Genomic DNA, 57,671 nt, shown 5'->3' with positions numbered 1-57,671 from the left:
TACTGTTGCCCAAACTATTTTTAATGATCTTCATCTTTTGAGGCAAACTTGTAAATTGGGAGGAGATCAGCAATGTATGTTGATTTTTGGTGGAGGTGGTGCTGGCAAAACTAAAATCGTAAAGCAATATTGCGTTAAATTCAAGCAAGATATTGATGAGGGCAAAGTTAAAACTCCTGTTTTATATGCTGAAGTTAAGAGACCCGTTACCATCGAATCTTTGCTTATTGATCTTATAACTAATTTGGGTGAATTTGCTGGTGCGTATCGAAAACAAAAGCATAAAAGTAAGCCCCTAGATCAGCTTTTGAGGGAATACCTCATCAAACATGAAACAGAGCTTATCATTATCGATAAATTTGAATATTGTTTAGATTTTGATAAACGTATGGCTGTCAATGAAGTTGCAAATCACATTAAGAGTCTCGCTCAGGATCTTTGTATTCCTCTTGTTCTCGTGGGAAAAACATGGATTAACAGATTAACTACTGTCGATGGGTGGGATTGTTATATCCATAAAATAAGGGAAGTCCCTTATTTCAAAATATCTAATGATATAGATAAGGCTTTGTATACAAAGGTTTTGAAAGGGCTTTCAAACAGAGCTAATAAGTTATTTTTAAAGGTACCAGAGCTTGGTGAGAGTGAGTTTGCTTGTCCATTATTTTCGGTCTCCTATGGCTGTTTTAAGAAATTAAGGTACTACATAGATGATGCTATTTTATTTGCTTTGACTTCGGGGGAAAATGAACTTAATAAAAAGCACTTTGCCGAAGTTTTCGATAGTATGAATTATTACTCTTTGGATGCGTTAAAACCTAAGGTAGATATAAAAGATGAGAGTAATAAATCTGTTAAGGCATTAAACAATAGTATTGATGATGAGCTGAAAAAAAGAGAAGAAAGTAATCCATTTAAAATACCCTTGAACGGCTTAACCGTAAAAGAAGTTCAAGAACATGCAACTTATCGATTTGATCCTGATGCCTCTGAAGAGACTTTTTTCGACACCACGTTTTTAGATAAAGTCAGTATTGATGGGTTGCTTACTCAGAAATAAACAAGGATTAGGAGGTAATCTGATAATCATTTATTGGCAAAAAATTAATCGCTTGAAAGTTATTTATTTTGTTCAGCAATAAATCATTCTTAATGAGTAGAGCGAAAATCTCGCTCACTGATACCTTCAAAGGCTAAATGCTTCTAGGCCATGTAGAAGCCAAAGTATGATGGTGATTAACAAGTTCCGAAGATAACTCCTTAGTGTGATGAGCTTTTTGGTGTGAGAGTTTATTTACAAACTATAACACATCCATGTTCATTTTTACCTTTAAAAACAGTGTGTTATACTTGGTTTTATTCGGTGTCGTATTTTTTTATCATATTTTATGAGATTTACAGTTCAAACTGAGCTGTTTAAGGATGAATCGCTTGAAAGTTATTTACTCCGATTAGCAATTGATAATTTTTACATTGACTACAGTGAGTTTGCAGATGTTATTGGTCGTTGGCTCATCGACCATGATCATGAATTGGAAGGCGCATTTCCTCATGCGCTCAACCTAGTAAATTTATTTCACGCCAATGAAAGCAGCATTTTTCGAGTCCGAGCTTTAAAGTTATTTGAAACGCTAACAAACCTCAAGCCGTCAACTCTTCTCTCTCAATCTCTCCTCAGAACGAATTATAAGTTCGCACAATACTCGGCATTAAAATTCGGTTCTAGCTTGATCCCAAGGCTAATGCTTAGAGAATACTCGAACTCGATTCCAATTTGCCCACCGTGCTTAAAAGAGTCAGTTTACATTAGGCAATGTTGGCATTTGAAACCATATAAAGTGTGCCATAAGCATAATCAAAAACTTATTGATACATGCACAGAGTGTGGTGAAGCAATAAATTACATGCGCTATGAAGTCATTAATAAGTGCATATGTGGAGCTGATTTATCAGAAATGACAACAGCAATAGAGGGTGTCGATAATAGTAAAAAAAGGGTTAGCAAACTATTTGATGAGTTAGACACAGAAAAGTCATTAGATATTGGCAAGTTATTTTGGTTTTCTAAGTATAAAAATTTTGAGCTTGACGACCCTGAGTTACTCAACGCATTTCATGATTACTTTGAATATTGGCCTACTATCTACCATACAGAGCTAGAGCAACTTGAATCTGACGGAGTTGAGAAGCAAGTAAGGGAATTCAATAACACCCCAGCGAATGAGATATGGAAAGAGCAGATATCACTATCAAAGCTTGCTTCTCCATTCAAGCAACATAATGAGATTCTAGCTACGTTGTCGAATTATTTTCTTGAGTTAATCAGTCGGAACCCTAAAGCTGTTAGTCTAAATCTAGCTGATACACTCCTTACAAAGTTAGAAGCATCAATTTTACTGAGAACTCCTCTAGAGCAAGTTCATAGACTTTTAGATGAAAACTATTTACATCGAAGAATTAAGACAAAAAAGCATGAGGTGATTGAAAGCTACAGACCCCTTTTATATTTACGCCAGGTTATCGAGCTGATGGAGTCGAGAGGTATTTATCAGCACTCACCGAGTTTATACACAACAACTTGGTGATAGATATGAAAACCTTAATCGAGCTGTTAGAAATTGTTCAAGTTACTAAAAGAAATAAAGCTATAAGAGAAAGGCTTAAGCCTTGCTTTGAGCCATTAAAAGCTGATGGTCATGAAAAATCAATATTATGTATCTTGTTAAACATGGGGTATAGCACAAAAGAGAATGTTGATTTGACTGATTTAAAATCAGCCCAGTTGTTTCTTAAGGGAAAAGAACACTTTGGTAAGACGATTGCTGAAGCTAAATGGACACATACACATAACTTAAAATACCCAGATATAAGGGTAAGTAAACAAACAATCAGAGTATCTCTACCAGAAGATGTTGAGGGTGTCTGTAGTAAGGGGAGTAAGGGAAGTATAGATTTAGGCTGGAGCCACAATGCGGAGTTAGTTAGTAAGTCATCGCCTTTAATTGTGGAGTTTAGCTGGAAAGGTCGAGTGACTTGCTTATTGAATTTACTCAGGAATGATGAACCATTGTGGGTAAGTTTACTCATTGAATTGGGTGTAACTAAAAGGTGGGTCGTTAAGACTATTAAAGAACTTGGATCTCTTACTGAAAGTTATACACCTAATGAAGTAGATCGTTACTCACCCCAGTTGAGATTCCCTTACCGTGGAAATTATATATCTATAACGCCTGTTACAAGCCATAGATTTTTATCAGAAATTCAAAAGCGGTGCAAAAAAGAAGAATTTCATTCACGATACATCTATCACCCTAGAGCAACAAATGCGGGACATTTGATTACGTCTTTAGGTGGAAAGGTTGCAGTTTTAGCTTACTACCCTGATAGAGGTTTTAATCGTAGCCTTAATCAATATGTTAGTCGTAAAACTGATAGCAGTTTTTTCGATTCCAAATATTTAAGCCATAATAATTTTTTGAATGCTCTAGGTGAACTCGCTTTTATGCCTAATCGAGGAACCTTGAAGCTAAATCGTATAGCCAGAGTAGCCGCAATAAAGACCATTAGGCAGTCATTGTATTGGTGGTTAGCTAAAGCAGAAGATTATAGGAAGCATGCAAACTTACTTCTAAAGACATCTACCGAAGCAAGTTTACTTCAAAAGTATTTGAATAGTGAAGAAGCAAATTATGAATTAACTAGCTATCTTAATAGGTTAGTTCATGAGCAGTTATCAAAGGTAAATAAGGCAAAGCAGTTTGCTTATCATCCCAAGTTAATTTCACCAGTTAAGCGGCAGCTTCAATTTCTCTTGAAGCAGAGGGCAACTAGGGAAATAGAAGCATCGAAGCAAAGAGTATTTTATCTTCATTTAAAGCAGCTCAAGGTTGAAGATATGGAAACCTTGAGCAGCCCTTATTTATGGGGGATGCCCTCGATAATTGCATTTGCAGGTTTTGCCCATAAATTTGAACTTAATTTAAAAGAACTTAATTTTCCAAATATTAGAATCATGGGTGTTGCTTGTTTTGTTCACTCGTATCAAGTAACGAAGAAAACATCATTGCCTGAGTACTCGCATTTAAAAAAAGAAAAGTACAGCACACAAATAAGACCAACAAGACCTGCCATTATTGCTTCCCCAAAAAGCCAAATGGTCTTTGATTTAGTGTTACGGCTTTGGGATTGTAATGACGAATATACACCTAAAAAGATTCCTGACCTTGAGCAGATAAGAAAAACATTACCGTCCCGTTATGCCGGCGGAATGATTTTCCCGATGATTCGACAAATAGATGAAAGATATTCGATATCTAGTGATCCTACAGAATTATTTAATTCACTCAGTTTCTTGCCAACAAAAGGGTGTTGGCTATATCCGTACAAATTTAAAGCCCACTCATTAGACGAACTCAGTGAAGCATTAAATGCAGATCTAAACTTGAGACCTGTAACTACTGGTTATCAGTATCTTGAAGAACCAAAGTATAGAGAAGGCTCGATAACAGAATTACATTGTTTCGCAGAAAACTTACTTGGCCTAACCCGCTGTACTAATAGTATTGAAGTAAGAGTAGGAGGTCATGAAAGGTTTTTCAGAGAGGCATTTTGGGCTACAAAAACAACTGACTCGGAAGTTGTCATGGTTAAATCACGTTTTGAGTATAAATTATGAAAATTCCCACACATTTATCGTACATGAGATCTATCACGTCATCACCAGCAGTATTTTTTTACAAAAATGACGAGTCAGACTTTAATCCCATTGAAGTCTTTAATGAACGTATTAATGGAAGAATGTCAGGCTCTACAGTTGCTTATAATAAAGATGGTCAGCCAAAAAACGTAACATCAGCGGATCTAAGCTATGCAAATTTGCATAAAAGCGAGTACTGCTATGTGCCTCCGCTCGTTAAAAAGTTTTATTGCAAGTTCTCATTGACCATAGAACCCAATAGTCTGTCCCCATGTATTTGCAATGATCCTGAATGGGTCTGTCATTTAGAAAAACTAGCCGAATGCTATGGAAAAAGAAACGGTTTTAACGAGCTGGCAACGAGATATGCAAAAAACATTTTAAGCGGTACATGGTTGTGGAGGAATAAAAACTCTCCTCAAGTCGATATTACAGTGCTTGATTTTATGAGTGAGAGGGAGATAGTTAAAGTTGAGGCTGTTCGTGGAATGTCTTGGAGTGGGAACTGGAGCAAGTATCAAGAAGAGCTACAGGTTTTCTCAGATCTTATAGCAAATGCTCTCTTTTACAATGAGGTATGTGAACTTGAAGTCGTTGCAACTATTCGCAATCGATTTATGCAAGAAATCTATCCTAGTCAACTAATTTCAGAAGGAGAACGTTCTCATAAGCAATTGGCGACGACATGGGTAAGTGACAAGGAAACAGCTTGTATGGGGCGTTTTAAAGTTGGAGCGGCATTGCAATTAATAGATGATTGGCATGATGGAGATAAACCTGTCCGAGTGAGCAGTTATGGCTCTATACCAGAAAGGTTAATAGCGCTTCGTATGCCTACAAACAAAAAAGATGTGTATTCACTACTACCAAATATTATTCATTACATCAGCTTCTTAGAATCAAATGTACTTGGTGAAGATGAAACATCAAATGAAATTAATTATCTGATGGCGATGTTGGTAAAAGGTGATGTTTTAGGCATGGGATCGGAGAAAAAAAGTAAATGAGATATTTCTTTTGCATCACTTATTTACCTGAATCAGTCAGCAACGAACTACTTGCAGCTCGGTGTGTAAATGTACTCCATGGTTTTGTTGCTAGGGATATAGCGGTTGATATTGGAGTTGGTTTTCCTGATTGGAGTGAAAATAGTGTTGGGAGCCAACTAGCTTTCGTTTCGACCAATAGAGACAAATTATCTAAGCTACGTCATCACAAGTATTTTTCGATGATGAAAGAAGATAACCTTTTCGCCATTTCTAGTATTGAACCAGTGCCCTCAGGATTAAAGGAAATTCAATTTTTAAGAAATAATTCGATAGCTAAAAATACAATAGGAGAAAAGAGAAGAAGAATAAAGAGAGTAATGGAAAGAGCAAAACAAAGGGGTCATGAATACGTCCCTTCACAAATTAATCAAACTAAACATGTCGATAATTATCATATCTTAAACTGCACTAGTGGCTGTAAACAAATGTCATTTCCGCTTTATATACAGAAACTAGAAAGTATCTCTAATCAAAAATGTGACTTCAATCACTACGGTCTTGCTTCCAATAAGCTATACAGTGGAACTGTGCCAGAGTTTAAATCTGACCAATGATTCGTGATGGGTTGTTTATTCTATATTTTCAATGCGTTACTAGCATCGAAAAAGTAAAGGCCTGATAGAGTTGTTTTAGCTAACATAATGACGTTGTTAAAATTTTATCAAGTATACTCTTGTTCTCCGCCGAGTAGGCAGCTAAAAAGGTACCGAAAGGCGTTTTTACTAAGCCGAAATTGTTCTCCGCCGAGTAGGCAGCTAAAAAATGGATTACAAAATTATCATAGGGTGTAGTGGAGTGCTTCTGCGAATAGGACAAGTCATTTGTTAAACTCTAAATTAATTTATTTTTATAACGGATAGATTTAATTGACTAATTTGATTCTTATGGTTTTATATTCGGTAAAGGAACTGCCGAAAAGGTAGCTAAAAAAAGGCCGGGAAGTGAGCATCCCCAGCAAGTAATATTCTGCCGAGTAGGTAGGCTCGAAGCACTTTAGGTTTCTAGAGTGCTTTTTTCATTCAAAGAAAAATTCATCAAAATACTAAGTGCAACCTTTTCAATGATACTTTAAAAATACGCTAACTTTTTGGAGTATTTAGCCAGTATTCTGAGTTCTCAAAATAAAACAGACTTCCATAGGTCATTATGAATTTTATCGAGTTTGTAAAACTTTGCAGTTCTCAAGCTATGGCCCCTTCTAATGAAAAATACACAGATGCTGTTAACTTCATAACTCATATCGATCAATTAATAACGCTTCTTAAAAAGGTTCCAGAACAAAAAAAAGTAATTGAATGTGATGTTATTTATCCAACTTTTTGGTTTGGATTTGATATCAGTCAAAAATGTGAACTAAAAGAACAACTCGATTTGATGTTTTCTATTGATGAGGATACCAGTGCACTTGATGCGTTCAATATTTTTTCCACTGAAGAATTTTTAACAATCCATTGCGGAGCAAAAGTTTATTTAAATGGTGCTGTGCGCTGGATAAAAAACGATAATAAAGACGGAGAACAGTTAATTATTTGGTTAGATAAATTAGTGCTTAAAGTACGATTAACTAATCAGTGCTACCAAATATCAGCATCAAACGTTTTGAGTACTGAGCAGCTACCCCTGCTTAATTCAATTGCAGGCTTTTTGCTCAACATTGCCACTTCAGAATATACTAAAATCTCACAAGGAATTAATGATTACTATAAGAGCCAAAACATACCTTGGATATATCGGTTTTCTTACACTACGCAGAAATACTTATCTTCATTAAATCCTGAGTTTCAGTCAAAGCTATCTCTGCTTCCAGAAAAACTTAAAACCTTTATTATTGAAAATGAGTCAGCACTCGCAGGTGAGCCGTTGCAAGGAATTGAGCTTACACAGCGTTCATATCTTCGCTATTGTCGTATTGTGCTTGAAGCTTCGTTTCAACATTTTAAAGACCTGCCACACCTCTCAGATAAGGAATTCTATAAAAATTTTACTGATGGGCGTGATGCTGGTTTACTCGACATACTTCCTGACTCGCCCAAGGTATTTCTTGAGTGGTATTGCGGTCAAAGTCGACAAGGCGGCCATCCTTTTGAAGTTGTTTTTTCATATGACTCAAGAGCCTCAATATGTTTGAATCCAATAAAAACGGCACAAGACAAATTCTATTTATCTCTAAGAAGTGGAGAAGGCAATTATAGAGCGAGCACATTAACTAGAATGGCAAAAGCCCTTTTTGATATTGGTGCGCCAATTCAGCTCGTCAGAGTCGAAAAAATAAAAGCTGAAATCGAAGGTATTGCATGCATTGGCATATTACCGTTTAATCAATTGCCTAGTGAGGTTTACCATTTTCCTGACGAAGACAAATTCAATATTGTGAATTGGATTTCAGCAAGTGATTTAATTGAGTATGATGTTGACCCTAATATGTTAAAATTCTTTCCATTATCCACTGACTAGGATTAACTCCTTATCGCAAGCTCTCAAATTTTTACCTCAATATAACAATCAGTTTTCGGTAATTGATACTGCTCAAACACAGATAAAACGAAACCAAGTTTCTCACGACAATAAATAAAAAATGAGTATTACCGTGTAATTTTCCCGAGCAGAAGTGATGTTCATTAATTGTACCTTTCCATAAATACCTAGTCGGCTTCACCTAGTCTCTGGTAGGCCTCATAAGGGATAATATTAAACAATCCTAGCCATTGGTACTAGTCCTTGGGTTTACGTTTCTACGAAGCTTAGAATGCGTTATAGCTACTACTAAAGGCGATACTGTCATTAACATGACAAAGTTAAGGCGATGAACTTGCCAGAAGATGGGATGGAAAAGTTATTGCTCAGGCACCAAAGTTTTCTTCCTTCAATGCTTCATCAATAAATTTATCCAATTTAGAGAAAAGGTTATAACTTGGAGTACCCTGAATATCTGCATCCCCTCAATTTAAAAAGTTTGATACAAAAAGTATAAATCTTTCTTGAAGGTAAATCGTAACTCATTGATAATGAATTTCTTGTTGTAAAGGAATATCAAAGGACTGTTTAGATGCCAATCTTTGAGTTAACGGACGATTCACTCTCACCTCTTCCTGAAACCTCTTTTGAACTAGAACAGTTAAGGGAAAGACAAGACCTACAAAGGTTACTCAAGTCCCATATCTCAGCAATTAGTCCAGATACATTAGTCATCTCAGAAGAATATGGGCATTTTGTCGATTCAAATCGAAGAATAGACCTTTTGGGAATTGATAAGCAAGCAAACATCGTCGTCATTGAACTTAAACGTGATAGTGATGGTGGACATATGGAGCTTCAAGCGATCCGTTATGCTGCTATGGTTGCAAACCTTACTTGGGAGCAGGCACTGTCTGCCTATAGAAGTTATATCGTAGAGAATGAATTGGAATTAGATGCCGAGAGTTCTTTGTTAGATTTTCTCAGTTGGGACTCTCCAAATAGTGATGATTTTGGACAAGATGTAAGAATTGTCTTGGCTGCTAGAAACTTTTCAAAAGAAATAACGACCTCTGTTTTATGGCTAAATGAAAGAGATCTAGATGTTACATGTGTAAGACTCAGCCCTATCAAATTTCAAGAACACCTACTGTTGAATGTTGAACAAATAATTCCTTTACCGGAAGCAGCAGCATATCAAGTTGAAGTAAAGCATAAAAAGCGTGAAGAAAGAGCATCTCGTTCAAGTAATAAAGACCGTTCTTTGCTATCGGTATCTGTTAATGGTGAATTTTATGAAGAGAATTTCAAAAAATCTGATGTCGGCTATTACACAGTAAAAGCCTTAGAACATAACTCATTGATCGATGGTAGTGCTTTCGAATTCTTAAGAAATAACAAAACGTGTGGTCATCAGTTATTAAAAAAGAAAGACGAAATAAATAACACTCAAGATAAATATAGAAAGTATCGCAATCATTTAGAGCCTGAGTATGAGTTTGAAGGACAAGGCTTTTATATTGCACGAAACTGGAGCCTTAACAATGTAAAAAGGTTTACACAAGTCATAGAAAAGCGCTTTCCAGAAATGAAAATTATATTTAATTAGTGAAATCAATTTAAATAACCAGAATAAAATGAAGAAATATTTAACAAATATTAGCCGCTATTTTCGGCAGTCTCTAATAGACTCAGAAAGATTGAGCCCTGATGATAGAGATATACTCCCAATTTTTGGGCATGATAAGAATCAATCACCTACTGAGAAATATATTGCACTGCCCTATACCTGTTGGGATAGTGGTTATATAGATGCTAAGTTAGCAGAGCGTATTTTGGATGCTCGGCAGTTAGGTAAAAAGCCTCTTCAACAAATTGAAATTGCTATTTTTCCAAGAGTAGATCACTTGAAACATGAAAGAGGTGCTGTAGATACTCGAAAACGTAAAGTGATGTTACCGCTTCTTGTGTTTGTAAATTTGCAAAGAAGTGGAAAACTACTCCCTAGCAACAAAGCGCCTTGGGTGCCGAGAGTTTGGATTGGACCGACTCAAGGAGCGACATTACCATTCACTGAAATGCCTCTATTAGATGAGTTTTCCACTCTCAACCCTTATGAAGGGATTGAAAGTTGGGAACAGTTGAAAAAGTACAGTGCGAGATTGTTGTGTTTTGCAACCAACAATCAGTTTTGTGATGAGGAGAAGTATACTGAGTTATCCGATATTACAATTTCATCAGAGTACCAATATAGTCCTCAATCTTTATTTCAATTAGACGCTCCTATCACTGGTGCTAAAGCAAATTTGTTAAAAGCTTTAGACTTCATGATAAAAAATTCGGAATACCCTAAGCTTTACCAAGCTTATAGTCAAAATAGAAATTCTGAACTTGTAAAATATCAGGATGAGCAAGACAACATTGAACTGGCTAAGCTACATGTCGGCCAGATGTCTGGAGAGTTCCCTCTTTCCTCAAAACAAAGAAATGCATTGCATTACTTCAATCAGCAGCAACAAGGTGAAGTTCTAGCTGTTAATGGCCCTCCAGGAACTGGCAAAACGACTTTACTCCGCTCTGTTGTTGCAAACCTTTGGACGCAGGCAGCTTTAAAACAAACTGAACCTCCTCTTATTGTTGCAACTTCGAACAATAATCAAGCGGTCACAAATATTTTGGAAAGCTTCGCCAAAATTGATGAAGAAGGAATCAGTGACAAATTAGCTGGACGCTGGTTACCTGAAGTTGACAGCTATGGTTTGTATTTTTGTGCTTCAGGAAAAGCTAATGAAAGAAATAAATACCGTTTTTCTGGGCCTAGAGGGGAAGGCTGCATGGAAAGCTGGCAGACCCAAGAATATGTGTCAAAAGCAAGCTCTTATTTCTTAGAAAAAGCATCAAATTGGAAAGGCGGTGAATTAAAAAATACTAAAGATGCCTTGAAAGCAGTACATAGCGAGATGCTCACAATACAAATGCAGATTCAGCAAGGTATCGATTATCTAACAGAGTGGGAAGAAGTAAATCATTTCATTGAAAGAGAGTTTGGAAATCTACAAGGGTTAATTCATCGTATTGAGATAATAGAAAAACGTTATCTTGAAGAGAAGACTGCCCTTGAGCAAGAAAAAGAATTACTTGATGAAATGTATGAACTTTGGGGTGCTCGAAAGTGGTGGATAACGCTGCTCATGTGGCTACCCTCGATACGTAAACAAGAATACAGAAAAACAGCTCGACTTCTTCACCAAAAAGATAGGTTTTTTGAAAATATTGATGATGATTTAGTTGAGCAAACCCTCAAACTTCAGCAAAACAAACTCAAAGAAATTTCATCAGAAACGAGAAAGCAATTAGAAGATGTAAGGAGATATTTAGCTAAATTTAATGATGTTAAAATTAAACTGGATAACTGGTTTGCTCCAGCTTCTTCAATTAATTTATTCGGAAAAACTCCATCTGAAAAGGTGTCAGAAGTCAATGACCGTTATTATCGCTTTCGCTTATTTAAACTCGCAAGCCATTACTTTGAAGCTAAATGGTTAATAGAAATAAAAGAATTCGTTGAAAGTAATGATCAAGACAAAAAGTCTCCAAAGAAGGTACTCCGAAAATTAAGAAGGTACGCCAAATTAACCCCATGCTTTGTATCAACATTCTATATGGTGCCAACAACTTTTATGGCTGGTGAATTTAAGGATGGCAATTGGACGGATCTGCCTCTACTGGAAAGTATTGATCTTCTCATTGTGGACGAAGCAGGGCAAGCCTTGCCGGATGTATCCTCTGTAAGCTTTGCATTATCAAAAAAAGCATTGATCGTAGGTGATACTGATCAGATAGAACCAGTTTGGAGTATCCCTGCGAATGTCGACCGTTCTAATTTAGAATTGTTTGATTTATTAAAACAAAGTGAAAATCATGACTATGAAAGTTGGTTAGATAGTGGGCTATTGGCTAGCAGCGGCAATGTTATGCGTATTTCTCAAAGACAATGCAAATATCATCAATTCGAAAAATTGCAGCAAGGGTTATATTTGACAGAACATCGCCGATGTTTTGATAGCATTGTAGGTTACTGTAATCAACTCGTATATAAAGGCTTATTAGAGCCAATGAGGGGAGAGGCAAAGCACAATGTTCCATGGGGTGTGATGATCCTAATACCGACAAATACGCCGTCACAATCCTTTGGTGGAAGCAGGGGCAACCCAGGTGAAGCTGTTAGCATTGTTAACTGGTTAGTATCTCAAAGGCAGAGATTACTAGATTATGCAAAAGAGCAAAATGAGAAGTATAGAGACCTAACGGATGAGGAAGTCTTAAGCAAGGCCGTTGCTATTGTTACTCCGTTTAATAAACAAGCTCATTTGATTCGAACAGAGCTTAGTAAATCTCAGATAAACAACTTGACGGTAGGAACTGTTCACAGCCTTCAAGGAGACGAGCGTTTGGTTGTTCTTTTTTCAAGTGTCTATGGAGAGAACGATAAGGACAGCGGAAAATTTTATGATGCTGCGCCAAACATGCTTAATGTAGCGGTTTCTAGAGCTAAAGATGCATTTATTGTATTTGGAAATCCAAATGTTTTTGGTGTTAATAATATTGGTTCGCCTTCTGGAATATTAAAACAGCTGCTTTCGATTAATGAAAACTTAGAAGGTTTATTGCAAGTGAGTTGATAAATGATGTCGCTCTCAATTTAAAAGCCAAGTAGAAAGGAAATCGATTGGTCTCGTTAACTCAAGTAAAAACTTCATTCGCTTTTAACAAAGCGGGTGAAGTTGTTCATATATCTCAAATAAAAAAGAAAGGGCTTCAAGCTGAATGTATCTGCATAGGATGTGGTACAGCATTACAGGCTGTAATTGATGGCGTACAAATTAAAAGTGGAAAACGAGCAAGACATTTTAGACATAACAAAGAGCTAGAAGCTCAAGAAAAAGGATGCCAGTGGTCTGGTGAAAGTGAGCTGCATTTAGCGGTAAAGGATTATCTTGCGAGGAAGAGAAAAATCAAAATTCCAATTGGATTTCATAATCCAATCGAAAAAATAATTGAATTTGAAGATGTCCAACTTGAAAAGAGTTTAAGACCGGGCAGAAGAATACCTGACGTAACAGCGTATTCAGATGGCGAAAGGATTCTATTCGAAGTAAGAGTTACTCACGAAGTTGATGAGCAGAAAAAAAGAGAATACCGAAGAGCTAATGCAAGCGTCATTGAAATTGATTTCAGCGATTGCCACTCATTCGAAGATATTATTTCGGATGCTTTTATTGAAAAGCACATAGAGAAAACAGAAAGGCTGAATTGGTTATCGGTTGCACCAGCAGGCTTAATTGCCGAAACATTTCATGAGATTGAAAGAACTGAGTACCGCCGAATTTGTAAAAGTGTAAAGCAGAAACAAACTGAGCTAGATGACTTAAATGATTCCATTTCAGATTCGGAACAGGCTTTCAATCAACTTCAAAGTAAAGTGAAGAACTTAACTCATATTTGTGATTCAAAGCAGAAAAAATTTGATGACTTGAAGCTTAAGTTTAACGTTAAAGAAGGTGAGCTTAAAAAATTAATCTTAAATTCAAAAAGATTCTATTCAATCGATGATCTCGCACAGAAATATGATAAAAAATATTTAGCGCTTGAGAAAGTAAAAGATGATATTTTCAGGCACGAACAAAAACTAAAAAAAGCAATACAAGAAGCAAACCTTGATATTGATGAGTTTCAGTATAAGTTAACTCAAGAGTTAACACCCCAAGTAGTACAAAGAATTATTGAGGAAGAGAAACCACAAGTTTTAATTAGATTAGAAAATGAATATGAAGAATATCAATTGGTTATTCGACAGATTAAAGAGCAACATAAAAATGAAAGCTTAAAACTGGAGCGCATCAAGCATAATGTTGAAGACGTTAACCAACAATTTATTGAATTACATTCTTATAAAGAGCGATTAAATAAACAATTCAAGCTACAGAAAGAAAAGGAAGAGCTGTACCAAAAGCATCGTGGGTTAATCATTGAAGTTAATACTGTCAGAAGAAACTTTGGACGCTTAGAGGAGCATCTTAGAGCAATAACTAGAAGAGTTGGTGAGCCTTGCCTATCTAGTAGAGATCTCTTTTCAATGCTTGGTGATGACGATGAAGTTCAAAAGATTTTAAATATTTTTGAAAAAGAAGTGGAATTAGTATGAATACGGTCATCTTAACTTAGCTTGTGCTAATTTACCCCTAGCCAATATCCGGTAAAAAAGACTAAGTTTCCACGATGAAGTGCGACAATAATAATTCTTCCTTAATTATCTAATTAAGAGTGCTCCCTGTTTTTTATTTTATATTCATTTATGCATTAATTTACTACTGCTGAATGAACATAGGCAGACTCAAAGCTGTTACAGAGTGAATTGGAATCAACTTCAATGAATAATAGTAACTCCGATTTAAAATATTTCAGCTAGAAGTAGGAAAAAGACAAGGTCATAGCTTTAATTTAGCCACAAAAATAAAGTTATAACTATATGTTTTTTGTGCGATAATACATGTCGGAATTGAAGCCTGCCCTATTTAAGGTAGGCTAACCATTATCAATACAATTCTCTTTAGGGAGCATTATTAGGTTGGCAGAGAAGCTAAGGCGTGCTCAAGTTAGCGATACAGTTAAAATGAGCCTACTATCAGAAGTTCAGAGTAAGTGTCCTCTATGTCGAAAGAATCTTATCAAGCGAAAAACATCAGACAGAAAAGTCCCTGTTCGAGTTTTTGATGTAGCACATATATACCCGCTAAATGCAACAGAACGAGAGGTAGCTCTTTTAAAAGATGAAGAGTTGCTTTGTGATGATATCGATTCAGAGTGTAACTTCATTGCTTTGTGTAAAGAGTGTCACAAGATATATGACACTAAGAAAACGGTAGAAGAGTATCGACAGCTAGTTGAAATCAAAAAGGCATTTAACAGGATCCGGGATCTTACCGAAACATGGGACACTCAAACTTTACATAAAGACATCTCAATAGTCGCTGAAAGAATTAGTCAGTTGAGCAGAGAAGAGCTTAATACTAGCAAACTTTCATATAACGCTCTAAGAATTTCAGAGAAAACTGATGAGACATTTGGAGCAATATACGAAATGAAAGTCAGTGCGTTTGTGGTGACCTATTTTACTCATGTCAAAGAGTCTTTCAAACGTTTAGAAGAGCAAAGAAAAGCTAGTTCATTATTTATATGCAGCCAAATACGTTCGTACTACAGCTTATTGGAAATGGAGGGGGTAGGTCAAAGTGAAGTTTTCGATCTAATGTGTGAGTGGTTTATGGTGAATACTGGTATTAATGAGAGGATAAAAGCAGAAGTCTTGGTTTCGTATTTCATTCAACACTGCGAGATATTTTCATATGATAGTCCCAAATAAGATCATATCCATTGACGAAAGTGTTGTCTTCAAAGCAGCGAAGCTGTTATCAAAATTAGATGACATTAATGATGTTCTAGAGCTGTACTCAAAAAACAAGAAGATATTTGTTGATATTCCTGATTATATTGAAGCTTTAGACGTCTTATTCGTATTAAAAAAAATAGACTTAGACCTAACCAACGGGGTAATTAAAATTGCTTAAATCATTAAGTTGCGAAAAGCTGGTAGAAACGACTTTGACGTTTCAAACAGGTTTGAACTCCGTTGTCGGTGCGAATGATGCGCATAATTCAATAGGAAAATCTTCTGTATTGATGTTACTTGACTTCGCTTTTGGTGGAAGTGACTTTCCTGAAAAATGTGATGATGTAATTAAAAACCTGAATAATTTTGATGTGGGCTTTGTTTTTGAGTTCGACAAAGAGTATACCTTCATCCGTAATACAGGTACGAGCGACAGTGTATATCACATAGAGGATAAAATTCTTCTTACAATAGATGAATATAGAAAATTTCTGAGAGAAAAATATATTATTGATCGATATGACCTTAGTTTTAGAGAGTGCGTCGGTGCGTACTTTAGGATCTATCAAAGGGATAACTACAACGAGAAACGTCCTCTCGATATAGTGTCAAAAGAGAAATGGTTAGCTATTAGAAAAAGAATCCTGAAACTATTTGATGAGTACAGTGCTATTTCTAAGCTGGAACAAGACAAAAAGGTTGAGACTGACGTTCAGAAAGATATAAAGGGTACATTCAATACTGGTGCTATAGTCAAGATTAATAAGACAATTTTCAAAAAAAACCAAACTGAACTTGAGAGCTTGAAAGAGCAAATATCTGCCTTAAAAAAAGCATTAGGAGCAAATGTTACAGATATCAAATCAATAATTAGTGCTGAAAATGCTGAGTTAAAACGCAAGAAAGACACTTTGATTGATTTGAAAATTAGACATGAAACTAGCCTTAGCCGGATTGAGAGTAGTCTATCTAAAACGAGATTAAATAATAGTAAAGGGTTTAATGAGCTTGTTGATTTCTTCCCTAACATAGATAAAGAAAGGCTGTCACAAGTTGATTCATTTCATAGTGGTATTAGTAAGATCATGCGGAGTCAACTAAACGAAGAAAAGAAGTCACTCATCTTGACTATTAACGAGATCAAATATCAAATTGATGATATCGATAAAGAGCTTCTAAAGATCGTAAACTCAAAGGAAGATTCTGTTTACTTACTTGAAAAACTTATTGAGCTAGATCGCCTCGAAAAAGACTTGTCTAAACAAAATGACTTCTGGAAAAAGAATGGAGAAGTAAGACAAAGAATTAACGACCTTAAGGGGGACATCAAAGATCAGCTAGTCGACTCGATTAATAACATCGAGACATCAATAAACGAGGGACTACGCAAGTACATAAGTCAAATCTATTTAGATAAACCAATCAGTCCTAAATTGTACTTGCATGATTCCGACTATAAGTTTGATAGAGGTGATGATAGAGGTACTGGTAAAGGGTTTGCTAATATGATTTCTTTAGATTTGACCCTTTTAGAGAAAACGTGTTTACCTTGCGTCATCCATGACAGTCTATTATTTAAAAATATGGATGTTGCCTCAATAGAAAATCTGATTTCTATTTATTCAAGCTTTAAAAAGCAAATATTTATATCTATCGATGAAGTTTCAAAATATAAAGCATCAACGAAAAAACTAATTGATGAATCAGAGTTTATTAAATTGAATAAAAATCGAGTAGCTTTCGGTATAAAATGGAAAAATAAAGAAAACTAGTCGAGTATTTATTAAGTTAAAAAGAGTGCTGATTCACTTTTGTCCATCAATGTGCCAGTGATGCTTGCTGGCATACTCAGAACTGTAACATAACTTTTTAGAATGGTAGTTCACTCTAGCATTGTTAACATCGGCAAGTTGAGTTGTGACTGGCTGTATGTGAGTCTACAAATAGGCCAGTAAACACAGTAGAAGCACCTCTCGGCATTACTAACGAGAAGATTCCAGTCCTGAAAAGGGCTATATTGGATGTGACAACTAAAACAAGCAAGGTGAGAAGAGGTACTACTTTAAGTCACCTAAAGCATAGAGAGAAATTTAGGCCTTAAGCTTTGTTAACTAATTAACTGACAGTGTCAGATAACTCCCTTCTAAAACAATGATTGGAAGAATAATGAGTGAAATAACGGGACAGTTAATGAAACAGTTTTTAGTGTATTAATTTTAACCTATTTAATAGTGGTGGTGATAAAGTGAAGGTTGTTTATTGTACTGGAGATATTCCGTTAGAGGCGAAAAATCTTCTTGTTCTTACTCCTGATTATTATGGTACTAATTTTACCTATCTATGGGATGATTATACTTACAAAATAACATTTAAAGCATTTCTTTATATTGATGGTAGTCGGCATAATTTAGGGTTGATAAAGTTACTGTTTGAAAATGAGAATAATAGTCATGAATTTATCAAGAACAGTTTTAAAGAAAGTGAAGGTACCTTTCATTTAAGAGCGATAAATAGGTATAAATTTGTTTCTATTGGAGAAAGTATTGACTATTACTCAAAACTAAAACATTTAAGAATAGGCAAGAAAAGTGTAAAAAAACTTTTAAAAAAATTAAATGATGCAAGTTATCATATCGAAAATCTACCCTTATATAAATCTTGGCCTGGTTTTGAATTGTCCCTTATGAGAGATAATAGTGATTCTTCTATCTTAGATAAAGGGTATGCTATTGCAATTGGTTCATATAAAAAACTAGTTGAATTCGATGTAAGTGCTAATGTAAATAAAAGCAACCCTGTATTATTCCATTTTGATAAGAACGATGATTTAAACGGAAACATAAATGTTATTGTTGGAAAAAATGGCCAGGGAAAAACAGAAACCTTAAAGTCTGTAGCTAGTCAGTATTTGGCACTTGATAATAATGAACTCGAACTGCCATTTTTTCTTAAGCTAGTAGTTGTTTCGTTCTCACCATTTGATAATTTTTTAACTGAGTCTGAAGTTAAGATAATAAAAGACGAACAGCTTAATATTGACTCTGAATATGAAGACGAAGAAAAACAAGAGAGAGAGTTACGAACTGACCTTATTAATAATTACTCATATATCGGGTTAAGGTCTGAAGGTAATAGTTTGAATTTTGATTTAGCGAAGAAAAAGAGCGCTATTTCGCTTATAAATGCAATTAATGATGATAGAGAAAATAGCTGGATAAGAGACTTTGAACGATTAGGATTGATTACAGACACTTTAAAACTAGCAATAGACTTTTCTTATATTGGTATAAAGGCTGATAACAAGGTTTTATATCAAAGAGATTTAGATAAGTTTGCTAATGAAAACAAAAGTGAAGAAGTATTCGAGGGGGTAAATCTTGAAATTGTTTTGCTAGATGAAGACTTTAAAGAGAAAAAACTAAGCTCAGGGCAAATAATATACTCTTTGATGATTCCTAGAATTGTAGGCGAGATAAGTGATGAGTCATTGATTCTAATTGATGAGCCAGAGCTATATTTACATCCTGAGTTAGAGGTTGGATTAGTGTCCATGCTTAAGCTTATTCTTAAAGAAACATCTTCTTTTGCAATTATAGCAACACACTCATCTATTATTGTCAGAGAGATCAAAAAAAATTATGTCAAAGTTTATAGGGAAAGACATAGGTTCATTACTCCACAAATTGAAACTTTCGGAACTTCTCTCGACAAGATAACAGGATATATATTCAACGATTATGAAACACCAAAACCATATGAAGCAATTGTAAAAAATATAATTGAATCAAATGATTATCCATCTATTGATGATGCAATCAATGACCTATCATCAAGAGTGGGTGAAGATGCATTAACTTACCTATATCAATTGAGAAGAGAATATAAGAATAATGATTGATATTACAAAGTTGAGAGAAAAAAATGGTCGAGATAATTGGTTAGACCTAGCGCTAGCTAGCGATATGAAAAATGTGCCAACTTTGGAGAGGTTAGAACCAGTTATAAGGCACAAATATAAAAAGTATGACAAAATAATAAGAATGTATTCGAGCAAGCCAGAGAAGTCTGAGCTTGTAAGATACAAAGGCATACTTAAAAAATTCTATGAACAGAAACCAGCTTTACTGGTTAAACCTATTAATAGTAGAAGAAATAATGATGAACTAGAACAGTGCCCTTTTTGTGGGAGACCGTGTAACCCCAGTATTTTGGACCATTTTTTGCCAAAGAATAAATGGCCAGAGTATTCAATTTATAAGAATAACTTAGTTAATCAATGTGAATCTTGTTCATCTAAAAAATGGGAGCATTATTATTGTGATGAAAAAGACACTGCTAAATTTATTCACCCACTTTATTCAGAGCTTCTAACAAAATTAGAGTTTTATTTCACAATATCTTTCCCTCACCCCATAAACATAAAAAATGCTGTCATTGATCTAGATATCAAAATCCCTGATAACTTTTGCAATAAAGCTAAAGATAGAGTTTTACTGCATTTGGAAAATTTAGATGTAAAGGGGTATGCGTTAAAATTTGCAGATTCTGAGTATATTTCCTGGATAAAGAAAGCTGAACGAAAAAAAGTAGACATCTCCCGTATGCTTCAGGACAATATATCTTTGGATGAAAAAGATATTAACAATAGATGGGATATTTGTTTATATAAGGCAATGTTGAACAATCCTATAATTGTCAATTACTTTACCGCCAATCGTCCTTAATTGTGAAGCACCAAAAAAGTGATAACCTGTTCTCTTGTGATTTGTCATATTTCCTCATGAAGCGATTCAGGCATTTATCATATTTGAAACTCAAATCTGTCTAGGAACATTATAAATTAAATTCTATATAAACAGATTTAAAGGAAATTGGTTGATAGTTAAGCATCTGACTTGATTTACAATAGAATTAGTTGCAATTGACTTTGGTGCTATAAGATAATTACGTGGATTTCAGCAGTCAGCTGGAAATTCTATGGTGACTCTAGGGTCCTTTCGCAATGATAATTCGTGAACTCGGCCAGGATCGGAAGATAGCAACCGCAGCGGATGACTCATGTGCCGGAGTGTGGCTCTAGAGGAACCTCCAACCTCATTTCTTATCTCTAGTATTTTCAAATTTTATTCTGACCGATTACGATAAATAAATCGTGTTTTCTGGTACAATTTGAGCTGTAAAGATTGGGTCGTTTTATGACAGTTATTCCTGAAATAATTTTGTTTTATGACAGCTATTGCTGAAAACTATGCCAATATTAACTGAAAACGGTCCTCTACAGCCCGCATTCACTTGTTCGTTTTATGCCAAGAAATCCTGAAAGCGACAAAAATTAAAGTTTTCAAAGTTGATCTTGGAAAGCGATAAATTACATATATTAAAAATTGAAATAGCGTGATAGATCTATGTATTATTTAAAACGTTTACTGTTTTTTACTGTCTCTTTGTTTTTATCTTCTTGCTCAACAAATAATATTGATTTTCGAAAAGTTGGTAAGCCGATTAAAAATTATAAGTTTACTCAATGTTTACCAAGCAATGTAGATGTACTTCCAATCTTTATCAGTGGATATGAGCCTAAGTTTCCGGTTTCTAGGCGGATAAAACATGAAGGTGGGAAGGTAACAGTAATGTTTGATATTCTTGCTGATGCCAAAATTACAAATGTTGTATCTTCTACTGAAGATTATGAATATTTTGCTACTCATGCTAACTATGCGATGAAAACTTGGAAAGTGAAACCGGCAATGCTAAATGGGAAGCCCATAAAAGTAAGGTGCGGGTTTACATTAAACTATCAAATAAAGTAGCTGGTATCGGCCTCAAACGAGGCCGTTGTTGTTTTTACTCTTGAACTAAAACGTCACACTTGTATAAATGTTCTTGGTTGGTCAGTGCATTTGATAATTTAGGTAGCAGATCTTCCATTCTCTTTTGAAGAGTCCAAGGAGGGTTAATGACAAACATTCCGGATGATGTCATACCACGTCCTGATGAATCTTCAGCGAGTGCAAGTTCAAAACGCTGAATATTCTTAATACCACTTTCTTTTAATGTTTTTTCCATTAAATCAACGTTTTTTCTGTCTACAACGGGGTACCAAATCGCGTAAGTTGCGGTACTGAATTTTTTATAAGCCTTTATGACAGACTCAACGACAAGCTGGTACTCTGTTTTTATCTCATAGGATGGGTCGATTAATACTAATGCTCGCCGACTCGCCGTAGGAACAAGTCCAAGCATCCCTTTTAAACCGTCGCTTTTGGTGATTTTTATTTTACGGTTTCGGTTTATATTCTTCGAAAGATGCTCAAAATCCTGTGGGTGTAATTCAAATAACCAGCCCTTATCTTGTGGACGTAAAAAATATTTTGCGATAGCGGGAGAACCAGGATAAAACTCAAGTTCATCAGTTTGGTTAAATGAGTTAATCGCTTCAAAATAGCTGCGGATTTCAGGGAATTGCTTAGTATCTAATTTCGCAATGCCATTCGTGTACTCTTGCAATTTTTGCATGTTTTCAGAGTGTAAATGATAAAGCCCTGCTCCAGAGTGAGTGTCGATATAATCGAATGCTTTATCTTTTTTTCTTAAATGTTCAAGTATCTCAATTTGAACAATATGCTTGAGTACATCGGCAAAGTTGCCGGCATGGAAAGAGTGTCTGTAACTTAACAAGAGGGGCCTCAGATCGGCTTTTATTTCGATTGTGGCATATGATCTTGATATATAGACGAAGAGTCAATGTATATAAAATAATTTATCAGAGTAAAACTGTCACAGTTTTACTCTGATAAATGAAAGTTACGATAATTTAAAGCGATTGATAATACCTTGAAGTTGAGTAGCTAAAGCACTCAGTTCAACGCTTGCCTGAGATATTTGTTCTGCTCCAGCCGCATTTTCTGTCGCTGCAAATTTAATATTTTGCATGCTTTCATTAATTTCCTCAGTAGCTGAAGACTGTTGGGATACGGCCGTAGCGATTAGCTCTGCATTTTCAGCAATGTTTTGAATTTCTTTCAACGCATCAGAGATTAAAATAGCGCTGTCATTCGCTGAATTAATGGTTTTTTCAGCTAATTGATTTGATTCACTCATTGTTCTTACTGCCGTAGAAGTACCTTGCTGTAAGTGACCAATCATATCTTCGATATGGCTAGTAGACTCTTGAGTTTTATGAGCAAGCTGCCTTACCTCATCAGCAACAACGGCAAACCCACGCCCTTGCTCACCAGCTCTCGCTGCTTCAATAGCGGCGTTGAGTGCAAGCAGGTTTGTTTGTTCAGCAATCCCATGTATCACTTCTAAAACACTGCCAATTTTTTGTGAGTCAGTCGCAACTTGCTTAATAGCATCTGTCGCTGAGCTCACTTCAGTGGCTAACTCAGACATATTGTTAATGGTTTGTTCAATCTGTTTATTGGCATTTTCAGAAGTTGAGTGTGCTTGATTAGACAGCTCTGAAACATTGACAGCATTTTTCGCAACATCATTAACCGTTACACTCATTTCGTTGAGAGAAACCGATATACTCTCAATATTAGCTTGTTGCTCAGTTAAACTGTTCGTTGCTTGGAGGCTAACGGCACTGGTTTCTTCAGAAGTGCTTGCTACTTGCTCAGAAGCTTGTTGTAAATCAAAGACCATATTTCTCAGGTTTTTACTCATTTGTAACATGGACTTAAATACACCTGTCGCACTCGGACTCTCACTTTGTTCTTTAAGTAAACCCTCAGCAATATTCTGAGATAATAATTCCATGTCATTGGGTTCACCGCCAATCGGAGTCATGATTGATTTTGATATTAATAGAGATACCACCAGAATTGAAACCACAGCAATAACTATGATGATCAATAACTCGTACACCATAGTGTAGACTGGGGCATATGCTTCATCTCTATCTATTTCAGATATAAGTGCCCAATGAATCCCAAAGAAATCAATTGGAGCATAAGCCGATAAAACCTCATGCCCATTATAATCAGTGATGATTTGCGAGCCTGTTTTACCTTGAAGCGCTAATTCAACTGACTTTGTTTGTACGCCATTTTCGCTGATACTTCCTGCAAAACTATTGTTAACACTGTGTTTATGGGGGTCAAGAAATGAGTCAGAGCGCATTCTGAAGTCACTACCGACAAGATAGGACTCACCCGTCTCACCCATTCCTTGTCGCTCTTGCATAATTTCATTTAGGTTCCCAGACGAAAACTGAAGTGCAATAACGATTGGTTGCTTATTGATATCTTCTAAATATGTACCAATAAAAGCTTGAGGAGTATTTTGGCTTGGTTCGTAAGGAGCAAAGTCTTCTACAATAAAAGTTTTATATTTAATTACGCTTTTATATAGGGACGCTAAATTAGAATTTTTAAATGGACCTAAATTTAAATTAGTTTTGTAATCAGATTCTTTTGCAACAGAATAAACTACTACTCCATCACTATTAATAATAAATAAGTCGTAATAATTTTTTAATTTAATAAAATCTTCTAAAACCGCACTATGTTTATGGGTAAGTTCATCTAAAGGGAATTTAGAATCTGTATGAATAATATCTTTTAAAATATCCTTGGCAAGGAGCGTATCTGCTTGAGTTCGCTTTAAAAATCTGTTTACCTGTAAAGCTTTCATTGAGCGTACACTTTCAAGTTGATTATATACTTGAGAAGAAATAGATGCTTTCGCTGTATATATTGCAATTATCCCTAAAAGTAATGTTGGTACTAAGCCTATTGCCATAAAAGCAATAAGTAACTTATTTTTAAGTTTCAACTTTAGCTCCCTCTAAAAAGCGCAAACTATTTGTATGTAATTAAGTTAAATAATTACGAGATATATTTTCTATCGAAATAAATACCTAAATGAAAGTATTTAGGCTTTGTCAAAAAGACAAGTGGTAAAGTAATGTAATTACAATGTTATAGGAAGAGAGTTTTAGTTTGTTTGAATAAAAAACATACAATATATCAACCATTTTTAATTTTAATATAAGTGACTGAGTAAATTGCAATCATAACGGTATGGCGTTCTGTTTATTGTGCCTAAAATGGTAAATTTCATCACGGTTTGTATTTAGCTGCCGTAATGAACTCACCAAATGTCTCGCACCATATGATCACGCTGTTAAATTTATCGATATTTACATCTTCAGGAACATTAACAATGAACCCATTGAATGAGTTAATACTCGCAATTTGGGTCATTTGATGTTTGTGTTTTTTAAAGTCAACTTCAGTGTCGATAAACGTTGGAGACAGGTAAATGCGATAATCAGGACCAGGTGCAAGCTTACCTTTAAAGGCGATGTTGCGGTCACTAACTGAAAGCGTACCATCACCCCAATGAAATAAATCACTGTCAGTGAGGTTACGCTTAAACTCAGCAGTATATTTTGCTTCAGACATCTTGGCAGAGATCATGCTGGGGCTAGGGGATTTGGAAGCTGTGAGTATTGGGAGTGTATAAATACCTACGGCAAAACCAATGATTCCAAACAAAAGATGAGACAGTAAAATTAAAAGTTTTTTCTTCATTTCTACAATAACAATAGGGGATACTCTTGCTAACTATAGACCCTGTAGAGTACGTTTTTCTAACAAAAAAATTTTAGCATGATGTTCTCAAGCTATCCTTTGGCGAATAATATTTTTTACTGAGTAGAAACCCAATGTTTTTCTGGAATAATATCTACGATTACCCATTGGCCTTGTTGTTTTATTAATCTTAGGGTTCTATCGTCCATCCACTTTTCTCCGCCTTTTAACCCCAGTAGTTTTACCTTAACTTTTACGTCAGTTGAAAACTTTCTGAAAAAATCGATGTCGACGTCATCAACTTCAAATTGAACATTGGTCATCGGTAAATTGAGCATATGGCGTTGAACTGAGGAGGCGATATGATAGTGTTTAAGTAGCTCTTTTAGCCTTGGATTAACCAGAGTCATGGCTGCTTTTACATCTCGCTTATTATAGATGTTATCCAAAAATTCAATGGACTTTGCTTCTGGCGATTTAGCAGATACAGAAGATGATTGATCACATCCAAAGATAAAAATTGTTAAACACAGAACTATCCATCTCATTGTTTTTGGCTCTTTGTACTTTTTTATAAGGTTATATAACATGCTATCACTTTTAACAACTTGTTCGATTAAGGTTTCAGCTTGTGGATAAAACAAAAATAAAAAGTTATCCACAAAATCTGTGGGCAACTATGTTGATGGTTTTTGATCTAAATTTTAAGCTATTGATATTACGAGATTATCCGTCTTTGGATTGTGGCATTTTTGGTTTGTCAAGTGATAAGGTTTTATTGTGATGGTAATCACATCACTCTAATGCAGATAAACGCTTCAATGAGTAATAGTGAGCGATTTGTATAGATAAATCTTGACTTGTCTTTAGATTCCTTTGCGAGATCTGAAAAGTTTGATGGGTGTACTATTGCCTTTTCTTTTTGTATAACCATGTCTGCGAGCATACTTTTATAATCTTTACTGTATTTATTGTGTCATCAAACGGAATTTTAAGTTGTGATAACCAAGTCTGAAAGCCATCAACATTATATCTAGTCGAACATTGTTTAAACTCTTTAACACCTGATTCACTAAGTAATGACTCTAAACGAGGGTTGTTAGGCCTGTTTGGAAGGCTAGGGTTTAATACGGGGTATTCAAATCTTTCTTTAAATAGTTTCTCTAACTCTTCAATTTCATCATTTGATAATTCTCTTGGTGCATCTATATAGAAATCGTGGCATTTGGTGTCTATTTGATATCAAAATTTTTCGGGGCAGTGGCATCGCTTTATAGTTCAAACCACTTGCAGAAGTAATTGGATGAATTGAGGTTGGCGAAGTTGCCATAATCGAAACTTAAAGGAGTTTCTAGAATTATAATATTTATTACTAATTCATTGACCTAAATGAATAATAATCAACTTAGTGTTTAAACTAAAGTGCCGAGAAAATTCTCGGCACTTTAAAAAAAGCAATTAGATTACTTTTCAACTTTTGACATATCACCAGCTTGAATCAAAGTGAACTCTTCAAGTTTTATATACTTATTGAAGACGTCATTGATATCAGAAACAGATAGACCTTGAATTGCTTGCTCAAAATCTTTGCTCATTTGCATATCACGATCAAGACGAAGGTTAAGTGCAAGTGTGCCAACAAGTTCTTTATCTTGCGAACGGCTCACTTTGTAGCTTTGAAGTAAACCAGACTTTGCTGCATCCAATTCTTCTTGAGTAAAGCCGTCTTTAATCACTTTTTGGATTACTTCTTTAAAGCCTTTTTCTACTTTAGCTAAGTTTTGTGGTGCGCAAATCGCATATGCGCCAAGAGAAGCACGCTCGTTAAAACGACTTAGGTTCATAAATGAACCTGCACCATAACTTAAGCCATCTTTTTGACGAAGGCGAGTAGCTAAACGGCTGTTCAAGAAGCCACCACCAAGAATATAATTAGCAACTGTCATTGCAGGAGCATCTGCACTGCTATAGCCAATTGGTAAAGAAAGAGAGGCAACAAAAGTTGCATTTTCTTTATCTGGTGTATCAAACTTTAAGTTTTCAATAGTAAGTTTCTTATATGGACGATCTACTCGCTTATAAGCGACTTTACTGTCCCAGCCTTTGGTCAGCTTTTCTAATTGTTTAACCGCCGCAGGTTTATCGAAATCACCAATAATGGCGATTTGCATATGGTCTGCACCGTAAAACTCTTTATGGAACTTTTTCACATCCTTCAGGCTTAACTTATCAAGAGCTACGAGTTGCTCTTCGAAAGTTGATGTGTAAGCAGGATGCCCCTTAGGGAAAGGCGATTGATGACGGCTATAAGCATTGAACGCAAGACGCTGAGGATCTTGTAAGTTTTGCTCTACAGCAACCTTTACTTGACCTTTATAGAGGTCAAACTCTTTTTTATCAAAAGCAGGTGTTTTTAAAACTTCCGCAACGAGTTGCAGCACTTTACTTAAGTTTGCTTTCGTGGTTTCTACACTCGCTGTTGCATTTTCACTACCACCACCAATACGAACTGTGGCTTCAAGCTTATCAAACTCATTTTTAAGCTCTTCACGGTTTAAACGCTCAGTACCACGCATTAGCATGCTGCCAGTTGCATCACCTGCCATGTTCATACCCGTTAGGTGCTTTAAGTCACCCATTTGGCTAGATACACGTACAACAACAGATTCACCACGTGTTTTCTTTTCAAGCAAAGCAACTTTAACGCCTGATTTCAGTGTTACAACTTCAGTACGCTTGTCAATATTGTCTTGTGAAGGATCGAATGCTTCACCTTGAGCCACTTGCTTACGGCCTTTATAGCCTTTAAGCATGTCTTTTACATCTTTAACTTGTGGGATTTCAACACGCTCAGGTTTTTCAGCTGGAATAAAGCGACCCGTTGTACGGTTGTTCTGAGTTAAATACTTCTCAGCTACGCGCTGTAAGTCTTCTTTAGTAACGTTTTCCATGCGATCACGATTCAAGAACAGTAAACGCCAGTCGCCTTGACCAATCCATTCACTGATCTCTAATGCCACTTTTTCTGAAGAGTTAAAGGCTAATTTTAAGTTCTTCAAAATCGTTCGTTTAGCAGCGTCAACTTCTTTATCTGTGATCGGTGTGCTTTTGATGCTTTCAAGCGTTGAAATCATGCCGTCTTGAACTTTTGACAGATCAGCTGATTTATCTACTTCGGCCATAAAGATAGCCACACCAGGATCTTGCCATTGGAAGTTAAAGCCGAAGGCTTGAGATGCTTTTTTCGATTCAACAAGCTTTTTGTATAGACGACCATTTGGTGTAGAAGACAGCACTTCACTCAGTACGTTCAAAGCTGCAAAGTCTTCATGTGAGCCTGCAGGAACATGATACATAGTACCAACAAGCTGTACGTCACCGACACGACGCACAGTTACTAAGCGTTCACCATCTTGTGCTGGCTCTTGAGTATATAGTGGAGGTATTACACGCTCAGGCTTAGGAATAACACTAAAATAATCTTCAACTTTATCGATCATGTTGTCAGCGTCAAACTTACCTGCAACGATTAAGGTTGCATTATCAGGCTGGTAGTACTTTTTGTAGAAGGCCTTTAGATTTTCAATTTTGACGTTTTCTAAATCTGAACGAGCACCAATGGTTGATTTACCATAGTTATGCCACATATAAGCTGCAGCCATCATGTTTTGTAAAGTAATACGGAAAGGGCTGTTTTCGCCACGTTCGAACTCGTTACGTACTACCGTCATTTCACTATCAAGATCTTTTTTGGCAATGAAAGAATTAACCATACGGTCAGCTTCCATATCTAATGCCCAGTTAATATTCTCTTCAGTCGCTGCGAAAGTTTCATAGTAGTTTGTGCGATCAGTCCAAGTGGTACCGTTTGGTCGAGCACCGTGGCTGCTTAATTCCGCTGGAATGTCTTTATGCTTTGGAGTGCCTTTAAAAACAAGGTGCTCAAGTAAATGAGCCATACCTGTTTCACCGTAATTCTCGTGCTTTGAACCAACATAATAAGTCACGTTTACGGTTACAGTTTCTTTGGTTTGATCAGGAAAAAGGAGAACTTGTAAGCCATTGTCTAACTGATATTCTTGAATGCCTTCAACTTCTGTCACTTTCGTAGCCGCTAAAGCATTGAATGAAAGTGCACCTAGAGCCAATAAGCTGGCTAATAGTGTTTTTTTGGTACGTAACGCCGTTGTCATGATAATTCCTTTTATGATTGTTTATACATGATTTATCACGCCGCTAACTTATCACATTAATTTAACAAGATTCATTTTTAAATGTTTCTAAAAATGTAATACCAAAGTTAACGTTTGAAATGTGCACTTTTTTTAGTTAATAATGAGATGCTTACAATAAAAGTTATGGATAACAATGATAAAAATTAAGTCGCTACAAAAGCATTACAATATGGGTGAGCAACAAGTATCCGCACTCGCAGGCGTAGATGTAGAAATTAATAAAAACGAGTTTGTAGCCATTATGGGACCATCAGGTTCTGGCAAATCAACACTCATGAATATTATTGGTTGTTTAGATAAACCTAGTAGTGGCGAATACTTCCTCAGCGGAAACAATGTCAAAGACTTGGATGATGATGAATTGTCGTCGTTTCGAAATCAGTCTGTTGGTTTTGTTTTTCAAAGTTTTCACCTCCTTCCCAGACTATCAGCCTTAGACAATGTACTCCTTCCTTTGAGGTTTTCATCACAGCAACGTATTGATACGGATTATGGTTTACAGCTTTTAGACAGAGTTGGTCTAAAAAGCCGATCTCACCATAGGCCAAATCAATTATCAGGTGGACAAAGACAGAGAATAGCCATTGCTCGAGCATTAATAAACAAACCAAGCATTCTTCTTGCTGATGAACCCACAGGAGCTTTGGACTCAAAGACTTCTGTTGAAATTATGGAGTTGTTTACTGAGCTGCATGAATCAGGGCAAACCATTGTTTTAGTGACGCATGAAGATGAAGTAGCGGCTTATGCTCAGCGCGTTATTCGAATGCGAGATGGTCTAGTGCAATCAGTAGAGTTGAGGAGGGAGAATGTTGCGTAGTTATATTTTACCGCTAATGGGTTGCTTACTATCGGGAGCTGTTAATGCAAGTGAGACACAGCCAAAACTATTATTAACAGGGCAGCTAATATCTTCAAAGTCGCAGAAGTTCTCTGTCCCTCAAGCTGGGAACTCCTGGAGATACCAAATTCAATGGATGATTGATGAAGGTAAGGTCGCCAAAGTAGGAGATAACGTTGTTATCTTTGATAAAACTCAGATAGATAGCCAAGTCGAGCAATTAAAAGCGAATTTATTAAGGTTTAAAGCTCAAGAACAAAGCCAGACGGTGCAGTTAAAAAAAAGCATACTTCAAGTTCAATTTGATCTTAAAGAAAAACAGCTCAATCTTGAGAAGGCACAATTAGATGCCTCAATTCCCGCAGATTATATTTCAGCAAAGGATTATGCAGATAATCAGTTCAATTTGATGAAAGCTAAAAATGACTTAACGCAAGCTGAAGAGAAGTTAGAGTCAGAATTAGCTAAGCAAACATCAACATTAAAGCAGTTGCGTATTGACAATGAAAAGGCGCAGCTAGAATTGGATAACACTTTATCTTCACTAGAAAAGTTGACAATAGCCGCCGAAATTGAAGGCCCTGTAAGTTATGGGCGAAACATGTGGCAAGATAAAAAAATAGCGGTCGGTGATACTTTGCAGGTAGGCCGCAATGTAGCCAATATTTATGCTCTAAACAACTTAAAAGTAACGGCTTGGATTAATGAAGTTGATGTAGATAAGTTACAGGTTGAGCAAGATGTTCTGGTTTACCTTGATACGGATCTATCTCAACAGCTTGAAGCTAGAGTCACAAATATTAGCTCACAAGCCAATACAAAAAACGCATGGGGAAACAGCCGTTGGTTTGAGGTTTCTGTAGAGTTTGCCAATCAACCAAACGTTGAACTTAGCCCAGGAATGAGTGTTCTCGTGTCAGCTTTGCCAAAACAGATGGAGTTGTAATCGATGCAAAAATATCTACTAACAAGCTTACTTGCATGTTTGGCCTTACAAGGTTGTAGCTCTGAAAAGGTGGTAACAGTTGAAACTGGACTATTACCACAGAAAATTAGTTTAACAGGAGAGCTTGTGTCGGCGAATACCGTACAAGTATCACCTCCTGTTGTTAATCGGGTTTGGCAATATCAAGTGAAAACCTTAGCAACTGAGGGAAGCTTTGTAAAAGAAGGACAAACGATTGCAACATTAGATACATCAGAGTTGATGCAACGACTTCAGAACAAGTCTTCTGAGTTAGCCACAATTAAGCAAGACATTAAAACGACTCGCATTCGAATGTTTGAAGAGATTGAGCAATTAAAACTGAATATTGCTGAAGCCAAAATGAATTATGACAAAGCGAAACGAAAATTTGATTTGTCTGATGAAACAGTGGCTGAAATAGAAAAAAAGAAATATGAAAATGACGCCTTGATCTCAAAGCGGAAAGTGAAGTTGACGCAGCAATTACTTGAGTTAGAAAAGCAAAGTTTAAAGCAACGTTTATTGATGCTAGAAAGTGATCAGCAAAAAATGGCGGCTGAAGTTAAAGAGCTACAACAAGGTATTGTGAGTTTTAATATCAAAGCGCCAAAAGAAGGCATGCTTGTTTACGAAAAAGATTTTAATGGTGAGAAAGTAAAAGAAGGTCATACCTTATATGCGGGGATGGGCTTGGTAAGTATTCCAGATTTGACGGATATGCAAATCAAAATGTCAATTCTTGAGGTAGAAGCGCATCGAGTGCAAATTGGGCAAGTCGTTAGCATTCGATTAGATGCAAACCCTGAAAAAGAGTTCAAAGGAAAAATCACACAATTAGGAAAAGTTTTTCGAAGTAAAAGTTGGAATGTTCCTTTGATCGTATTTGATGCAATTGCTGATATTGAAGACGCAGAGCAGCAAATTATGAAGCCGGGAATGACGGCTAAAATATCGATAGATGTATCATCTACGGAAACGCAATTACTTTTACCTAAAGCAGCTATTTATTACGAAAATGGATTACCTAGCGTAGACAAAGAGTCATTTTTATCCTCATCTCATGTGTTTGTAGAAATCGAACAAATGGGTGAAAGCATGGTTTCAATTTCCAAAGGGCTTGAAGCCGGCGATAAGGTGGTGTTGAGATGAGAGTGATTTCAGTAACAGTCTTATGCGCACTATTTTTAAGCGCATGTTCAACCCCAGAATCGCAAGATACGTTAACCGTTGAAGTTAAGAAATCAGATTTTGGTATTCACATTCCTGCAGAGGGGAGTTTAGAGTCAACCGAATCAACGTTAATTACTGCACCTCACAGCCTTCGAGGCAGGCAATCATTGGTATGGCTTCTGCCAAATTTTTCGAGTGTTAAGAAAGGGGATGTAATTGCACGCTTGGATGCGAAAAGAACGTCCTTTATGTTAAAGAAGGATAAGTTGGATAATCAGCGTTCGGAATTTGATGGCACCATGAGAGCCAGTTCAGATGAAGTGGCAAGAAAAAAGCTTATACAAGACAAGTCTGTAACTGCAACAGAAAAAAAATTAGCGGATAAATTTTTTAGTGACGATGAACGTGTTTATACCAAAATCGAGATCATTGACCAAATGCGAAATCAAGATTATCTCGATGCCAAAATAGATTACCTAGATTGGAATGCGGGTCAACACAACCAAAAGGCTAACGCTGAACAAGCTTTGATTAAACTCAAGCAGAAAGGCATTCAAACCAAGATTGATAGACACGAGACTAACTTAGCTAACCTTGATATTACAGCTGCTCATGATGGGCTTTTTGTTTACAAAAAGAATTGGTACGACGAATATCCGGCTGTAGGAGACGCTATTTTTTCAGGACAAACCATCGGTGAGTTGCCTAACACATCGAGCATGCAAGCGTCACTATACGCACTAGAGTCCGAGTCATCTGGCTTAAAGGTCGGATTAAAAGCAATCGTTTATCTAGATGCTTACCCAAACAAACCTTTCGAGGGGAAAGTAATTCAAGTTGATTCATTAGCACAACCAAAAGAAAAAGGGAGTCCTGTTAATTATTTCAATTTCACAGTTCAGCTCAATGAAACTGTTCAGGAGTTAATGAAACAGGGACGACAAGTGAATGCAAAAATTGAAGTACTTGAAAGTCAGAGAATGTTAGCCGTACCAAGTCAATCTGTATTTCAACATGAAGATGAATATTGGGTCTTCGTCAAAGATGGTAACGAATTTGAAAAAAGAAAAGTCACTTTAGGATCCCGTAACCTTAATCGAACTGAAATTACATCAGGTTTGAATGAATCAGAAGTGATTGCGTTAACTCAGCCTGTCGGAGAGCAACTATGATTGATTGGAACAATTATATTAAAGGCGTACAGCACGCATTAGTTGAGATGCAACATCACAAACTAAGAACATTTTTAACATTACTCGGTATGGTTTTTGGTGTTGGTGCTGTCATAGCTATGTTAAGTGTGGGTGAGGGTGCTGAAAAAGAAGCTCTGAAAATGATTGAGTCAATGGGTGTAAATAACATTGTCGTTAATGCTAGAGAGTTCGATAATGAAACCCTAAAAACGGTACGAGAACACAGTTTAGGGTTGACCTTATCTGATGTTCATAGTGTGAAAGAAACATTGCCTTTTATTGGTAACTGGACAGCTGAAAAGAAAGTAAAGGTTTTTGGTTTGTTTAGCTTTTCAGGACAAAGCGATGCTACAGTTTCTGCTGTCACTGAAAACTTTTTTGAATTAAGTTCGTTATCTTTAATTTCGGGAAAGGGTTTTACATCAGCAGACAATAAAGAATACAAGCAAGTTGCTATTTTAGGGCCTGAAACGGCAAGAAGTCTATTCCCAAGTGGTAATGCACTAAATCAACCAATTAAAATCAATCATCAATGGTATACAGTGATAGGTATTCTCTCTGATAAACATGAAATCAAATCAAAGATCCAAGGTGTGAAAATGGGGGGGGAACGTAATACCATTTTTATTCCTTTAGGTACCGCATTGAAAAAAATGCAATTTGATAAGCTTGAAGATAAGCTAGATTCAGTAAAGTTTGAGTTGATTGATGGTGTGAATCCAAATCGAGCTGCGCAAGCATTAAAGCATTTACTCGATAGAAGACATAATGGTGAGCAAGATTTTGATATTGTCGTCCCCGCGGCATTATTGGCTCAACACCAAAAAACTCAACAAATCTTCAATATTGTAATGGCTTGTGTTGCAGGCATCTCTTTATTGGTCGGTGGAATTGGCATTATGAATATTATGCTTGCCACTATTTTGGAGCGAACCGTTGAAATTGGTTTACTCAGAGCATTAGGCGCTAAAAAATCTGATATAGCAACACAGTTTTTGATTGAAAGCTCAGTAATTTCGGCAACGGGTGGAATTATTGGGATGATACTAGGGTTTTTAATCGCAATTGTGATTTCAAGTGTCGCTGATTGGCCTGTGGCTTGGTCGCTTTTATCAATCGTGATCTCGTTCGGAATGTGTATGTTTATTGGTGTAGGGTTTGGGTATTATCCAGCTAAGAGAGCGGCGGAGTTGGATCCGATAGTGGCACTTCAAAGGGATTAACTTTTCTTAAGCAATAAAAAAGGCCTCAATTGAGGCCTTTTTTATGAAACAAGAAGCTATCTTTTTTCCAGCATAACAAAATCACGGTGCGCTGAACCAGTGTATAACTGACGTGGGCGACCAATCTTATGTCCTGGAGTATCTAGCATTTCTTTCCAATGAGAAATCCAACCTACTGTACGTGCTAATGCAAACATTACAGTGAACATACTTGTTGGAATTCCAATCGCTTTCATGATGATACCTGAATAGAAGTCTACGTTCGGGTATAATTTCTTAGACACGAAGTATTCATCTTCTAGGGCGATACGCTCAAGTTCCATTGCTACGTCTAGTAAAGGATCTTGAATGTTAAGCTCTTTAAGAACTTCATGACAAGTTTCACGCATAACTTTAGCGCGAGGGTCAAAGTTCTTATAAACTCGGTGGCCAAAGCCCATTAGGCGGAATGGATCACTCTTGTCTTTTGCTTTCGCAATGAACTCAGGAATACGGTCAACGCTACCAATTTCTTCAAGCATGTTTAGGCAAGCTTCGTTAGCACCGCCATGAGCTGGACCCCATAGAGAAGCAATACCAGCAGCAATACATGCAAACGGGTTAGCACCAGAAGAACCTGCTAAACGAACAGTAGAAGTAGAAGCATTTTGTTCATGATCTGCATGAAGAATGAAAATGCGATCCATTGCACGCTCAACAACTGGATTCACATGGTATTCTTCACATGGAACAGAAAACATCATGTGTAAAAAGTTGCCTGCATAGCTTAGGTCATTTCGTGGGTAAACGAATGGTTGACCAGCAGAATACTTGTAGCACATTGCTGCAAGTGTTGGCATCTTAGAAACTAAACGGTAAGCCGCTATTTCACGATGTCTTTCATCGTTCACATCAAGCGAATCTTGATAAAATGCAGCTAATGCACCTGTAACACCACAAAGCATTGCCATTGGGTGAGCATCGCGACGGAAACCTTTGAAGAACGTAGATAATTGTTCGTTAACCATGGTATGTTGAGTCACGGTTTGTACGAAGTTATCGTGTTGTTCTTTGTTAGGTAAATCGCCATTTAGCAATAAATAGCATACGTCTAAGTAGCTAGATTGAGTTGCTAATTGATCGATTGGGTAACCTCTGTGTAAAAGGATACCTTGAGCACCATCAATATAGGTAATTGCTGATTCGCAGGACGCAGTTGCTAGAAAACCAGGGTCAAAAGTAAAATACCCTTGTGAACCTAGTTTACTAATATCTAACACGTCGAAGCCTTCGGTGCCTTGTTTAATAGGCAGCTCGAACGAGTCTTTTCCTGGTAAGTTTAAAGTGGCTTTTAGATCAGCCATACCCAGTTCTCCTTACTTCATTCTTGTGTGAGAGTGGCATGAGAAAGTGCCATACTTTACCGTTATTTTAGTCTAACTTCCAATTTAAATAACCGTTTTAATGTGAATAAATAATTATAAATCTATTAAGAAATATAGTACTGCTAAATAAAATTGGTTTGATTGACATCAAAATATACAAAAAAACAAAATATCCGTTATGTGATGTTTGTATTTGACTTTTGCGGCGAGTATACTTTGCAGCGGCTCTTGGGGACGTTCCCAATTAGTCATTTCGATTTGTTACAGCTAAAAAAGCAAAGTCAGGATATGAAGGTTGAAATTTAGTTAGCTAAATGAAACTTGAATAGCACAGAAATTGCCACTTTTGACCGTAATCCGAAGGACTGTGTATATTTTGAGTTTCTTCTGTGCTGCCGAAATGCTTATGTAGAGTAACTACATGTTGCATTCACAGCTTGGATAAGCCCCAAAAAATACAGCTGCAAATCGAAATCGTTAATTGAGAGTGTCCCCATCAAGCTGAAAGTTGTTATATATCGTGAGTGATTTCAACCCCTGTAATTAATAGCTTCAGATAGAGCAAAATTAAATGAGCTTTTTGCCAGAGCATATATAGTAGTCTATAACTGTAAAGTGCTTTAACAAAAAGTCGTTAACATAATAATATGCTCAATGGAGCTGAGTGAGCAGAACGTGAAAAAGCAAAGACCTGTCCATTTAGATCTACAAAAAATCCGCTTTCCTGCTACAGCGATTGCGTCAATTCTTCACCGTGTATCCGGTGTGATTATGCTATTTGCAGTCGGCATCCTGCTGTGGATGTTGAATACTTCTTTGGCGTCAGCTGAGAGTTTCGCAGACATGCAAGCATTATTCGCTAACCCGTTCGTTAAATTCGTTATATGGGGAATTTTAACTGCACTGGGTTATCACCTAATTGTTGGAGTCCGTCATTTGATTATGGACTCTGGCCGTTGGGAAGAACTGCAATCTGGCATGGCTACAGCAAAAATTAGTTTTGTTTTAGCTATCGCTGTTTCTGTATTAGTGGGGATTTGGGTATGGTAACCAATGCAGCAAGTTTTGGACGCAGTGGCGTACATGACTTCATTATGATTCGTGCGAGTGCTATTGTTTTAGCATTGTACACACTGTTTTTAGTTGGCTTTATTGCCTGTAATGGTCCACTAACCTATGAAGTTTGGTCTGGACTATTTAGCACTTTAGCAATGAAAGTATTCACTATGGTTGCTTTAATTGCATTACTTATCCACGCATGGATTGGTATCTGGCAAGTATTAACTGACTATATTAAGTGCACAACATTGCGTGGTGTATTGCAGTTTGTGACAGTCATAACCGCTTTTACTTATCTAGCGGTAGGCTTATTTACAGTGTGGGGTGTTTAAGTGAGTATTCCAGTTCGCGAATTTGATGCCGTAGTAATCGGTGCCGGTGGTGCTGGTATGCGCGCCGCCTTACAGATTTCAAAAGAAGGTAAAAGCTGTGCGCTTTTATCAAAAGTTTTCCCAACTCGTTCTCATACGGTTTCAGCACAGGGTGGTATCACTGTTGCATTAGGAAATGCCCATGAAGATCATTGGGAACAACATATGTACGATACCGTTAAAGGTTCTGATTTTATCGGAGACCAAGATGCGATTGAGTACATGTGTCAAACTGGCCCTGAAGCGGTAATTGAGCTTGAACATATGGGTTTGCCATTTTCTCGTTTTGAAAACGGCACAATCTATCAAAGACCTTTTGGTGGACAGTCTAAGAATTTTGGTGGTGAACAAGCTGCTCGTACAGCTGCAGCGGCTGACCGTACAGGTCACGCATTACTTCATTGCCTATACCAACAAAATGTTAAGAATAAGACCGAAGTCTTTTCTGAATGGTATGCTCTTGATCTTGTTAAAAATGAAGACGGTGCCATTGTTGGTTGTACAGCTTTAGATATTGAAACGGGCGAAATCGTTTATTTCAAGGCTAAAGCAACCGTATTAGCAACAGGTGGTGCAGGTCGTATCTTCGCATCAACCACAAATGCTCACATTAACACTGGTGATGGTGTTGGTATGGCTATCCGTGCTGGCGTTCAAATGCAAGACATGGAAATGTGGCAATTTCACCCAACAGGTATTGCTGGTGCAGGTGTACTCGTAACTGAAGGTTGTCGTGGTGAAGGTGGTTATCTTTTAAATAAAGATGGCGAGCGCTTTATGGAACGTTATGCTCCGAATGCAAAAGATTTAGCATCTCGTGACGTTGTTGCACGCTCTATGATGACAGAAATTCGTGAAGGCCGTGGTGTAGATAGCCCTTACGGACCTCACCTTTACTTGAAGCTCGATCATTTAGGTAAAGAAACACTTGAAGCTCGTCTTCCTGGTGTTTGTGAACTTTCTCGTACGTTCGCACATATTGATCCAGCAGATGGCCCAATTCCAGTAATTCCAACTTGTCACTATATGATGGGTGGATTACCAACTAAAGTTTCTGGCCAAGTAATCCATCAAAATGAAGATGGTACAGAACAAGATATCCCAGGTTTATTCGCCGTAGGTGAAATTGCTTGTGTTTCTGTTCATGGTGCAAACCGTTTAGGCGGTAACTCACTACTTGATTTGGTTGTATTTGGTCGTGCAGCTGGACATCATTTAGGTAAAGCGTTAGATGAAACTGCTGACCCTAAAGACGCAACTCAAGCTGATATTGATGCAAGTTTAGCGAGACTTAACCGTTGGGAAAACAATAAAGACGGTGAAGACCCAGTACAAATTAAGAAAGACCTACAACAATGTATGCAACTTAACTTCTCTGTATTCCGTACAGGTGAAGCTATGGCAGAAGGTCTTGAGCAACTTCAAGCAATTCGTAAACGTCTTGAAAACGCTAAACTGTCTGACAACTCAAGCGAATTTAACACTCAAAGAATTGAGTGCTTAGAGCTTGATAACTTGATGGCTACAGCAATTGCAACGGCTTATGCGGCTAACTTCCGTACTGAAAGTCGTGGTGCTCACAGCCGTGAAGATTTCTTAGAGCGTGATGATGAAAACTGGTTATGTCACAGTATTTTCAATCCTGAAACTGAATCGATGAATAAGCGTGATGTCAATATGGCGCCAGTACATCGTGAAGCGTTTCCGCCTAAGAAACGTACCTACTAGGAGCTGTAAAGATGAAGTTGGAATTTTCAGTTTATCGTTATAACCCTGATGTAGATGCAAAGCCTTACATGAAGGGTTACACGTTAGAAGTAAAAGAAGGCACTGACATGATGGTGTTGGATGCGTTAATTCTTCTAAAAGAGCAAGACTCTACTCTAGCGTTTCGTCGTTCATGCCGTGAAGGTGTTTGTGGTTCAGATGGCTTGAACATGAACGGCAAGAATGGTTTAGCGTGTATTACTCCAGTTTCTACTTTTAAAGGTAAGAAATTGGAAATACGCCCATTACCTGGTATGCCAGTTGTTCGTGACTTGATTGTAGACTTGACTCAATTCTACATACAGTACGAGAAAATTAAGCCTTTCTTAATCAATGATGAAAAGCAACCTGCACGAGAGCATTTACAATCAATTGAAGATCGTGAGCATTTAGATGGTCTATATGAATGTATTATGTGTGCATGTTGTTCTACGGCATGTCCTTCGTTCTGGTGGAACCCTGATAAGTTCATTGGACCAAGTGGTTTGTTGCATGCTTATCGATTCTTGATTGATAGCCGTGATACAGCAACTGAAGAACGCTTATCAGATCTAGATGATGCATACAGTGTATTCCGTTGCCACGGTATCATGAACTGTGTTGATGTTTGTCCGAAAGGTTTGAATCCAACAAAAGCCATTGGTCATATTAAGTCAATGCTGTTGAAGCGAGCAGTTTAAATGGATAAACCGCCATTATTATTGATGAAAGAATTAATAATAAAACAGGTCTAATATAAAGAGTCACTTCTTAATAAGGAGTGACTCTTTTTGCGTGTAAGAGAATGTTCTCTTGAAAAAAGCGAGTTAAACACAAAGTCGGTTTTTTGTTTTTAACTCGCTATGTAAGTATAAAAAGTTTGAAAGGAATGGAAATGCACCAAGGCCTCATGCAAGCCTGGCTGGATTCATCTCATTTATATGGCGCAAACGCTACCTATATCGAAGAGATGTACGAAGCCTATCAAGAAGATCCTCAGTCAGTTTCCGATGATTGGAAAGCTGTTTTCGATAACCTTCCTTCTGTAAACGGCACCGATGCAAACGGTCAGGAAGTTGCACACTCTAAAGTGCGCGATTACTTCCGCAGTTTAGCGTTATCAAGCCGTGGAGGAACTTCCGCACAAGCCTCTGATCCTGAACTTGATGCGAAACAAGTTAAAGTTCTTCAATTAATTAACGCATATCGATTCCGTGGTCATCAGAACTCCAATTTAGATCCATTGGGGCTTTGGGTTCGCGATGCTGTAAAAGAGTTAGACCCAGCATTTCATGGTTTAACTGCCGAAGATATGTCTCGTGATTTCAATACTGGTTCGTTTGCTCATGGTGGTGACACTATGCAGCTGTCGTCACTGGTCAATGCACTAAAATCTACCTATTGTGGTTCGATTGGTGCTGAGTACATGCACATCACTGATACTGATGAGAAGCGATGGATTCAGCAACGATTAGAGCCGACTTTAAGTAAAGCTAATTACGATAAAGCAGTTAAGACCCGAATTCTTGAAGGGTTAAATGCTGCTGAAGGTATGGAAAAGTACCTTGGTGCAAAATTCCCTGGTGCAAAACGCTTTTCGTTGGAAGGTGGTGATGCCCTAGTTCCAATGCTACGTGAAATCATTTACCGTGCCGGAGAAGTATCGACCAAAGAAGTTGTGATCGGTATGGCTCACCGTGGTCGTTTGAATGTGTTGATTAACGTACTTGGTAAACAACCATCTGAATTATTCGATGAGTTTGCTGGTAAGCATGATCACATTGCTGGCTCGGGTGACGTTAAGTATCATCAAGGTTTCTCGTCTGATTTTGAAACGCCTGCTGGAAATGTACATTTAGCACTTGCGTTTAATCCTTCACACCTTGAAATCGTTAACCCAGTGGTCATTGGTTCAGTGCGTGCACGCCAAGATCGCCGCGGTTGTAAAGACGGTTCTCAAGTAATGCCAATCACCATTCATGGTGATTCAGCAATTACAGGTCAGGGTATTGTGCAAGAGACGTTTAACATGTCTCAAACTCGTGGCTTTAAAGTTGGCGGTAGCATTCGTATTGTTGTGAATAACCAAGTTGGTTTTACAACGTCAAATCAGGACGATGTACGTTCAACTGAATATTGTACTGACATTGCTAAGATGGTTCAGGCACCAATATTCCATGTGAATGCAGATGACCCTGAAGCGGTAGCATTTGTATCGCAACTTGCTGTTGATTATCGAAATGAGTTTAAACGTGATGTTGTTATCGATTTAGTTTGTTATCGACGTCACGGTCACAATGAAGCTGATGAGCCTAGTGCAACACAGCCATTGATGTACGCTAAAATCAAAAAGCATCCAACGCCGCGTAAGCTGTATTCTGAAAAGCTAGTTTCAGAAGGTACCTTGGCTTCAGAAGACACGGTGTCTATGGTCAACGCTTATCGTGATGCATTAGATGCAGGCGATTGCGTTGTAAAAGAATGGCGTCCAATGACGCTCCACAATGTTGACTGGACTCCGTACCTTAACCGTGAGTGGGATGAAGATTTTGATGATTCTGTTGATTTAGAGGCGCTAAAAGCATTAGCGGCTAAAACAGCAGAAATTCCAGAGAGCCACACTGTTCAGTCACGTGTTGCTAAAATCTACAAAGATCGTGTTGCGATGTCGGTTGGTGAAAAACCAATGGATTGGGGCTTTGCTGAGAACCTAGCGTACGCAACGATTCTTGCTGATAACAAGCGCATCCGCATTACTGGACAAGATTCTGGCCGTGGCACATTCTTCCATCGCCACGCTGTGTTGCATAACCAAAAAGATGCGACGACTTATATGCCTCTTCGAAATCTTTCTGAAGAGCAAGGTCCGATTGATATCACTGATTCAGTATTATCTGAAGCTTCAGTGCTTGCATTCGAATATGGCTACGCAACAGCAGAACCGAGCGGCTTGACCATTTGGGAAGCACAATTTGGTGATTTCGCTAACTGTGCTCAAGTGGTGATTGACCAGTTCCTATCATCTGGTGAACAGAAGTGGGGACGCTTATGTGGCCTAACTATGCTGTTACCACATGGCTATGAAGGCCAAGGCCCAGAACACTCAAGCGCGCGTTTAGAGCGTTTCTTACAATTGTGCGCAAACCACAATATGCAAGTATGTGTACCTTCGACTCCGGCTCAGGTTTATCACATGATTCGCCGTCAAGTGGTTCGCCCGATGCGTCGACCATTGGTGGTGATGTCTCCTAAGTCATTGCTTCGTCATCCTCTCGCTGTTTCCTCGTTTGATGAACTATCACACGGAACCTTCCAAAATGTGATTGGTGAAACGGATGAATTGGATGCAAACAAAGTAGACCGAGTCGTTATGTGTAGTGGCAAGGTTTATTACGATTTGCTTGATAAGCGACGTAAAAATGAAATCGGTAATGTAGCTATCGTTCGTATCGAACAACTTTACCCGTTCCCACATGCGGAAATGGGCAAAGCATTAGCTGATTATCAGCACGTTAAAGATTTTGTTTGGTGCCAAGAAGAGCCTCAAAACCAAGGGGCTTGGTATTGCAGCCAACATCACTTTACAGCCGCACTTCCAACAGGCGCTAAATTGACCTACGCAGGTCGTGAAGCTTCTGCTGCTCCTGCATGCGGTTATGCTGGCTTACATATGCATCAACAAGAAGCATTAGTTAATGATGCATTAAATATTAGTAAATAGGTTAAAGGATAGTTTTCTATGAGTATCGATATTAAGGTACCCGTACTGCCAGAATCAGTCGCAGATGCAACCATCGCAACTTGGCATGTTCAACCTGGTGACGCTGTAGAGCGTGATCAAAATTTGGTTGATATTGAGACGGACAAAGTTGTACTGGAAGTTGTTGCTGAGGCTGACGGTCAAATGGGAGAAATTCTTTTCCCAGAAGGCGAAACTGTTTTAGGCGAGCAAGTGATTGCAAAGCTAAACCCAGGTGCAGTAGCTGGACAAGAAGTATCTAAAGCTGAAGCTTCAGCACCAGCTGCTGAGTCAGCGCCTGCTGTAGATGAGTCAAATGACGCATTAAGCCCATCAGTTCGCCGCCTAGTTGCTGAGCACAATCTTGATGCTTCGCAAATTAAAGGGACAGGTGTTGGTGGTCGTGTAACGAAAGAAGACGTTGAAGGTTTTGTTAAATCTAAAGCTTCAGCGGCTCCTGCAGTGGCAGCTGCGCCTGTAGCGCCTGTAGCTGAAGGCCGTAGCGAGAAGCGTGTTCCAATGACACGTTTACGTAAGACTATCGCTAACCGTCTACTTGAAGCGAAAAACTCTACGGCAATGTTGACAACGTTTAACGAAATCAACATGAAGCCAATCATGGATATTCGTAAGCAATACAAAGATATCTTTGAAGAGCGTCACGGTACTCGCTTAGGCTTTATGTCTTTCTACATTAAAGCGGTAACTGAAGCTCTAAAACGTTTCCCTGAAGTAAATGCTTCAATTGACGGTGATGATATTGTTTATCATAACTACTTTGATGTCAGCATTGCAGTATCAACTCCTCGTGGCCTTGTAACACCTGTTTTACGTGATACAGACAAGATGAGCCTCGCAGATATTGAAAAAAATGTGAGAGAGTTAGCAATTAAAGGCAGAGATGGTAAACTTACCGTCGCTGATATGACTGGCGGTAACTTCACTGTAACGAACGGTGGTGTTTTCGGTTCATTAATGTCAACGCCAATTCTTAACCTGCCACAAAGTGCGATCCTAGGCATGCATGCCATTAAAGATCGTCCAATGGCAGTAAATGGGCAGGTTGAAATCTTGCCTATGATGTACCTCGCACTTTCTTATGACCATCGTATTGTTGATGGACGTGAGTCAGTTGGCTTCTTGGTTGCGATTAAAGACTTCTTAGAAGATCCAACTCGTCTATTACTTGATCTATAAGTTATAGCGAGACATTACCCTAGTGACTGGCCCAATCGGGCCGGTTTTATATTTATAAGTAGTATACGGATAGATCATCATGAATTTGCATGAGTATCAGGCAAAACAATTGTTTGCCGAATATGGTTTGCCAGTGTCTGAAGGTTTCGCATGTGATACAGCCCAAGAAGCTGTTGAAGCTGCTGGACGTATTGGCGGTGATATGTGGGTTGTTAAGTGTCAAGTACACGCAGGCGGCCGTGGTAAAGCAGGTGGCGTTAAAGTTACAGGCGATAAAGAAGAAATCAGAGCATTCGCTGAACAGTGGCTTGGTAAGAATCTTGTTACTTATCAAACTGATGAAGGTGGACAGCCAGTTGCTAAGATTCTAGTAGAAAGCTGTACTGATATTGCAAATGAATTATACCTAGGTGCTGTTGTTGACCGTGGTACACAACGTGTTGTGTTCATGGCTTCTACAGAAGGTGGTGTTGAGATTGAAACTGTTGCTGAAGAAACTCCAGAGTTGATTCACAAAGCAATCATCGATCCATTAGTTGGTCCACAAACATACCAAGCACGTGATCTTGGCTTCAAGTTAGGTTTAACACCAACTCAAATGAAGCAATTCACTAAAGTGTTCATGGGTCTTGCGAACATGTTCAACGATCATGACTTCGCACTACTAGAAATTAACCCTCTAGTAATCACTGAAGAAGGCAATATACATTGTCTTGACGGAAAAATTGGTGTTGATGGTAACGCTTTATTCCGCCAACCAAAAATCCGTGAAATGCACGATCCTTCACAAGACGATCCACGTGAAGCACACGCAGCTAAATTCGAACTTAACTACGTTGCATTAGATGGAAACGTAGGTTGTATGGTTAACGGTGCAGGCCTAGCTATGGGTACAATGGACATCGTAAACCTACATGGCGGCAAGCCAGCTAACTTCCTAGACGTAGGTGGCGGTGCAACTAAAGAGCGTGTTGCTGAAGCATTTAAGATCATTCTTTCTGACGATAACGTTAAAGCGGTTCTAGTGAACATCTTTGGTGGTATCGTACGTTGTGACATGATTGCTGAAGGCATCATTGGCGCAGTTAAAGAAGTTGGTGTTCAAGTTCCTGTAGTTGTTCGTCTTGAAGGTACTAACGCTGAGCTTGGTCGTGAAGTATTAGCAAGCTCTGATCTTGACATTATTGCAGCTGAATCATTGACTGACGCTGCTGAAAAAGTTGTTGCTGCTGCGGAGGGCAAATAATGTCTGTACTAATTAATAAAGATACTAAAGTAATCTGTCAGGGTTTTACTGGTGGTCAAGGTACTTTCCATTCTGAGCAAGCTATCGCTTATGGTACTCAAATGGTTGGTGGTGTATCTCCAGGTAAAGGTGGTCAAGTTCACCTAGATCTACCTGTTTTTAACACTGTTAAAGATGCTGTTGCAGAAACTGGCGCTACCGCTTCAGTTATCTATGTACCAGCACCTTTCTGTAAGGATGCTATCCTTGAAGCAATCGACGGTGGCATTGAGCTAATCGTATGTATTACTGAAGGTATCCCAACTATCGATATGCTAGAAGTTAAAGTTAAGTTAGCTGAAACTGGCGTACGTATGATTGGTCCTAACTGTCCAGGCGTTATCACCCCAGGTGAATGTAAAATTGGTATTATGCCAGGTCACATTCATAAGCCAGGTAAAGTAGGTATCGTTTCACGTTCAGGTACTTTGACTTACGAAGCAGTTAAGCAAACGACTGACGAAGGTTTCGGTCAGTCTACTTGTGTTGGTATTGGTGGCGATCCAATTCCAGGTACTAACTTCATCGACGTTTTAGAAATGTTCCAAAACGACGAAGGTACTGAAGCTATCGTTATGATTGGTGAGATTGGTGGCACAGCGGAAGAAGAAGCGGCTGAATACATCAAAGCTAACGTGACTAAGCCAGTTGTTTCTTACATTGCGGGTGTTACAGCTCCTGCTGGTAAGCGTATGGGGCACGCTGGTGCGATCATTGCTGGCGGTAAAGGTACGGCTGACGAGAAGTTTGCTGCTTTAGAAGCGGCTGGTGTAACAACAGTTCGTTCTCTAGCTGATATCGGTAAAGCACTTCGCACTAAAACAGGTTGGTAATTTAAATTACTTATTTGTTTAAAGGTCAGCATTTGCTGGCCTTTTTCATTAATAAAAGCTTAAGTTCTGTTCACAATTATTTATATTTATTATTATTCGATTTATTATTTAAGCTCTTCTAATTGCACCAGAATTGTCATGTCAATATCTTCTGTTTCGACCTTCTTTGAAGATGCACTCACTTTGGTACCAGACATTGATGATATTGATAGTTTAGTCGCCGAAGCTGATTCATCTGCATTTTCTTTAAAAGAGCAAACTGAATGTATCAATTACAATGACTCGTATTTTCTTATTTCTTCAACGCATATTTATAGAGAAGGTAAGCTGTTTGCTTTTTATACGCCGAGTGCAGACTGTTATTTTGAAAAATATGTGCGTAAATCATCTAACCAGTTACCCAAGAATTGCCAAGGTGGAACTTCTTATATTGAACCTTGTACCCTCAAAGGTTCATCAGAGCAGTATGTTTATAAGAACATTTTGTGATCACATTGAAGGTACAAACCATTTAGAATATGTGGGCGGGAATATGCTGAGAAAAGAAGCTGCAATTCTTAATGCCTTGAGCAAACAACCTGACGCTTTTGAAAAGCAATATATTGTTCAATATATACATTCTGGAGTAACAGTCGAAGGAGTTCCGTATATACTCTTAGAAAGGTTGGATGGTGGAACGCTTGCTGATGCAGTGCCTGAAGCTAGAGGTATCGAATCTTTAAAGGTTGCTGAATATTCTAAACAACTGCTTTTTGCTGTCAGGTACATTGGAAAACTAGGAATATTTCATCAAGACTTGAAATAAAACAATGTCATGTTTGTTGATGCGAGTAGAAAACATTTGAAGGTTATTGATTTTGATTCAGCGAGTGGTTACTCTGGCATTGCTGCGACCTACGATGAATATAAGCAGCCTAGACTGGAATATACGCCAGGCTCTGCAAACGTTAAAGCACCTGAATACTTCACAGAAGATAAAAATATCACTGCAAAGTCAGATCTTTGGAGCGTTGGGTTATTAATTTTGCAAATGGCAATTGGTAAGAGTAATCACTCAGTTTTTATTAAACGTATTTATGATGAGAATAAAACTAACTTACTCGATCAATCTTTAATAACTGCTGAACTGGATAAAATATTTGGGCAATATATTATTCCTTCTTACATCGAGGCTACCATTAGAGGTTTAATACTTGTGGATCCTAAAACGAGATTTTCTGCAAATCAGGCGCTTCAATCCCTTTCTAGACTGTAAAATCGACAACTAGTATTTTATTTTACCTACATCAACTAAACAAAATCTTTATATAAAAATTTTATCAGGTACACTAGCCGACAAAATTAACCATAGCATGTCAATAAGTTGAATTGACGGAGATAGGTGCATTTATGATCACAGCTTACCTATATAAAAACCGCCGCCTGACGATAAAAGAACTCACTGTAGAGGACGATGTTCCTGAGCAGACGCTATGGTTAGATTTATACAAACCTGAAGATGAAGAACGTGAGTGGTTAAGTCGATTTTCCGTTGAAGAAGTGCCAGATGAAGAAGATATCAATGATATCGAGGCTTCTGCACGTTTTTACCAAAATGCCGACGGACTCCATATTAACTCTTTATTTCCTCAACGTGTTGGGCAAGATGTAAGAGCGGTAAATATCTCGTTTAATGTACGTGATAGCTTCTTATTAACGATACGTGAAGAAGACGTTGGTCTGGTTCGTCTTTTAAGAAACTACCTCCGCCTTGGCCGTTTAAAGGTTAATACACCGCAAGAGTTATTTCTTGAATTTTTCAATCTCAAAGTAGACTACCTTTCAGATCTTATTGAAGATGTATACACAGTTCTTGAAAATGTTGGCGCTGAAGTGTTTGAAAGTGAAGAACTTGATGATGTGTTTAAGCTGATCACTTTACAAGAAGATTCTAATGGTAAAATTCGACTAAGTTTGCTTGATACACAGCGCTCACTCCGTTATATGCAACGCTATTACCGTGGCCGTATGACCGATGAAGACTTAAAAGACATACGTGAAATGCTTGCAGATATTGAGTCATTAATGCCTCACAGTCAGTTTATTTTCGACAAATTAAACTTTTTGCTCGATGCTGCTATGGGTTTCACTAGTCTTCAGCAAAATCGTATTATTAAAATTTTTTCAGTTGCAGCAGTAGTATTTTTACCTCCTACGCTTATCGCAAGCAGCTATGGAATGAACTTTGTTGATATGCCAGAGTTATCCTGGAAATTAGGCTATCCGATGGCAATTGCTCTAATGCTAGCGAGTGCAGCAGGCACTTACTTCTTCTTTAAACAGAAACGCTGGCTATAATCTGATTCTAATCACCAATTCTTATTAGGGCGTGTTGATCTTTCAGGATTAAATTTTGTGCTATTTGAGTGTTTACCTGTTCAAGGCGTGAGCTATGAAGTTTAGTCATCTAAATGAATGGCTCACAATACAGAACAGAGAGCGCTAAAAAGCATCGAAAAAGAGAGGGCGTAAATTGGTCTCTATCTTTTAAAGCATAAGTGCCGCGTTATCGTTTGCTTATTTCGAAACGAAGTAACGACAGTTTTGTATGTCGATAATAACCAAATCGCACAAGCTTTACCTTGCATAAAGCAACCAACTTTTCGCTGCAAAAATAAGCACCAAAGATAAACACGCCCAAGGAATCAAGTCAGTTTTACTAATAAGAATTGGAATACTCAGTTAATAAAATGTTATCTTAAATACTTTGTAGTGAGCCGAGTATTGATATGGACTTTATTGAAGTTTACCCAGATGCACTCCCAGCAGAATTCTGTGACCGTTTAATACACACCTTTGAATCTCATAAAGGCGTGAGAGATGGGTTAACTGGGCATGGTATTGATAAAGAAAAAAAGAACAGTCTTGACTTAACCTTAGATAGCTATCCAGATTTAGCTCCCATAAAAAATGAGCTCTTAGGCTATACGCTTGATAAAGCTGCAGATTATTTTACAAAGTACTCTATGGCACTCATGGGTGCTGTTTCAGTAGCGGTTGCCGATGAAAATGGTAAATCGGTGTTCCTATCGCCTGATAATTTTGAACGTCTCGGAAAGCCAAGGGCTCAACCGCTTGTTAAGTATCTCTATCGCAGTGGAACCATTAACTTACAAAAGTATGAGAAATGTGTCGGCGGTTATCATCATTGGCATTCTGAACAGTTTCCACAGAATGACCATAATGAAGCTTTACATAGGGTCGTTCTTTATATGTTTTACCTTAATGATGTAGAAGAGGGCGGTGAGACAGAGTTCTATTACCAAGGCCGCAAAATAAAACCTAAGAAAGGTACGATGGTCATCGCACCAGCCGGATTTACTCATACACATAGGGGTGGCATTCCCAAGAGTCATGATAAGTATATTGCGACGTCTTGGGTCATGTTTAACCGTGCCGAAAGGCTTTATGCACCAATTAGCTAATTGGAATTTTGATAATTACTTTTGCGCCGCCTAAACGTGAGTCTTCAAATTTTATTTGGCCGTTATATGAAGTAATGATTTCATGACAAACGGCCAAGCCTATCCCACTACCATCATGTTGAGTATCGGCTCTGAAACCTCTTTCTAAAATAGACTCTTTAATATTTGGGTCTATGCCTTTTCCATCGTCTTCAATAATTAGGAAAAAGGCTTCATTAGCGCTGTACGACTCTATGTGAACCTTAGATAGACAAAGTTTGTAAGCATTTTCTAATAAGTTTCCACAAAGTTCAGTTAAGTTATCTTTATCCCCAGGGAAGTTGATATTAGGCTCTAAATCTTGTGAAAGAGAAATGTTCTTTTCTTGATATATCTTGTTCAAAACGGTTTCAAGTTCAGCGATAACAGGATATAGCTCCGTTTGTTCATCTCTTAATGAATTACGCCCAAGTGAGGCCCTTTTAAGATGATAATTGATAGAGTTGTCAATTTGGAAAACTTGTTCGGAGATTTGTTTTTTCACTTCTTCATTAAGAACTTCTGTATCTTCAACGAGTACCTTAATTGAAGCCAGTCTTGTCTTAAGGTTGTGTGCTAAGTCATCAGAAGTATTCTTGTATCGCTCAGCCTGAGCATATGATTGCTTAATCAATCGGTTAATGGATAGCGAAAGTGTTTTGAATTCAGCTGGGTATAAACCATCTACCTGTACTTTTTGTCCTTTTTTGATTTGATTCAGCTCTTTCCGCATATTTCGAAATGGTTTAAGCCCCCAAAAAGCCGCTATCAACATAAAAATAAAGGTAATAGTGAGTATGATAAGTAGCTCAACATACGTATGCTTACTATATACTTCATACTCTTTACTGAATCCTTTAGCATCTTTCAAAACGAGAAGCTCAAATCTTTTCATGTTAGCTTCGAGTGGTATTGAATAGATCAGGTAATCTTTTCCATCCGCCAGTTGTAAGTAATAAGGAGGTTTCTGTGATGAGATGGCACGGTACTTTGCACAGATATGTTCGAGGTTACGGTGTGATGCTAGCTTGGATGTCCATACTTGCTTATAATTTTCGTCACAACTCACCATTATGAAATCAATGGGATTGGTTGCTGCCATTATGTTGGCATCATCTAAGCCTTCGAAATGCTGTTGTTTAATGTTTTTAATGGCTTGAGGTAAGTCTGCCATTAATTCTTCAGTCTGAAAGTTGTACACCTTCTGAGCATGTAACTCATTAATGAGCCAAGCTAACGAAGTTCCTAACACAAAAATAATTATAAAAGAGCTTAATAACATTCTTGTGATTAAGCTGTTCCATCGAAAAAATCTTAGTTGCATGGTTGATTAAACTTATAACCTTGGCCGCGGATAGTGCTTATTGGGTTTTCTAATCCATTCCTTGCAAGCTTTTTCCTTAAGCGACTGACCATAACTTCTATGGTGTTTGGATCACCCTCACGATCTGCATAGATAACATCAAGCAAACGTCTTTTAGTCACTACTTCATGATTGTGGCGCATCAAGTATTCTAATATGAGATACTCAAATGCCGTTACATCCACTGGCGAGTCAAATAAAGTGACTTGTTTTGCTGCTAAGTCTAACTCGAGATCCCCACTTGTAATGAGAGGTTTTGCAAATCCCGCACTTCTTCTTACTAGTGCATCTAGTCTAGCTACAAGCTCTTCTTTCTGGAAAGGCTTTACTAGATAATCATCTGCACCAGCATTCAATCCATCAACTTTATCTTTCCAGTGCATTCGCGCTGTAAGAACAAGAATGGGAGCTTTTAAATCATCCTCTCTAAGTTTTTGAATGAGCTTCACACCATCTAGATCAGGGAGACCCAAATCTACGATAGCAACGTCAATTGGATAATTTATAGCTTGATAATGACCTTCTTTTGCATTGAGGGCAACTTGAACTTGATTACCAAGCTCACTAAGTTGAACTTTGAGATGATGAGACAAAAGTGGGTCATCTTCAACGACCAGTATTCGCATTATTACATTCCGTTATCTTGAAGCAAAACGCTAGGTTCGTGGTTGAATAAAGTACTTAATTCTGTTTGTGCTTTATTTGGCTTTTACAAAGCATAGCAGACACTTTTAAAGTATGTCTGTTTATCTTATATACAAAATAATGTTTTGTTGCCAGCAAAAGTTCAGATTAAGTATCATCAAAGAAAAAAATATTAGATACCAGTGCTGAAATAGATTCAGATGAAGTATCATATGCCTAATGATATCAATAAAATACGCTTATTTTGCTGATTATTAACAAGTTTTAATAATTAAGACTAAAATGGAGACTAAGGTGAAAGACCATATATTAGCAGAGATGAGAGTTCTTGCGACCATTTCCCCTGAATTTGAGGTTGAACGAAGAGTCTCATTCATCAAAAAAATACTGTCTAAAGCCTATAGTAAATCGCTTGTACTTGGAATAAGTGGTGGAGTTGATTCAACTGTAACGGGCCGGCTATGCCAATTAGCGGTTGATGAACTCAATCAAGAAAATAGTTCAAATGAATATCAATTCATTGCAGTCCGATTACCATATCAAACACAAAGAGATGAAGATGAAGCTCAGCTTGCTTGTGCTTTCATTAAACCGTCAAAATTGGTAACGATAAACATTGAAGATGGTGTTGAAGGAATACATAACGAAGTAGTCTCTGCGGCTAATTCTGCAGATATTAATAAATCTAAGCATATTAATTTAGATTTTGTAAAAGGCAACGTTAAAGCAAGAGTGAGAATGATTGCGCAATATGAACTAGCTGGACTCACAGGTGGTTTGGTCGTTGGAACAGATCATAGCGCAGAAAATATTACTGGTTTTTATACAAAATGGGGAGATGGTGCATGTGATTTAGCACCAATTTTCGGCTTAAATAAGCGTCAAGTTAGGCAGATTGCAACATATTTAGCTGCACCTGAATCACTAATAAGTAAGGCTCCAACAGCTGATCTGGAAGAAGATGCACCACAGCTGGAGGATGAAGTTGCGCTTGGTCTAACCTATGATCAAATTGATGATTTTCTTGAGGGGTGTGAAGTTAGCGCTGAAGTTGAGCAAAAACTTATCGCAATCTATCAGCGTACTGAACATAAGCGCCAACCTATTGCGACTTTATACGATTTCGATTAATTCATATTAATGACTCGAAAATCCTCAGTTGAAGACTTTAATTTTCACTGAGGAATCCCCATCTTTCATTTATTCCTTCATTAGTACATAACGTAATGTTAGATTTTTCTAGAATTAACTGGCTTGACGATAAAGGTCGAGTTAAAACGCCTAAATTTTTATATTTAGTGCTTATCTTTTTAGCGAAGGGTTGGTGTATATTTTTAATTTCGTTGACGCAGGCGGGGCAAAGAGATGGGCTGGTTAAACTTCTTTATCCTTTGAAAAGTGATTTTGTTTCAGCTCTAGCCTCTGGTGCAATTGCTGTTTTTATTTACGGTTTAATTGTCTTTGAGAGAAAAGGAACATTAGCTTGGATTTACCCTTTATTTCAAAAAATTCGCTGGTTATTGTTTATTTCCATTTCTATCGAAGCAGTACTGAGTTATTTTCGTTTACTGCATACTGACTTTGTTTTTCATTGGTTAAAAGGATTAGAGTTATTAGGCATTTTTTGGTGCTTTCTTTATGTTTTAAAGTCGCAGCATTTAATCGTGTATTTAAAAAACCAATTTGAGCCTAAAGAAGGAAGTGGAGAGAGTTAACACTTTTAGTTTAATTACTCGACGAATGGCTAGGCGATTCACTCTTTTGCTGGAAAAATAAAATATTAGAGTATACTTTATTACAATTGGGTATCTTAGCAATTTCCAATTTCGTATCTACACCTAAGATTACGCTGCAAGTTAAAGGAATTAATACTTGGCAAAATCGTCTTCTCAACCTGAAATAGCGGTATCTGAACTCAAAGTCGGTCAGATTATAAAGTTGCCATTATCGTGGACAAATCACCCTTTTTTAAGAAATAGGGTAATTTTAAAATCTGAAGTAGAAATAGAGATGATAAAGGGGCTAGGTGTTCCATATGTCATTTTACTCGATGATATCAATTCAGGTGCTCAAAATGAACAAATTTCAGAGCAACAATCAATAGAAACAACTGTGGTTGAACCTTTGCCTGAGGATGAGAGTAAATTACTCAGAAAATCTTTATCTGTTAGCCAAAAGCGATTTTATAAATCAATTTCAGATACTAAAGCAGTACACAGTAAAGTTGTGACGGATCCAGATGGTGCTTATCGCTTATCAGCTTCCACTGTAGAGGCTTTGCTCGCTGATATGTTAGAAGTTGATAAACCTTATCTCACACTGGTTGAAGGTAATGATACAGCAGTAAGTATTAACCAACATTGTGTCTCAGTAGCGGTTGTTTCAATGCTTATGGCAAGGCTTTTAAAAGTAGATCAAGATTTAATTCGAGACATTGCTTTAGGCAGTTTGTTACATGATTACGGAAAGTTTAAAGTTCCCGACAGTATTTTAAGAAAAAAAGATGAACTCACGGTAAGTGAACGTAATTTTTATAATTTGCACCCTAATTATGGTGTTAATGTTTTAAAAGATCAGGAGTATATTTCGAAGGTCGCACTTCATATTATTGGTCATCATCATGAGTATCTTGATGGCACGGGTTATCCTGATAAATTGAAAGCAAAACAAATACCGCTATCTACGCAAATTGTCAGTTTAGTGAATCAGTTTGATAATTTATTGAGTGATGTAAGGTTTCCTACACCGCAAATAGCACTCGGGCATTTGTTTAAAAATGGCGTAAAAAAGCATTCTTCAAATTTAATTTCTGCACTTGTAAAAATAATGGGCATTTATCCACCTGGAACGCTAGTCAAACTTTCTGACAATTCTGTTGGTAAAGTTATGATTACTAATGAACAGGTAAAAAAACCAAGTGTTTTGTGCTGTAAAGTCGATGGCTCTAATGCTTCATTAAAAACGCTATCTAAAGAAGATATTGAAATCGTAAAAGTGATTACAGTCGATGATTTATCTGATGAAGCAAAAATCAGCATAAAAGCGACTTCCCCGATCAGCTTTTATTTCACTGCAGCATTAGCCTAAACTTGTAGAGGCTTAACCTCGATGTATAATCTAAAAAAATAATTACGAGTATCTGTTTTGAAAAGTATTTCTATTATTGGTTGCGGTTGGTTTGGCCTTCCTCTTGCTGAAGCTTTGGTTGACGACGATTTCAACGTTATTGGTACTAAAAGAAATTCAGAGCGTTTCCCGTTACTAGAGTCGAAAGGGATTACTCCAGTTGCTTTAGACTTATCTCAAATGCTTAATTCATCTGATGATAGTGCGACAAATCATATAAATGATTATACAACAGATTACTTGTTGGTAAATATTCCTCCCAGAACACGTTCAGGTAATAAACATTACCTTGAAGAGCTGGTACTGCTACTTAAGTTAGTCAAACCTGCTACCTATAAACGCATCATTTTTATCAGTACTTCGGGTGTATACCCTGATTTAGATAGAGTTGTCGACGAAGGTGATGCCTGCGAGTTGAGTAATGGTAATGAGTTACTTTATAAAGCCGAGCAGCTTTTTCTTAAATTTGAAAATGCCTGTGTTTTAAGGTTTTCAGGCTTAATTGGGCCAAATAGAAACCCCGGACGTTTCTTTGCCAACAAAGAACAAGTGGATGCAGGTAATTTACCAGTTAATCTGGTGCATTTAGATGACTGCATAGGTGCAGTAAAAGCTGTTCTGAAAGCCGAAACTGTTTCGAATATTTATAATATTTGCTCGCCACACCACCCAACAAAAAGCGAATTTTACTCTGAGGCAATTAAACGTTTAGGTAGAGTTCCTCCGGTTTTTGTGAGTAATTCAGCGACTAAAAAGCAAGTTGATGGTAATTTGATTACCAGAGATATTGATTTTACATATAAATTCGACAATTTATATGTAGCCATAGAACATTGTTAATGGAGTAGAAAATTGAATCATAAATTATCAAAAGTTCTTTTATCGTTTTTACTTGTTTGTGTAAGCCATTTGAGCTTTGCGAATACATTTGTAGAAGGAAAAGACTATAAAAAGGTTTCTGGGCTTCCAGAGGCAACCAAACCAGTTGTTAGAGAGTTCTTTTCGTACAATTGCCCTCATTGTTATCAAGCTGAGCCGACTGTCGAGAAAATGGTTAAACTGCTCAAGGGTAAAATAGCCTTTAAGCGAACCCCTGTTGGCGCAGGACGCCCTAGTTGGATCCTCAGTCAAGAAGCTTATTATGTTGCTCAAAAACTAAAAGTAACGAATCAAGTTCACAGTAAAATCTTTCATTATATTCATGAAGAAGCAGGGCCATTCACTAATGCGCAGCAGTTAAAAGCATTTTTTGAATTTCAAGGTGTTTCAGCAAAAGCGTTTGATAAGGCTTATAAAAGCAAAGATAAAAAGACGACGTTAGATAATTATGGTATTCAGCTTGAACTTTCTGGAATAACAGGTGTACCAACGATGCTTGTTAATGGTATCTATGAGATCAATCCTGGTGAGCATTCAGCTCAAGATCTTGCAAAGTTAGTCGAATTTTTAGCCGCTAAAAAATAACTGCTTACATTTATTTTCTTTATGGAATAGCACGACTTGTTAAGTTTGAGGTATGAATAAAAGGAGAAATCATGCCTCAAAGTCATTCTACAGTTTCACCTCAAACAGGTAGTTTTGTTGCTTGTCATGTTTTTGGCGTAATTAAACATGTCGGAATTTGGATCGATGATTCAATCATCGAACTACAAGGAACTGGACTCATTAGGGTTGTTTCCCCTGAACGTTTTTTAAAAGATCGTACTGGTGAGACCATCTACATTTCTTGTATTCAAAACCGTTCAATTAAAAATAAAGCATTAGCACAAAAAGCGTTGGATCAAGTTTTTCAATTTCGAGATTATGATTTATTGAAAAATAACTGCTATCGATTTTGTTTTTCAAGCCTGACAGGGCATGAAGAGTTTATTGAGACTTTCTCTGAGTTTAATCAGATGATTTCGAATCACTATGGTGAGAAAGTTGAGTGGCAACCACTGAGAAGTCCCTCCCGTCACTCAATAGATTTGAGTGACGGGAGGGACTTTAAAGCCTAAGAAAATAATCGATCTTCTAGCGTTTTACCTCTTACAATGGACTTGTATTTCCAGCCTTTTTCAGCCAATAGTTGCATGATTTCAATTTCGTATTGATAGTCCATATTGCCAGTACAATGAATGCCCAGTTCGTTACTCGATACTGTTTCAATATGGCTTATACCTGCAACTGAGTTGAGTTGTGAAATTAACGTTTCCATCTCAACATCTTGAAGAGTCAGAGAGATATAACCTGTGTCATTGTTTTCTTCAGCAAGTGTTAATGATTGCTTGAGCTTTCCATGCTCTAGGTAAAGTACTCTGTCACACAATTTTTCGAGCTCATCAAGATTATGAGAACTGACGATAAAATTGGTGTTAGCTTGTTGCTCTTGGATAATTGAACGTATCTTTTTAGCATTAGCGGGGTCGATACCTGCTGTTGGTTCGTCTAATAATACAATTTGAGGGTTACCAATTAGGGCCTGAGCGATGGATACACGCTTTCCCATCCCGTGACTAAGAGAGGTAGGTTTTTCTTTAATCACATCGAGTAAATCGACGAGGTCTAAAACTCTCTCGGCTTCTTTTTTTGCCTTTGATTTTGAAAGGCCTTGAAGTTGACCGATAAAAACAAATTGTTTGCGAATTTCAATTGCAGGGTC

General features: G+C 37.5%; 48 protein-coding genes and 1 other RNA gene (2 of these 49 running past the window's edge). 40 read left to right on the top strand and 9 right to left on the bottom strand.

Features of this window, described 5'->3' with window-relative positions; all coding sequences use genetic code 11:
- The 16 genes from AC1EU2_RS13925 to AC1EU2_RS13850 form a co-directional block, all read left to right on the top strand.
- Positions 1-1,060 carry the 3' portion of a TniB family NTP-binding protein gene (locus tag AC1EU2_RS13925; RefSeq protein WP_480298878.1) on the top strand. Its footprint begins 65 nt before the window's first position, so 1,060 of the gene's 1,125 nt are visible here — the last part of the coding sequence; its start codon lies beyond the left edge, outside the window; its stop codon occupies positions 1,058-1,060.
- Between the two features lie 328 nt (positions 1,061-1,388).
- Positions 1,389-2,585, top strand: a complete 1,197-nt coding sequence (locus AC1EU2_RS13920) for a TniQ family protein (RefSeq protein ID WP_480298877.1) — start codon at positions 1,389-1,391, stop codon at positions 2,583-2,585.
- Between the two features lie 5 nt (positions 2,586-2,590).
- Positions 2,591-4,675 (top strand): type I-F CRISPR-associated protein Csy2, encoded by a 2,085-nt coding sequence (locus AC1EU2_RS13915; protein WP_480298876.1) that lies wholly within the window; start codon positions 2,591-2,593, stop codon positions 4,673-4,675.
- Positions 4,672-5,703: a type I-F CRISPR-associated protein Csy3 gene (gene csy3, locus AC1EU2_RS13910; protein ID WP_480298875.1), complete on the top strand. Its 1,032-nt coding sequence runs from the start codon at positions 4,672-4,674 to the stop codon at positions 5,701-5,703. The genes AC1EU2_RS13915 and csy3 overlap by 4 nt, the downstream gene beginning before the upstream one ends.
- Positions 5,700-6,299, top strand: coding sequence for a type I-F CRISPR-associated endoribonuclease Cas6/Csy4 (gene cas6f / locus AC1EU2_RS13905; protein ID WP_480298874.1), 600 nt, complete (start codon positions 5,700-5,702; stop codon positions 6,297-6,299). Before csy3 ends, cas6f begins: the two co-directional genes overlap by 4 nt.
- 592 nt (positions 6,300-6,891) lie before the next feature.
- On the top strand, positions 6,892-8,199 hold the full coding sequence (locus tag AC1EU2_RS13900) for a hypothetical protein (protein ID WP_480298873.1): 1,308 nt from the start codon (positions 6,892-6,894) through the stop codon (positions 8,197-8,199).
- Positions 8,200-8,791: 592 nt separating this feature from the next.
- Entirely contained in the window at positions 8,792-9,808 is a 1,017-nt protein-coding gene (locus AC1EU2_RS13895) for a hypothetical protein (protein ID WP_480298872.1), read from the top strand.
- 28 nt (positions 9,809-9,836) lie between these two features.
- Entirely contained in the window at positions 9,837-12,881 is a 3,045-nt protein-coding gene (locus tag AC1EU2_RS13890) for a DEAD/DEAH box helicase (protein ID WP_480298871.1), read from the top strand.
- A gap of 47 nt (positions 12,882-12,928) precedes the next feature.
- Positions 12,929-14,404: a hypothetical protein gene (locus AC1EU2_RS13885; RefSeq protein WP_480298870.1), complete on the top strand. Its 1,476-nt coding sequence runs from the start codon at positions 12,929-12,931 to the stop codon at positions 14,402-14,404.
- 423 nt (positions 14,405-14,827) lie between these two features.
- Positions 14,828-15,622, top strand: coding sequence for an ABC-three component system protein (locus tag AC1EU2_RS13880; RefSeq protein ID WP_480298869.1), 795 nt, complete (start codon positions 14,828-14,830; stop codon positions 15,620-15,622).
- Positions 15,606-15,827 carry an ABC-three component system middle component 7 gene (locus tag AC1EU2_RS13875; RefSeq protein WP_480298868.1) on the top strand — a complete coding sequence of 74 codons (222 nt, stop codon included), beginning with the start codon at positions 15,606-15,608 and terminating at the stop codon, positions 15,825-15,827. Before AC1EU2_RS13880 ends, AC1EU2_RS13875 begins: the two co-directional genes overlap by 17 nt.
- Positions 15,820-17,421, top strand: coding sequence for a DUF2326 domain-containing protein (locus AC1EU2_RS13870; RefSeq protein ID WP_480298867.1), 1,602 nt, complete (start codon positions 15,820-15,822; stop codon positions 17,419-17,421). The genes AC1EU2_RS13875 and AC1EU2_RS13870 overlap by 8 nt, the downstream gene beginning before the upstream one ends.
- Before the next feature lie 473 nt (positions 17,422-17,894).
- The gene (locus AC1EU2_RS13865) at positions 17,895-19,547 is read left to right on the top strand and encodes an AAA family ATPase (protein ID WP_480298866.1); all 1,653 of its coding nucleotides are present in this window, start codon (positions 17,895-17,897) and stop codon (positions 19,545-19,547) included.
- Entirely contained in the window at positions 19,540-20,373 is an 834-nt protein-coding gene (locus AC1EU2_RS13860) for a hypothetical protein (protein WP_480298865.1), read from the top strand. Before AC1EU2_RS13865 ends, AC1EU2_RS13860 begins: the two co-directional genes overlap by 8 nt.
- Positions 20,374-20,635: 262 nt before the next feature.
- Positions 20,636-20,732: signal recognition particle sRNA small type (gene ffs, locus AC1EU2_RS13855), an RNA gene on the top strand.
- 322 nt (positions 20,733-21,054) lie between these two features.
- Positions 21,055-21,459 (top strand): energy transducer TonB, encoded by a 405-nt coding sequence (locus AC1EU2_RS13850; protein ID WP_480298864.1) that lies wholly within the window; start codon positions 21,055-21,057, stop codon positions 21,457-21,459.
- Between the two features lie 34 nt (positions 21,460-21,493).
- On the opposite strand, the gene AC1EU2_RS13845 is transcribed toward AC1EU2_RS13850, so the two are convergent.
- The 5 genes from AC1EU2_RS13845 to AC1EU2_RS13825 all read right to left on the bottom strand — a co-directional run bounded on the left by AC1EU2_RS13845 (position 21,494) and on the right by AC1EU2_RS13825 (position 29,384).
- Entirely contained in the window at positions 21,494-22,327 is an 834-nt protein-coding gene (locus AC1EU2_RS13845) for a 23S rRNA (adenine(2030)-N(6))-methyltransferase RlmJ (protein WP_480298863.1), read from the bottom strand.
- Positions 22,328-22,453: 126 nt separating this feature from the next.
- Positions 22,454-24,430 (bottom strand): methyl-accepting chemotaxis protein, encoded by a 1,977-nt coding sequence (locus AC1EU2_RS13840; RefSeq protein WP_480298862.1) that lies wholly within the window; start codon positions 24,428-24,430, stop codon positions 22,454-22,456.
- A gap of 287 nt (positions 24,431-24,717) precedes the next feature.
- The gene (locus AC1EU2_RS13835) at positions 24,718-25,191 is read right to left on the bottom strand and encodes a DM13 domain-containing protein (protein ID WP_480298861.1); all 474 of its coding nucleotides are present in this window, start codon (positions 25,189-25,191) and stop codon (positions 24,718-24,720) included.
- A gap of 116 nt (positions 25,192-25,307) precedes the next feature.
- Complete coding sequence (locus AC1EU2_RS13830) at positions 25,308-25,739, bottom strand: hypothetical protein (protein ID WP_480298860.1); 432 nt, start codon at positions 25,737-25,739, stop codon at positions 25,308-25,310.
- Positions 25,740-26,654: 915 nt separating this feature from the next.
- On the bottom strand, positions 26,655-29,384 hold the full coding sequence (locus tag AC1EU2_RS13825) for a M16 family metallopeptidase (protein ID WP_480298859.1): 2,730 nt from the start codon (positions 29,382-29,384) through the stop codon (positions 26,655-26,657).
- 175 nt (positions 29,385-29,559) lie between these two features.
- On the opposite strand from AC1EU2_RS13825, the gene AC1EU2_RS13820 reads away from it, so the two are divergent.
- From AC1EU2_RS13820 to AC1EU2_RS13800, 5 genes are read left to right on the top strand one after another with little or no spacing between them, the layout of a single operon-like run.
- Complete coding sequence (locus AC1EU2_RS13820; protein ID WP_480298858.1) at positions 29,560-30,246, top strand: ABC transporter ATP-binding protein; 687 nt, start codon at positions 29,560-29,562, stop codon at positions 30,244-30,246.
- Positions 30,236-31,213: an HlyD family secretion protein gene (locus tag AC1EU2_RS13815; protein WP_480298857.1), complete on the top strand. Its 978-nt coding sequence runs from the start codon at positions 30,236-30,238 to the stop codon at positions 31,211-31,213. The genes AC1EU2_RS13820 and AC1EU2_RS13815 overlap by 11 nt, the downstream gene beginning before the upstream one ends.
- A gap of 3 nt (positions 31,214-31,216) precedes the next feature.
- Positions 31,217-32,383, top strand: a complete 1,167-nt coding sequence (locus AC1EU2_RS13810) for an efflux RND transporter periplasmic adaptor subunit (RefSeq protein WP_480298856.1) — start codon at positions 31,217-31,219, stop codon at positions 32,381-32,383.
- The gene (locus AC1EU2_RS13805) at positions 32,380-33,576 is read left to right on the top strand and encodes an efflux RND transporter periplasmic adaptor subunit (RefSeq protein ID WP_480298855.1); all 1,197 of its coding nucleotides are present in this window, start codon (positions 32,380-32,382) and stop codon (positions 33,574-33,576) included. The genes AC1EU2_RS13810 and AC1EU2_RS13805 overlap by 4 nt, the downstream gene beginning before the upstream one ends.
- On the top strand, positions 33,573-34,820 hold the full coding sequence (locus AC1EU2_RS13800) for an ABC transporter permease (RefSeq protein WP_480298854.1): 1,248 nt from the start codon (positions 33,573-33,575) through the stop codon (positions 34,818-34,820). Before AC1EU2_RS13805 ends, AC1EU2_RS13800 begins: the two co-directional genes overlap by 4 nt.
- A 56-nt stretch (positions 34,821-34,876) precedes the next feature.
- Here the strand turns inward: AC1EU2_RS13800 and AC1EU2_RS13795 are convergent, their stop codons facing one another.
- Positions 34,877-36,163 carry a citrate synthase gene (locus AC1EU2_RS13795; protein ID WP_480298853.1) on the bottom strand — a complete coding sequence of 429 codons (1,287 nt, stop codon included), beginning with the start codon at positions 36,161-36,163 and terminating at the stop codon, positions 34,877-34,879.
- A 675-nt stretch (positions 36,164-36,838) separates the two neighbouring features.
- Here AC1EU2_RS13795 and sdhC point away from each other — a divergent pair.
- From sdhC to AC1EU2_RS13730, 13 genes are all read left to right on the top strand, one after another.
- Complete coding sequence (gene sdhC / locus AC1EU2_RS13790) at positions 36,839-37,234, top strand: succinate dehydrogenase, cytochrome b556 subunit (RefSeq protein WP_480298852.1); 396 nt, start codon at positions 36,839-36,841, stop codon at positions 37,232-37,234.
- Complete coding sequence (sdhD, locus tag AC1EU2_RS13785; protein ID WP_480298851.1) at positions 37,228-37,575, top strand: succinate dehydrogenase, hydrophobic membrane anchor protein; 348 nt, start codon at positions 37,228-37,230, stop codon at positions 37,573-37,575. The genes sdhC and sdhD overlap by 7 nt, the downstream gene beginning before the upstream one ends.
- Entirely contained in the window at positions 37,576-39,342 is a 1,767-nt protein-coding gene (gene sdhA, locus AC1EU2_RS13780; protein ID WP_480298850.1) for a succinate dehydrogenase flavoprotein subunit, read from the top strand.
- 11 nt (positions 39,343-39,353) lie between these two features.
- Positions 39,354-40,061: a succinate dehydrogenase iron-sulfur subunit gene (locus tag AC1EU2_RS13775; protein ID WP_480298849.1), complete on the top strand. Its 708-nt coding sequence runs from the start codon at positions 39,354-39,356 to the stop codon at positions 40,059-40,061.
- 194 nt (positions 40,062-40,255) lie between these two features.
- Entirely contained in the window at positions 40,256-43,081 is a 2,826-nt protein-coding gene (gene sucA / locus AC1EU2_RS13770) for a 2-oxoglutarate dehydrogenase E1 component (RefSeq protein ID WP_480298848.1), read from the top strand.
- Between the two features lie 18 nt (positions 43,082-43,099).
- A complete protein-coding gene (gene odhB / locus AC1EU2_RS13765; protein WP_480298847.1) occupies positions 43,100-44,296 on the top strand; it encodes a 2-oxoglutarate dehydrogenase complex dihydrolipoyllysine-residue succinyltransferase in 1,197 nt (398 codons plus the stop codon).
- A 79-nt stretch (positions 44,297-44,375) separates the two neighbouring features.
- Positions 44,376-45,542: an ADP-forming succinate--CoA ligase subunit beta gene (sucC, locus tag AC1EU2_RS13760; protein ID WP_129945994.1), complete on the top strand. Its 1,167-nt coding sequence runs from the start codon at positions 44,376-44,378 to the stop codon at positions 45,540-45,542.
- Positions 45,542-46,414 (top strand): succinate--CoA ligase subunit alpha, encoded by an 873-nt coding sequence (gene sucD, locus AC1EU2_RS13755; RefSeq protein ID WP_480298846.1) that lies wholly within the window; start codon positions 45,542-45,544, stop codon positions 46,412-46,414. The genes sucC and sucD overlap by 1 nt, the downstream gene beginning before the upstream one ends.
- A 138-nt stretch (positions 46,415-46,552) precedes the next feature.
- Positions 46,553-46,903: a hypothetical protein gene (locus tag AC1EU2_RS13750; RefSeq protein ID WP_480298845.1), complete on the top strand. Its 351-nt coding sequence runs from the start codon at positions 46,553-46,555 to the stop codon at positions 46,901-46,903.
- A 43-nt stretch (positions 46,904-46,946) separates the two neighbouring features.
- Positions 46,947-47,219, top strand: coding sequence for a protein kinase family protein (locus AC1EU2_RS13745; protein ID WP_480298844.1), 273 nt, complete (start codon positions 46,947-46,949; stop codon positions 47,217-47,219).
- Between the two features lie 9 nt (positions 47,220-47,228).
- On the top strand, positions 47,229-47,669 hold the full coding sequence (locus tag AC1EU2_RS13740) for a protein kinase domain-containing protein (protein WP_480298843.1): 441 nt from the start codon (positions 47,229-47,231) through the stop codon (positions 47,667-47,669).
- A gap of 134 nt (positions 47,670-47,803) precedes the next feature.
- Positions 47,804-48,751, top strand: a complete 948-nt coding sequence (gene corA, locus AC1EU2_RS13735; protein WP_480298842.1) for a magnesium/cobalt transporter CorA — start codon at positions 47,804-47,806, stop codon at positions 48,749-48,751.
- Between the two features lie 431 nt (positions 48,752-49,182).
- Positions 49,183-49,878: a 2OG-Fe(II) oxygenase gene (locus AC1EU2_RS13730; protein WP_480298841.1), complete on the top strand. Its 696-nt coding sequence runs from the start codon at positions 49,183-49,185 to the stop codon at positions 49,876-49,878.
- Here the strand turns inward: AC1EU2_RS13730 and AC1EU2_RS13725 are convergent.
- Together AC1EU2_RS13725 and AC1EU2_RS13720 are read right to left on the bottom strand one after the other, a co-directional pair.
- A complete protein-coding gene (locus AC1EU2_RS13725) occupies positions 49,871-51,070 on the bottom strand; it encodes an ATP-binding protein (protein WP_480298840.1) in 1,200 nt (399 codons plus the stop codon). The genes AC1EU2_RS13730 and AC1EU2_RS13725 overlap by 8 nt on opposite strands.
- 140 nt (positions 51,071-51,210) lie before the next feature.
- Positions 51,211-51,885, bottom strand: coding sequence for a response regulator (locus AC1EU2_RS13720; protein ID WP_129945988.1), 675 nt, complete (start codon positions 51,883-51,885; stop codon positions 51,211-51,213).
- 313 nt (positions 51,886-52,198) lie between these two features.
- Here AC1EU2_RS13720 and nadE point away from each other — a divergent pair, with 313 nt between their 5' ends.
- From nadE to AC1EU2_RS13690, 6 genes are all read left to right on the top strand, one after another.
- The gene (gene nadE / locus AC1EU2_RS13715; RefSeq protein ID WP_480298839.1) at positions 52,199-53,035 is read left to right on the top strand and encodes an ammonia-dependent NAD(+) synthetase; all 837 of its coding nucleotides are present in this window, start codon (positions 52,199-52,201) and stop codon (positions 53,033-53,035) included.
- Between the two features lie 95 nt (positions 53,036-53,130).
- Positions 53,131-53,619 (top strand): DUF2919 domain-containing protein, encoded by a 489-nt coding sequence (locus AC1EU2_RS13710; protein WP_480298838.1) that lies wholly within the window; start codon positions 53,131-53,133, stop codon positions 53,617-53,619.
- 157 nt (positions 53,620-53,776) lie between these two features.
- Positions 53,777-54,991: a cyclic di-GMP phosphodiesterase gene (locus AC1EU2_RS13705; RefSeq protein WP_480298837.1), complete on the top strand. Its 1,215-nt coding sequence runs from the start codon at positions 53,777-53,779 to the stop codon at positions 54,989-54,991.
- 57 nt (positions 54,992-55,048) lie between these two features.
- Positions 55,049-55,870: a Rossmann-fold NAD(P)-binding domain-containing protein gene (locus AC1EU2_RS13700; protein ID WP_480298836.1), complete on the top strand. Its 822-nt coding sequence runs from the start codon at positions 55,049-55,051 to the stop codon at positions 55,868-55,870.
- Between the two features lie 12 nt (positions 55,871-55,882).
- On the top strand, positions 55,883-56,494 hold the full coding sequence (locus tag AC1EU2_RS13695; protein WP_480298835.1) for a thiol:disulfide interchange protein DsbA/DsbL: 612 nt from the start codon (positions 55,883-55,885) through the stop codon (positions 56,492-56,494).
- A gap of 71 nt (positions 56,495-56,565) precedes the next feature.
- Positions 56,566-57,027, top strand: a complete 462-nt coding sequence (locus AC1EU2_RS13690; RefSeq protein ID WP_480298834.1) for a hypothetical protein — start codon at positions 56,566-56,568, stop codon at positions 57,025-57,027.
- On the opposite strand, the gene AC1EU2_RS13685 is transcribed toward AC1EU2_RS13690, so the two are convergent.
- Positions 57,024-57,671, bottom strand: the 3' portion of a protein-coding gene (locus AC1EU2_RS13685) for an ABC transporter ATP-binding protein (protein ID WP_480298833.1). 255 nt of this gene lie beyond the right edge of the window; 648 of the gene's 903 nt are visible here — the last part of the coding sequence; the start codon falls outside the window, past its right edge — the gene reads right to left on this strand; the stop codon is at positions 57,024-57,026. The two genes, AC1EU2_RS13690 and AC1EU2_RS13685, sit on opposite strands and share 4 nt — an antisense overlap.

The sequence above is a fragment of the Parashewanella sp. 2304DJ23-3 genome (genome assembly GCF_056591695.1).
The sequence above is the reverse complement of the archived record's forward strand: the minus strand, read 5'-3'. Positions and strand labels throughout refer to the sequence as shown.

Bases quoted from the DNA above. Each gene is read 5' to 3' on its own strand.
- AC1EU2_RS13825 (WP_480298859.1), bottom strand. From the start codon at position 29,384: ATGACAACGGCGTTACGTACCAAAAAAACACTATTAGCCAGCTTATTG.
- AC1EU2_RS13835 (WP_480298861.1), bottom strand. From the start codon at position 25,191: ATGAAGAAAAAACTTTTAATTTTACTGTCTCATCTTTTGTTTGGAATC.
- sucA (WP_480298848.1), top strand. From the start codon at position 40,256: ATGCACCAAGGCCTCATGCAAGCCTGGCTGGATTCATCTCATTTATAT.
- odhB (WP_480298847.1), top strand. From the start codon at position 43,100: ATGAGTATCGATATTAAGGTACCCGTACTGCCAGAATCAGTCGCAGAT.
- AC1EU2_RS13750 (WP_480298845.1), top strand. From the start codon at position 46,553: ATGTCAATATCTTCTGTTTCGACCTTCTTTGAAGATGCACTCACTTTG.
- AC1EU2_RS13720 (WP_129945988.1), bottom strand. From the start codon at position 51,885: ATGCGAATACTGGTCGTTGAAGATGACCCACTTTTGTCTCATCATCTC.
- AC1EU2_RS13820 (WP_480298858.1), top strand. From the start codon at position 29,560: ATGATAAAAATTAAGTCGCTACAAAAGCATTACAATATGGGTGAGCAA.
- AC1EU2_RS13740 (WP_480298843.1), top strand. From the start codon at position 47,229: ATGTTTGTTGATGCGAGTAGAAAACATTTGAAGGTTATTGATTTTGAT.
- AC1EU2_RS13795 (WP_480298853.1), bottom strand. From the start codon at position 36,163: ATGGCTGATCTAAAAGCCACTTTAAACTTACCAGGAAAAGACTCGTTC.
- AC1EU2_RS13830 (WP_480298860.1), bottom strand. From the start codon at position 25,739: ATGAGATGGATAGTTCTGTGTTTAACAATTTTTATCTTTGGATGTGAT.
- sucC (WP_129945994.1), top strand. From the start codon at position 44,376: ATGAATTTGCATGAGTATCAGGCAAAACAATTGTTTGCCGAATATGGT.
- corA (WP_480298842.1), top strand. From the start codon at position 47,804: ATGATCACAGCTTACCTATATAAAAACCGCCGCCTGACGATAAAAGAA.
- sucD (WP_480298846.1), top strand. From the start codon at position 45,542: ATGTCTGTACTAATTAATAAAGATACTAAAGTAATCTGTCAGGGTTTT.
- csy3 (WP_480298875.1), top strand. From the start codon at position 4,672: ATGAAAATTCCCACACATTTATCGTACATGAGATCTATCACGTCATCA.
- AC1EU2_RS13805 (WP_480298855.1), top strand. From the start codon at position 32,380: ATGAGAGTGATTTCAGTAACAGTCTTATGCGCACTATTTTTAAGCGCA.
- AC1EU2_RS13690 (WP_480298834.1), top strand. From the start codon at position 56,566: ATGCCTCAAAGTCATTCTACAGTTTCACCTCAAACAGGTAGTTTTGTT.
- AC1EU2_RS13875 (WP_480298868.1), top strand. From the start codon at position 15,606: ATGATAGTCCCAAATAAGATCATATCCATTGACGAAAGTGTTGTCTTC.
- AC1EU2_RS13915 (WP_480298876.1), top strand. From the start codon at position 2,591: ATGAAAACCTTAATCGAGCTGTTAGAAATTGTTCAAGTTACTAAAAGA.
- AC1EU2_RS13920 (WP_480298877.1), top strand. From the start codon at position 1,389: ATGAGATTTACAGTTCAAACTGAGCTGTTTAAGGATGAATCGCTTGAA.
- AC1EU2_RS13810 (WP_480298856.1), top strand. From the start codon at position 31,217: ATGCAAAAATATCTACTAACAAGCTTACTTGCATGTTTGGCCTTACAA.
- AC1EU2_RS13725 (WP_480298840.1), bottom strand. From the start codon at position 51,070: ATGGCAGACTTACCTCAAGCCATTAAAAACATTAAACAACAGCATTTC.
- AC1EU2_RS13800 (WP_480298854.1), top strand. From the start codon at position 33,573: ATGATTGATTGGAACAATTATATTAAAGGCGTACAGCACGCATTAGTT.
- AC1EU2_RS13860 (WP_480298865.1), top strand. From the start codon at position 19,540: ATGATTGATATTACAAAGTTGAGAGAAAAAAATGGTCGAGATAATTGG.
- cas6f (WP_480298874.1), top strand. From the start codon at position 5,700: ATGAGATATTTCTTTTGCATCACTTATTTACCTGAATCAGTCAGCAAC.
- sdhD (WP_480298851.1), top strand. From the start codon at position 37,228: ATGGTAACCAATGCAGCAAGTTTTGGACGCAGTGGCGTACATGACTTC.
- sdhC (WP_480298852.1), top strand. From the start codon at position 36,839: ATGGAGCTGAGTGAGCAGAACGTGAAAAAGCAAAGACCTGTCCATTTA.
- AC1EU2_RS13730 (WP_480298841.1), top strand. From the start codon at position 49,183: ATGGACTTTATTGAAGTTTACCCAGATGCACTCCCAGCAGAATTCTGT.
- AC1EU2_RS13900 (WP_480298873.1), top strand. From the start codon at position 6,892: ATGAATTTTATCGAGTTTGTAAAACTTTGCAGTTCTCAAGCTATGGCC.
- AC1EU2_RS13745 (WP_480298844.1), top strand. From the start codon at position 46,947: ATGCTGAGAAAAGAAGCTGCAATTCTTAATGCCTTGAGCAAACAACCT.
- AC1EU2_RS13710 (WP_480298838.1), top strand. From the start codon at position 53,131: ATGTTAGATTTTTCTAGAATTAACTGGCTTGACGATAAAGGTCGAGTT.
- AC1EU2_RS13775 (WP_480298849.1), top strand. From the start codon at position 39,354: ATGAAGTTGGAATTTTCAGTTTATCGTTATAACCCTGATGTAGATGCA.
- AC1EU2_RS13850 (WP_480298864.1), top strand. From the start codon at position 21,055: ATGTATTATTTAAAACGTTTACTGTTTTTTACTGTCTCTTTGTTTTTA.
- AC1EU2_RS13815 (WP_480298857.1), top strand. From the start codon at position 30,236: ATGTTGCGTAGTTATATTTTACCGCTAATGGGTTGCTTACTATCGGGA.
- AC1EU2_RS13890 (WP_480298871.1), top strand. From the start codon at position 9,837: ATGAAGAAATATTTAACAAATATTAGCCGCTATTTTCGGCAGTCTCTA.
- AC1EU2_RS13895 (WP_480298872.1), top strand. From the start codon at position 8,792: ATGCCAATCTTTGAGTTAACGGACGATTCACTCTCACCTCTTCCTGAA.